At 61.9% G+C, this 56,717-nt stretch carries 57 protein-coding genes and 2 tRNA genes (1 of these 59 only partly in view); 25 read left to right on the forward strand and 34 right to left on the reverse strand.

Features of this window, described 5'->3' with window-relative positions; translation table 11 throughout:
* Positions 1-525, forward strand: partial view of a PhoH family protein gene (locus J2887_RS16175; RefSeq protein WP_227176154.1) — the 3' end only. It extends 831 nt beyond the left edge of the window; only the last 525 of its 1,356 coding nucleotides appear in the window; its start codon lies off the left edge, out of view; its stop codon occupies positions 523-525.
* 151 nt (positions 526-676) lie between these two features.
* Here J2887_RS16175 and J2887_RS16180 read toward each other — a convergent pair whose 3' ends face one another.
* A complete protein-coding gene (locus J2887_RS16180; RefSeq protein WP_227172128.1) occupies positions 677-2,338 on the reverse strand; it encodes an AMP-binding protein in 1,662 nt (553 codons plus the stop codon).
* A 201-nt stretch (positions 2,339-2,539) separates the two neighbouring features.
* Here J2887_RS16180 and J2887_RS16185 point away from each other — a divergent pair, with 201 nt between their 5' ends.
* Complete coding sequence (locus tag J2887_RS16185; RefSeq protein WP_227172129.1) at positions 2,540-3,544, forward strand: AraC family transcriptional regulator; 1,005 nt, start codon at positions 2,540-2,542, stop codon at positions 3,542-3,544.
* A 124-nt stretch (positions 3,545-3,668) separates the two neighbouring features.
* Here J2887_RS16185 and J2887_RS16190 read toward each other — a convergent pair whose 3' ends face one another.
* The 9 genes from J2887_RS16190 to J2887_RS16230 form a co-directional block, all read right to left on the reverse strand.
* The gene (locus tag J2887_RS16190; protein WP_227172130.1) at positions 3,669-4,850 is read right to left on the reverse strand and encodes a thiolase family protein; all 1,182 of its coding nucleotides are present in this window, start codon (positions 4,848-4,850) and stop codon (positions 3,669-3,671) included.
* 19 nt (positions 4,851-4,869) lie between these two features.
* The gene (locus J2887_RS16195) at positions 4,870-6,021 is read right to left on the reverse strand and encodes an acyl-CoA dehydrogenase family protein (RefSeq protein ID WP_227172131.1); all 1,152 of its coding nucleotides are present in this window, start codon (positions 6,019-6,021) and stop codon (positions 4,870-4,872) included.
* A 31-nt stretch (positions 6,022-6,052) separates the two neighbouring features.
* Positions 6,053-6,814 carry an SDR family NAD(P)-dependent oxidoreductase gene (locus J2887_RS16200; protein WP_227172132.1) on the reverse strand — a complete coding sequence of 254 codons (762 nt, stop codon included), beginning with the start codon at positions 6,812-6,814 and terminating at the stop codon, positions 6,053-6,055.
* Positions 6,815-6,976: 162 nt separating this feature from the next.
* Positions 6,977-7,396 (reverse strand): secondary thiamine-phosphate synthase enzyme YjbQ, encoded by a 420-nt coding sequence (locus J2887_RS16205; protein ID WP_227172133.1) that lies wholly within the window; start codon positions 7,394-7,396, stop codon positions 6,977-6,979.
* A 46-nt stretch (positions 7,397-7,442) separates the two neighbouring features.
* Complete coding sequence (locus J2887_RS16210) at positions 7,443-8,507, reverse strand: succinylglutamate desuccinylase/aspartoacylase family protein (RefSeq protein ID WP_227172134.1); 1,065 nt, start codon at positions 8,505-8,507, stop codon at positions 7,443-7,445.
* 3 nt (positions 8,508-8,510) lie between these two features.
* Positions 8,511-9,416 (reverse strand): 30S ribosomal protein S6--L-glutamate ligase, encoded by a 906-nt coding sequence (gene rimK / locus J2887_RS16215; protein ID WP_227172135.1) that lies wholly within the window; start codon positions 9,414-9,416, stop codon positions 8,511-8,513.
* On the reverse strand, positions 9,413-9,958 hold the full coding sequence (locus tag J2887_RS16220) for an ATP-dependent zinc protease (RefSeq protein ID WP_227172136.1): 546 nt from the start codon (positions 9,956-9,958) through the stop codon (positions 9,413-9,415). The genes rimK and J2887_RS16220 overlap by 4 nt, the downstream gene beginning before the upstream one ends.
* Positions 9,945-10,868, reverse strand: a complete 924-nt coding sequence (locus J2887_RS16225; RefSeq protein ID WP_227172137.1) for a mechanosensitive ion channel family protein — start codon at positions 10,866-10,868, stop codon at positions 9,945-9,947. The genes J2887_RS16220 and J2887_RS16225 overlap by 14 nt, the downstream gene beginning before the upstream one ends.
* Before the next feature lie 31 nt (positions 10,869-10,899).
* The gene (locus J2887_RS16230; RefSeq protein WP_227172138.1) at positions 10,900-11,742 is read right to left on the reverse strand and encodes a hypothetical protein; all 843 of its coding nucleotides are present in this window, start codon (positions 11,740-11,742) and stop codon (positions 10,900-10,902) included.
* 245 nt (positions 11,743-11,987) lie between these two features.
* Here J2887_RS16230 and phrB point away from each other — a divergent pair, with 245 nt between their 5' ends.
* A complete protein-coding gene (gene phrB / locus J2887_RS16235; RefSeq protein WP_227172139.1) occupies positions 11,988-13,394 on the forward strand; it encodes a deoxyribodipyrimidine photo-lyase in 1,407 nt (468 codons plus the stop codon).
* Positions 13,395-13,426: 32 nt separating this feature from the next.
* Here phrB and J2887_RS16240 read toward each other — a convergent pair whose 3' ends face one another.
* From J2887_RS16240 to hemA, 6 genes are all read right to left on the reverse strand, one after another.
* A complete protein-coding gene (locus J2887_RS16240) occupies positions 13,427-14,308 on the reverse strand; it encodes a hypothetical protein (RefSeq protein WP_227172140.1) in 882 nt (293 codons plus the stop codon).
* Between the two features lie 3 nt (positions 14,309-14,311).
* Positions 14,312-15,547, reverse strand: coding sequence for a hypothetical protein (locus J2887_RS16245; RefSeq protein ID WP_227172141.1), 1,236 nt, complete (start codon positions 15,545-15,547; stop codon positions 14,312-14,314).
* A 163-nt stretch (positions 15,548-15,710) separates the two neighbouring features.
* A complete protein-coding gene (locus J2887_RS16250) occupies positions 15,711-16,457 on the reverse strand; it encodes a HesA/MoeB/ThiF family protein (protein WP_227172142.1) in 747 nt (248 codons plus the stop codon).
* The gene (prmC, locus tag J2887_RS16255) at positions 16,447-17,307 is read right to left on the reverse strand and encodes a peptide chain release factor N(5)-glutamine methyltransferase (RefSeq protein WP_324197222.1); all 861 of its coding nucleotides are present in this window, start codon (positions 17,305-17,307) and stop codon (positions 16,447-16,449) included. The genes J2887_RS16250 and prmC overlap by 11 nt, the downstream gene beginning before the upstream one ends.
* Positions 17,300-18,385, reverse strand: coding sequence for a peptide chain release factor 1 (gene prfA, locus J2887_RS16260; protein ID WP_227172143.1), 1,086 nt, complete (start codon positions 18,383-18,385; stop codon positions 17,300-17,302). The genes prmC and prfA overlap by 8 nt, the downstream gene beginning before the upstream one ends.
* Positions 18,382-19,671, reverse strand: coding sequence for a glutamyl-tRNA reductase (gene hemA / locus J2887_RS16265; RefSeq protein WP_227172144.1), 1,290 nt, complete (start codon positions 19,669-19,671; stop codon positions 18,382-18,384). The genes prfA and hemA overlap by 4 nt, the downstream gene beginning before the upstream one ends.
* Positions 19,672-20,100: 429 nt before the next feature.
* Here hemA and J2887_RS16270 point away from each other — a divergent pair, with 429 nt between their 5' ends.
* From J2887_RS16270 to J2887_RS16310, 9 genes are all read left to right on the forward strand, one after another.
* Entirely contained in the window at positions 20,101-21,849 is a 1,749-nt protein-coding gene (locus J2887_RS16270) for a tetratricopeptide repeat protein (RefSeq protein ID WP_227172145.1), read from the forward strand.
* Positions 21,846-22,484, forward strand: a complete 639-nt coding sequence (gene lolB / locus J2887_RS16275) for a lipoprotein insertase outer membrane protein LolB (protein ID WP_227172146.1) — start codon at positions 21,846-21,848, stop codon at positions 22,482-22,484. Before J2887_RS16270 ends, lolB begins: the two co-directional genes overlap by 4 nt.
* 33 nt (positions 22,485-22,517) lie before the next feature.
* Positions 22,518-23,372: a 4-(cytidine 5'-diphospho)-2-C-methyl-D-erythritol kinase gene (gene ispE / locus J2887_RS16280; RefSeq protein ID WP_227172147.1), complete on the forward strand. Its 855-nt coding sequence runs from the start codon at positions 22,518-22,520 to the stop codon at positions 23,370-23,372.
* A gap of 19 nt (positions 23,373-23,391) precedes the next feature.
* Positions 23,392-23,466 (forward strand) — tRNA-Gln (locus J2887_RS16285).
* A 49-nt stretch (positions 23,467-23,515) separates the two neighbouring features.
* Positions 23,516-24,460, forward strand: coding sequence for a ribose-phosphate pyrophosphokinase (locus J2887_RS16290; RefSeq protein WP_227172148.1), 945 nt, complete (start codon positions 23,516-23,518; stop codon positions 24,458-24,460).
* A gap of 148 nt (positions 24,461-24,608) precedes the next feature.
* Complete coding sequence (locus J2887_RS16295; RefSeq protein ID WP_227172149.1) at positions 24,609-25,247, forward strand: 50S ribosomal protein L25/general stress protein Ctc; 639 nt, start codon at positions 24,609-24,611, stop codon at positions 25,245-25,247.
* 26 nt (positions 25,248-25,273) lie between these two features.
* Positions 25,274-25,864 (forward strand): aminoacyl-tRNA hydrolase, encoded by a 591-nt coding sequence (pth, locus tag J2887_RS16300; protein ID WP_227172150.1) that lies wholly within the window; start codon positions 25,274-25,276, stop codon positions 25,862-25,864.
* Positions 25,865-26,002: 138 nt separating this feature from the next.
* Positions 26,003-27,094, forward strand: coding sequence for a redox-regulated ATPase YchF (gene ychF, locus J2887_RS16305; protein ID WP_227172151.1), 1,092 nt, complete (start codon positions 26,003-26,005; stop codon positions 27,092-27,094).
* 206 nt (positions 27,095-27,300) lie between these two features.
* Positions 27,301-27,377 (forward strand) — tRNA-Met (locus J2887_RS16310).
* Between the two features lie 102 nt (positions 27,378-27,479).
* On the opposite strand, the gene J2887_RS16315 is transcribed toward J2887_RS16310, so the two are convergent.
* The 9 genes from J2887_RS16315 to J2887_RS16355 form a co-directional block, all read right to left on the reverse strand.
* The gene (locus tag J2887_RS16315) at positions 27,480-27,635 is read right to left on the reverse strand and encodes a hypothetical protein (RefSeq protein ID WP_227172152.1); all 156 of its coding nucleotides are present in this window, start codon (positions 27,633-27,635) and stop codon (positions 27,480-27,482) included.
* 99 nt (positions 27,636-27,734) lie between these two features.
* The gene (locus J2887_RS16320) at positions 27,735-27,965 is read right to left on the reverse strand and encodes a hypothetical protein (protein WP_227172153.1); all 231 of its coding nucleotides are present in this window, start codon (positions 27,963-27,965) and stop codon (positions 27,735-27,737) included.
* Positions 27,966-28,090: 125 nt separating this feature from the next.
* A complete protein-coding gene (locus J2887_RS16325; protein WP_227172154.1) occupies positions 28,091-28,456 on the reverse strand; it encodes a hypothetical protein in 366 nt (121 codons plus the stop codon).
* Positions 28,453-28,734 (reverse strand): DUF6500 family protein, encoded by a 282-nt coding sequence (locus J2887_RS16330; protein WP_228752819.1) that lies wholly within the window; start codon positions 28,732-28,734, stop codon positions 28,453-28,455. Before J2887_RS16330 ends, J2887_RS16325 begins: the two co-directional genes overlap by 4 nt.
* Positions 28,735-28,799: 65 nt before the next feature.
* Positions 28,800-29,192 carry a GFA family protein gene (locus tag J2887_RS16335; protein WP_324197223.1) on the reverse strand — a complete coding sequence of 131 codons (393 nt, stop codon included), beginning with the start codon at positions 29,190-29,192 and terminating at the stop codon, positions 28,800-28,802.
* A gap of 156 nt (positions 29,193-29,348) precedes the next feature.
* A complete protein-coding gene (locus J2887_RS16340; RefSeq protein ID WP_227172155.1) occupies positions 29,349-29,825 on the reverse strand; it encodes a macro domain-containing protein in 477 nt (158 codons plus the stop codon).
* Positions 29,826-29,871: 46 nt separating this feature from the next.
* On the reverse strand, positions 29,872-30,243 hold the full coding sequence (locus tag J2887_RS16345; protein ID WP_227172156.1) for a hypothetical protein: 372 nt from the start codon (positions 30,241-30,243) through the stop codon (positions 29,872-29,874).
* Between the two features lie 89 nt (positions 30,244-30,332).
* On the reverse strand, positions 30,333-31,139 hold the full coding sequence (locus J2887_RS16350; protein ID WP_227172157.1) for a penicillin-binding transpeptidase domain-containing protein: 807 nt from the start codon (positions 31,137-31,139) through the stop codon (positions 30,333-30,335).
* A 90-nt stretch (positions 31,140-31,229) separates the two neighbouring features.
* The gene (locus J2887_RS16355) at positions 31,230-32,144 is read right to left on the reverse strand and encodes a LysR family transcriptional regulator (RefSeq protein WP_227172158.1); all 915 of its coding nucleotides are present in this window, start codon (positions 32,142-32,144) and stop codon (positions 31,230-31,232) included.
* A gap of 133 nt (positions 32,145-32,277) precedes the next feature.
* Here J2887_RS16355 and J2887_RS16360 point away from each other — a divergent pair, with 133 nt between their 5' ends.
* On the forward strand, positions 32,278-32,616 hold the full coding sequence (locus J2887_RS16360; protein WP_227172159.1) for a DMT family transporter: 339 nt from the start codon (positions 32,278-32,280) through the stop codon (positions 32,614-32,616).
* Positions 32,613-32,936: an SMR family transporter gene (locus J2887_RS16365; RefSeq protein WP_227172160.1), complete on the forward strand. Its 324-nt coding sequence runs from the start codon at positions 32,613-32,615 to the stop codon at positions 32,934-32,936. The genes J2887_RS16360 and J2887_RS16365 overlap by 4 nt, the downstream gene beginning before the upstream one ends.
* On the opposite strand, the gene J2887_RS16370 is transcribed toward J2887_RS16365, so the two are convergent.
* Together J2887_RS16370 and J2887_RS16375 are read right to left on the reverse strand one after the other, a co-directional pair.
* Positions 32,908-33,369, reverse strand: a complete 462-nt coding sequence (locus J2887_RS16370) for an RrF2 family transcriptional regulator (protein ID WP_227172161.1) — start codon at positions 33,367-33,369, stop codon at positions 32,908-32,910. The genes J2887_RS16365 and J2887_RS16370 overlap by 29 nt on opposite strands.
* Positions 33,370-33,430: 61 nt before the next feature.
* Positions 33,431-33,646, reverse strand: a complete 216-nt coding sequence (locus tag J2887_RS16375) for a hypothetical protein (protein WP_227172162.1) — start codon at positions 33,644-33,646, stop codon at positions 33,431-33,433.
* Between the two features lie 143 nt (positions 33,647-33,789).
* Between J2887_RS16375 and J2887_RS16380 the strand changes: the two genes are divergently transcribed.
* Positions 33,790-34,323, forward strand: coding sequence for a hemerythrin domain-containing protein (locus J2887_RS16380; RefSeq protein WP_227172163.1), 534 nt, complete (start codon positions 33,790-33,792; stop codon positions 34,321-34,323).
* 78 nt (positions 34,324-34,401) lie between these two features.
* Positions 34,402-34,845 carry a hypothetical protein gene (locus tag J2887_RS16385; protein WP_227172164.1) on the forward strand — a complete coding sequence of 148 codons (444 nt, stop codon included), beginning with the start codon at positions 34,402-34,404 and terminating at the stop codon, positions 34,843-34,845.
* Here J2887_RS16385 and J2887_RS16390 read toward each other — a convergent pair whose 3' ends face one another.
* Positions 34,846-35,730 carry a prenyltransferase gene (locus J2887_RS16390; protein ID WP_227172165.1) on the reverse strand — a complete coding sequence of 295 codons (885 nt, stop codon included), beginning with the start codon at positions 35,728-35,730 and terminating at the stop codon, positions 34,846-34,848.
* A gap of 196 nt (positions 35,731-35,926) precedes the next feature.
* Here J2887_RS16390 and J2887_RS16395 point away from each other — a divergent pair, with 196 nt between their 5' ends.
* The 3 genes from J2887_RS16395 to J2887_RS16405 are packed head-to-tail and all read left to right on the forward strand — an operon-like array spanning position 35,927 to position 39,967.
* Positions 35,927-37,288, forward strand: a complete 1,362-nt coding sequence (locus tag J2887_RS16395; RefSeq protein WP_227172166.1) for a glycine cleavage T C-terminal barrel domain-containing protein — start codon at positions 35,927-35,929, stop codon at positions 37,286-37,288.
* A gap of 22 nt (positions 37,289-37,310) precedes the next feature.
* Positions 37,311-38,246, forward strand: a complete 936-nt coding sequence (locus J2887_RS16400; RefSeq protein ID WP_227172167.1) for a methylenetetrahydrofolate reductase — start codon at positions 37,311-37,313, stop codon at positions 38,244-38,246.
* Positions 38,237-39,967 (forward strand): formate--tetrahydrofolate ligase, encoded by a 1,731-nt coding sequence (locus tag J2887_RS16405; RefSeq protein ID WP_227172168.1) that lies wholly within the window; start codon positions 38,237-38,239, stop codon positions 39,965-39,967. Before J2887_RS16400 ends, J2887_RS16405 begins: the two co-directional genes overlap by 10 nt.
* 64 nt (positions 39,968-40,031) lie before the next feature.
* Here J2887_RS16405 and J2887_RS16410 read toward each other — a convergent pair whose 3' ends face one another.
* The 3 genes from J2887_RS16410 to J2887_RS16420 all read right to left on the reverse strand — a co-directional run bounded on the left by J2887_RS16410 (position 40,032) and on the right by J2887_RS16420 (position 45,131).
* Positions 40,032-41,144 carry a GlxA family transcriptional regulator gene (locus J2887_RS16410; protein ID WP_227172169.1) on the reverse strand — a complete coding sequence of 371 codons (1,113 nt, stop codon included), beginning with the start codon at positions 41,142-41,144 and terminating at the stop codon, positions 40,032-40,034.
* 123 nt (positions 41,145-41,267) lie between these two features.
* Positions 41,268-43,838, reverse strand: a complete 2,571-nt coding sequence (locus tag J2887_RS16415; protein WP_227172170.1) for a GcvT family protein — start codon at positions 43,836-43,838, stop codon at positions 41,268-41,270.
* Between the two features lie 207 nt (positions 43,839-44,045).
* Positions 44,046-45,131 (reverse strand): hypothetical protein, encoded by a 1,086-nt coding sequence (locus tag J2887_RS16420; protein WP_227172171.1) that lies wholly within the window; start codon positions 45,129-45,131, stop codon positions 44,046-44,048.
* 300 nt (positions 45,132-45,431) lie between these two features.
* Between J2887_RS16420 and J2887_RS16425 the strand changes: the two genes are divergently transcribed.
* The 5 genes from J2887_RS16425 (at position 45,432) to J2887_RS16445 (ending at position 53,537) form a co-directional block, all read left to right on the forward strand.
* A complete protein-coding gene (locus J2887_RS16425; RefSeq protein WP_227172172.1) occupies positions 45,432-46,706 on the forward strand; it encodes a bifunctional O-acetylhomoserine aminocarboxypropyltransferase/cysteine synthase in 1,275 nt (424 codons plus the stop codon).
* A gap of 198 nt (positions 46,707-46,904) precedes the next feature.
* Positions 46,905-48,266: a multicopper oxidase family protein gene (locus J2887_RS16430; RefSeq protein ID WP_227172173.1), complete on the forward strand. Its 1,362-nt coding sequence runs from the start codon at positions 46,905-46,907 to the stop codon at positions 48,264-48,266.
* 140 nt (positions 48,267-48,406) lie between these two features.
* Positions 48,407-49,453, forward strand: a complete 1,047-nt coding sequence (gene lipA / locus J2887_RS16435) for a lipoyl synthase (protein ID WP_227172174.1) — start codon at positions 48,407-48,409, stop codon at positions 49,451-49,453.
* 181 nt (positions 49,454-49,634) lie between these two features.
* Positions 49,635-50,855 carry a methyl-accepting chemotaxis protein gene (locus J2887_RS16440; RefSeq protein WP_227172175.1) on the forward strand — a complete coding sequence of 407 codons (1,221 nt, stop codon included), beginning with the start codon at positions 49,635-49,637 and terminating at the stop codon, positions 50,853-50,855.
* A gap of 132 nt (positions 50,856-50,987) precedes the next feature.
* Positions 50,988-53,537: an efflux RND transporter permease subunit gene (locus tag J2887_RS16445; RefSeq protein WP_227172176.1), complete on the forward strand. Its 2,550-nt coding sequence runs from the start codon at positions 50,988-50,990 to the stop codon at positions 53,535-53,537.
* Between the two features lie 58 nt (positions 53,538-53,595).
* On the opposite strand, the gene J2887_RS16450 is transcribed toward J2887_RS16445, so the two are convergent.
* Complete coding sequence (locus tag J2887_RS16450) at positions 53,596-54,003, reverse strand: Spy/CpxP family protein refolding chaperone (RefSeq protein ID WP_227172177.1); 408 nt, start codon at positions 54,001-54,003, stop codon at positions 53,596-53,598.
* Positions 54,004-54,300: 297 nt separating this feature from the next.
* Between J2887_RS16450 and ylqF the strand changes: the two genes are divergently transcribed.
* Entirely contained in the window at positions 54,301-55,218 is a 918-nt protein-coding gene (ylqF, locus tag J2887_RS16455; RefSeq protein ID WP_227172178.1) for a ribosome biogenesis GTPase YlqF, read from the forward strand.
* On the opposite strand, the gene J2887_RS16460 is transcribed toward ylqF, so the two are convergent.
* Complete coding sequence (locus tag J2887_RS16460; RefSeq protein ID WP_227172179.1) at positions 55,206-55,976, reverse strand: helix-turn-helix transcriptional regulator; 771 nt, start codon at positions 55,974-55,976, stop codon at positions 55,206-55,208. The genes ylqF and J2887_RS16460 overlap by 13 nt on opposite strands.
* Positions 55,977-56,029: 53 nt before the next feature.
* Positions 56,030-56,524, reverse strand: a complete 495-nt coding sequence (locus J2887_RS16465; RefSeq protein ID WP_227172180.1) for a DUF962 domain-containing protein — start codon at positions 56,522-56,524, stop codon at positions 56,030-56,032.
* Between the last annotated feature and the right edge of the window lie 193 nt (positions 56,525-56,717).

Here is a 56,717-nt window from a genome sequence, read left to right on the forward strand (position 1 = left end):
CTGGCGGCGTGCATCGAGATGACGGTGGCCAGCAAGCAGTACAAGCGCATCATCGCCACCCGCAGCACCCAGGGTCTGGATGAGGACATCGGCTTCCTGCCCGGCACCGAGGCGGAGAAAATGGAGCCCTGGCTGGGCGCCATCGTCGACAACCTCGAAGCGCTGCACGAGGACGACGAGAACATGACCGCCAGCGTCGACTACATCCTCAGCAAGGTGCCGCTGCACTTCAAGTCGATGAACTACATCCGCGGCCGCAGCTTCCAGCACAGCCTGATCATCATCGACGAGTCCCAGAACCTGACGCCACACCAGATCAAGACCATCATCACCCGGGCCGGTAACGGCTCCAAGGTGATCTGCCTGGGCAACCTGGCGCAGATCGACACCCCGTACCTCAGCTCACTCAGCTCCGGTCTCACCTACATGACCGAGCGCTTCAAGGGCTTCCGACACGGCGGCCACATACACCTCCAGGGTGTGCCCCGCTCAGTGCTGGCGGAATACGCCGAAGCCAACCTGTAACCCCGCAACCGGTAGGCTGGCGTTTGCCGGCCTACCCTCTCCCCCCGTGCCGCATGCACTGACCAAACGCCAGACGTAAAAAAGCCAGGGACAGGCCCTGGCAAAGGGAACAGTGTGTGGTTGCGCCGGCGGCGTGCCGCCGGCAGAGGCCTTACTGGGCCACTTCGGCTGCTTCTTCCTCAGCCTGCTTGCGCAGCATGAAACGCTGGATCTTGCCGCTGGAGGTCTTCGGCAGTTCCTCCACGAACTCGATCTCACGCGGGTAGGAGTGGGTGGACAGCCGCGTACGTACGTGCTGCTGCAGCTTTTCCACCAGATTCTGGTCGTGATCGAACTCCGGACGGGTGACCACGTAGGCTTTTACGATGGTGCCACGCTTCACATCCGGCTTGCCGACCACCGCGCTCTCGATCACCGCCTCGTGTTCCAGCAGAGTGCTCTCCACTTCCGCCGGCCCGATCCGGTAACCCGCAGAGGCGATGATATCGTCGTCACGGCCGGTGTAAGAGAACGCACCGTCGCCGTTGTTGATCACGATATCGCCGGTCAGGTAGTAGCGGTCGCCGTGGAACGGCCGCTTCTCGTTCCAGGCGTAGCCCTGGAAGAAGTACAGCGGTGACTCCTGCATGTCCACGGCCAGCTCGCCGGTCTCGCCCTCACCCACTTCGTTGAAGTGTGCATCCAGTGCCACCAGGCGATAGCCCGGAATCTGGTAGCCCATGCTGGCATCCCGGTGCGGGTGCTCCAGCTCGTGGAAGTTGGCAGCTGTCATACCGGTTTCGGTCTGGCCATAGTGGTCACAGACCACGCAATCGAAGGCCCGCTTGACCCAGGAGATGACTTCCGGATTCAGCGGCTCACCGGCACTGCTGGCCACCCGCAGGTCGATTTCCGGGTAATCCTTCACCAGGTGATCGTTGGCCATCAGCAGTCGGTAGGCCGTCGGCGCCGCCGCCAGGTTGGTGATGCGGTGCTTGCGCAGGAATTCCAGGGTGTTGTCAGCGGTGAAGCCGGCTTCGTTGAAGTGCGTGGTACAACCCAGCAGCATCGGACCAACCACCGCGTAGTACAGACCGTAGGCCCAGCCCGGATCGGCAACGTTCCAGAAGTTGTCTTCCTGGCGCAGGCCGATGGCGTAGCGCATGTACATGTAGAACGCCGGCAGCGCCTTGGTGGGTACCGTCACGCCCTTGGACTTGCCGGTGGTGCCGGAGGTGAACATCTGCAGGAACGGGTCTTCCGCCCCCAGCAATACCGGCTCGAAGTCTTCCGATTGCTGCTCCAGAGACGGCCAGAACAGGTTATCGGCTTCCTTGGCGGCCGGATCACTCTCATCCGCCACCAGCAGGGTTTCCGGCAGGCCGCTCACATCAGCCAGCTTGGGCCATTGCTCCGGGTTGGTCACAATCAGTTTGGAACCGGCCTTGCCCAGGCGGTACTCAATGGCGCCAGAACCGAACGCGGTGAACAGCGGCTGGTAAACGGCGCCGACTCTCAGCGCGCCCAGCACGCAGATCATCAGTTCCGGGGTTCGGGTCAACAGGCAGGCAACACGATCGCCCTTGCCAATGCCGCGGGACTTGAGGAAGCCGGCGAACTGGGCGGAACGACGCTTGAGTTCGGCGAAGGTCATCTCGCCGCTGGTTCCGTCCACCCGTTCGTAGCGCAAGCCAACCCGGGACTCATCCTCGGCATAGCGGTCACAGATCTCAACGCAGACATTGATGCCGTCGTTATAATTGCCCACGAAATTCTGTAAGATCGATTCCACCGAGAAATCTTTGGCAAATTCGTCGTAGCTGATCGCGTCCATAGCAACACCTGCTTGTTTGAATTGTTGTTTGGAGTCCCTGAACCACGCCCCCTACACCACTGCGGACAAGGTGCCTGCAGCGGCCTGGTGATCGCGGCCCTTACTCTCTTATCAGCAGGTTAAGGAATGCCCTGCCGTAACAGAATGACAGGATTCAGCAGATAACTTGACAAGTTTTGCAGTCAGCAGAGTTTCCCATTCATGAAAAACCTGACCTTCTCATCCCACTATGCCCGGGCCATCGTCTACGGGCTGGAGAAGAACGGCTACAACGTCCAGAACCTGCTCACCGACCGTGATATCGACCTGGCCCTGATTCGCGAACCCAAGGCCCGGGTGCCCACCAAACAGTTCATCCGGCTGTTCCGCCTGACCTGGAAGGAGCTGGACGATGAGTTCATGGGCCGCACCAGCCGTCCCTGCCGGGTCGGCCATTTCCATCTGATGGGGTCCCTGGTGGTGCACAGCACCAACCTGGAGGAAGTGCTGCGCCAGAGCATCCGCTGTTACCGGCTGTTCAATGAGGACATTGAGATTACCCTCAACCTGGAAGGGGACGAGGTGGAACTGAGCCTGGCTCACCACCATCCGGAGCTGGACCCGGACAACTTCCTGGTGGAATGGCTGTTGCTGGTGTGGCACCGGCTGGTGGGCTGGCTGATTGGTCGCAAGATCGTGCTGAGCCAGGCCACCTTCACCCATGAACTGCCGCCGCATTTTGACGAGTACCGCTTCGTGTTTCCCTGCCGCTGCGACTTCGGTCGTGAGCGCAACAGCCTGTTTTTCAGCAAGCAGTACCTCACCATGCCGGTAGCCCGCACCAGCAAGGAGCTGGACGACTTCGTGCTCAGCTCCCCCCGGGACCTGCTGATCTGGACCGACGAGGACGACAGCATCACCACCCAGGTCCGCCAGGCGCTGGAGCTGTGTGACGAAGAGAAGCTGCCCAACCAGGACTGGATCGCCAGCCAGCTGCACATGACCGCCTACACCCTGAGCCGAAAGCTCAAGGCCGAGGGCAGCTCCTATCAGAAGATCAAGGACAACCTGCGCCGGGACCAGGCAGTGACCATGCTGACCCGCCAGAACCTCAGCGTGGCCGACATCTCCAGCCGCCTCGGCTTCGCCGAACCCGGCGCCTTCTCCCGCGCCTTCAAGCACTGGACCGGCGTCAGCCCGCTGGCCTACCGCAAACAGGACCAGTAGAACGAAAAAAGGCCGCCTGAACAGGCGGCCAAACACGTCCCGTGACACGGAACAGAGAAGCCTCCGGCCGGGCCGGAAGACATCCCAAGGGGAGTCGTTGCGGCCCGCAGGCCGCCAAATCGTGTTACAGCAGCTCTACCGCCACCGCCGTACCTTCGCCGCCACCGATGCACAGTGACGCCACCCCACGCTTCAACCCCTTCTGACGCAGGGCGTTGATCAGCGTGACCAGGATACGGGAGCCGGAGGAGCCAATCGGGTGACCCAGGGCACAGGCGCCGCCGTAGACGTTGACCTTGTCCTGATCCAGACCCAGCTGCTGGATTGCCAGCAAAGACACCACCGCAAAGGCTTCGTTGATCTCGAACAGATCGACGTCGTCCTTGCTCCAGCCGGCTTTCGCCAGCACTTTCTCGATGGCGCCAATCGGTGCCAGGGTGAACTCCGCCGGCAGGCGGGCGTGGGTCGCGTGGGCGACGATCCGGGCCAGCGGCTTGAGGCCGCGGTTACCCGCTTCTTCGGCCGTGGTCAGCACCAGTGCCGAACCGCCATCGCTGATGGAGCTGGAGTTGGCCGCAGTGACCGTGCCGTCCTTCTTGAACGCCGGCTTCAGCGTGGGGATCTTGTCGGGACGGGCGTTGCCCGGCTGCTCGTCGGTGTCCACCAGGGTCTCGCCCTTGCGGCCCGGCACCGCCACCGGCACGATTTCCTCGGCAAACCAGCCCTGCTCAATGGCAGCCAGCGCCTTGTTGAGGGAAGCCACGGCGAATTCGTCCATGGTTTCCCTGCCGATGTTGTACTCGTCGGCACTGCGCTGGGCGAAAACACCCATCAGCCCACCTTCGTAGGCGTCTTCCAGGCCATCGAAGAACATCGAATCAATCACCTGGCCATGCCCCATGCGCATGCCGGCACGGGCCTTGGGCAGCAGGTACGGCGCCTGGCTCATGTTTTCCATACCACCGGCAATCATGATGTCGTTGGTGCCGGCCATGATCTGGTCGTGCGCCATGATCACCGCCTGCATGCCGGACCCACACATCTTGTTGATGGTGGTGCAACCGGAGGCATCCGGAATCCCCGCCTTGCGGGAGGCCTGCCGGGCCGGCGCCTGGCCGAGACCACCGGGCAATACGCAACCCATCACCACTTCCTGAACGTCTGCCGGGGTCAGCCCGGCGCGCTCGATGGCGGCCTTGATCGCAGCCGCGCCCAGATCCGGGGAACGAACCGAACTCAATGCGCCCATCATGCCGCCCATCGGGGTGCGGGCGGCACCGGCAATCACTACAGACTTGTCTGACATAACCTTACCTCTCGATTGTTCAGTCACGCCCCAGCAGGGAGCGGGCAATCACTTCTTTCATCACTTCCGAGGTGCCACCGTAGATCCGCTGTACCCGGGCATCCACAAAGGCGCGGGAGATGGGGTACTCGGAGGTGTAGCCGTAACCGCCGAACAGCTGCAGACAGCCGTCGGCCACCCGGCACTGCATCTCGGTGGCGCTGTACTTGGCCATGGATGCGGTCGCGGCATCCAGTTCACCACGGCTGTACTGGCTGATGCACTGATCAATGAACGCCTGGTTGACGCGGTAATCGGTCTCCATCTCGGCCAGGCGGAAGCGGGTGTTCTGGATCTGCTTGAGCTTCTGGCCAAAGACAATGCGCTCGTCGACGTACTGCAGAGTCAGGTCCAGCGAGCCGCGGGCGGCGGCGGTACCCAGGGCACCGATCACCAGACGCTCACGGGGCAGTTCCTGCATCAGGTAGACAAAGCCCTTGCCTTCCTCACCCAGCAGCGCCGAACGGGGCAGACGCAGATCGTCAAAGAACAGTTCGGAAGTGTCGCCACAGTGCTGGCCGATCTTGTCCAGGTTGCGGCCGCGGGCAAAGCCGGGCAGCGTGGTATCCACCAGGAACAGACTGATGCCGCGGGCGCCGGCGGAGGGATCGGTCTTCGCCGCCACGATCACCAGATCCGCGTGTTGGCCGTTGGTGATGAAGGTCTTGGAGCCGTTGAGGACATACTCGTCGCCGTCCAGCACCGCGCTGGAACGCATGGCCTGCAGGTCGCTGCCGGCGCCGGGTTCGGTCATCGCAATGGCGCCCACCGCCTCGCCGGTCACCATCTTCGGCAGCCAGTGCTGGCGCTGGGCTTCGGAGCCCAGGTGGCTGATGTAGGGGGCAACGATGTCGGAATGCACCATCACGTTGGTCGCCAGGGCACCGAAGCCCATGCGGGACATCTCCGCACCCACCATCACGGAATACTCAAACGGCACGCCGCAGCCACCGTCGGCCTCGGCCACATCCACGCAGAGCATGCCGGCCTCGCCCAACTGGTTCCACAGCTCGCGCGGCACAATGCCTTCTTTGTCCCAGCGCTCGTAGTGCGGTGCCACTTCACCTTCCAGCACCTTCACCACCATGTCGCGGAACAGGTTCATTTCTTCACGGTCGATTGTATCGGTCATGGTTCTCTCCTGGCCGGTGAGTCAGCCGCGCTTAGCGCGGCGCCATGCGCAGGGCGCAATCGAGACGGATCACCTCACCGTTGAGGATCGGGTTGCGCACCATCTGTTCCACCAGCATGCCGAACTCCTCCGGCTTGCCGAGACGTTTCGGGAACGGCAGGGTCGCCGCCAGGCTGTCCTGCACTTCCTGGGGCATGCCTTCCATCATCGGTGTCATGAACAGACCCGGTGCAATGGTGTTCACCCGGATGCCTTCCCGCGCCAGTTCACGGGCGGCCTGCAGGGTCATGGCAACCACGCCACCCTTGGAGGCACTGTAGGCAGACTGGCCGACCTGACCTTCGTAGGCCGCCACCGAGGCGGTGGAAATCACCACGCCGCGCTCGCCATCGGCGTTGGGCTCACGGGTAGCCATGTCTGCCGCCGCCAGACGCATGATGTTGAAGGAACCAATCAGGTTCACTTCAATCACCTTGCTGAATTTCTCCAGCGCCATCGGCCCTTCCTTGCCCAGGATCTTCGCCGCCGGCGCAATACCGGCACAGTTCACCGCCACACCACAGGGGCCGTGGGCTTCACGCGCCGCGGCCACCGCCGCTTCGGCACTCTCAGCGGAGGAGACATCACAGCGGATGAAAATCCCGCCCACGTCACGGGCCACCTGTTCGCCGCGCTCTTCCTGCAGGTCCAGAATCGCCACCTTGCAGCCAGCGGCCGCCAGTGCCCGCACCGCGCCTTCACCCAGACCGGACGCGCCACCAGTAACAATCGCAGGTACGCCTTGAAATTCCATGATTACCCCCTTCGAACTCAATTACGCCCGCCGCGCCCAGGCGCCGCCGGCCAAATGTCACAATGGAGGCAAGTGTGTGCCACAGCCGCCCCCAGGGCCATGACATATTTAGGCAGGAAATTTGTTAAAAAGTGCGATTGGGAGCGATTCAGAAACCGCTGATTACTCCCCCTGCACCGTCACCACCACCGTGCGGGCGCCGCCGTGGTTGCGGTGTTCGCACAGGTAAATGCCCTGCCAGGTGCCGAGGTTGGGGCGGCCGTTGGTGATGGGGAGGGAGACGCTGGTGCCGAGCAGGCTGCTCTTGAGGTGAGCGGGCAGATCGTCGCTGCCTTCGTAGGTGTGGGTGTAATAAGGCGCGTCTTCCGGTGCCAGGCGGTTGAAGTAGGCCTCGAAATCGTCCCGCACCGTGGGGTCGGCGTTTTCGTTGATGGTCAGCGACGCTGACGTGTGTTTGATGAACACCTGCATCAGGCCCACCTGCACATTCGCCAGCTCCGGCAACTGGCGCAGGATGTCGTCGGTGACCAGGTGAAAGCCACGGGGGCGGGGCGTCAGCCGGAGTTCTCTCTGGAGCCACATGGTCGGTCTCTCCGTTATCGAGGGTGATCACTGAAGTCTGGGGAGCCTAGCGCTGCATTTCGTCCCAGGGGTGGACCGGCACCACCTCTTCGCCAAGTTCTGACTCATAGCTGCTGCGGAAGTAGTCCATGGCCTTTTCGGCCTCACCGAGTTCGTCGAACCGGGCCACGTGGTAGATCGCTTCGCCCTCATTCACCAAAGGCAGGTTGTTGACGCAGATAACGATGCCGGAGAACGGGGACACCACGGCGGTTTCCACCTCGCCAAACGGGTCCGCCAGCATCGCCAGTTTCTGGCCCTTGTTGACCCGCTGCCCCAGTCGCGCCACCGGTCGCATGATACCGTCAATATCCGCCCGCACCCAGGACGACATGGCCGCGGTTTCGGATCGCTTGCGCGGCGCCTTGGGGCCCTTTTTCACCGGGATCATGTCCAGTGCCCGCATCACCCGCACCACCCCTTTGACGCCACTGGAGATCACCACGTCGTCAAAGCGCAGGGCTTCGCCACCTTCAAAGGTGATCACCGGGATGTCGAGGGAGTCGGCGTAGGCCCGCAGGCTGCCGTCCCGCAGGCTGGCGTTGAGGATGATGGGGGCACCGAAGGCTTCTGCCATACGTTCGGTGTCGGCGTTCTTCAGTTCGGCACGGATCTGCGGCAGGTTGAAGCGGTTGATGGCGCCGGTGTGCAAATCGATGATATGGGTGACGTGTTCCATCACCTGGGTCCGCAACAGATAGGCAATGCGCCCGCCCAGCGACCCGCTTTCCGAGCCCGGGAAGCAGCGGTTGAGGTCGCGACGGTCCGGCAGGTAGCGGGTGCGCTGGATAAAGCCGAAGATATTGACGATCGGCACCGCCACCAGGGTACCCCGCAGATGACGCAACGCCGAGTTGCGCAGCACCCGTCGAATGATCTCCACCCCATTGATCTCGTCGCCGTGAATGGCGGCGCACACCATCAACACCGGGCCATCCCGCCGGCCATGAATGATCTCCACCGGCAGGTGCAGCGGGGTGTGGGTGTAGAGCTTGGCCACCGGAATCTCCACAGTGGCGCGGGTACCGGGTTTCACCTCGGTGCCAGCGATGACAAACGGGGCTCTGGCCATGGCTTATCCCTGTCCTTTGGTGCGGGTCTTCCAGGGTTTCTGGTTTTTCTCGGTCCAGTTGATGATCATGCCTGCAACGTTCTTGCCGGTGGCGTTCTCGATGCCTTCCAGACCCGGGGACGAATTCACTTCCATCACCAGCGGCCCCCGGGATGAGCGCAGCAGGTCCACGCCGGCGACATTCAGCCCCATGGCCTTGGCGGCAGCGACCGCGGTCCTGCGTTCTTCCGGGGAAATCCGCACCAGCGAGGCGGTGCCGCCCCGGTGCAGGTTGGAGCGGAACTCCCCTTCTCCGGCCTGGCGTTTCATCGCGGCAATCACCTTGTCGCCGATAACAAAGCAGCGGATGTCCGCGCCACCGGCTTCCTTGATGAACTCCTGCACCAGAATGTCCGCCTTCAGGCCCATGAAGGCCTCAATCACACTCTCGGCCGCCTTGCGGGTTTCCGCCAGCACCACACCAATGCCCTGGGTGCCCTGCAGCAGTTTGATCACCACCGGCGCGCCACCGACCATCTTGATCAGCTCCGGCACGTTGTCTGGCTTGTTGGCAAAGCCGGTAACCGGCATACCCACGCCTTTGCGGGCCAGCAGCTGCAACGAACGCAACTTGTCGCGGGCACGGGTAATGGCGACGGACTCGTTCACCGGGAACACGCCCATCATCTCGAACTGCCGCAACACCGCGGTGCCATAGAAGGTGACGGAGGCGCCGATGCGGGGAATCACCACATCGTAGTCTTCCAGAGTTTCACCGTGGTAATGGATCTTTGGACTGGCGGAGGTGATGTTCATGTAACAGTGCAGACAGTCGATCACCTGCACCTCATGCCCCCGGTTGAGGCTCTCCTCAACCAGGCGACGGGTGGAATACAGCGAACGGTTGCGCGACAGGATGGCAATTTTCATGTCTGATCCCTTAGCACCGGCTTTCCGGCGAGATAGGAGGATTCGGGGGACACCACACAGCATCCGGCCATGGCAGTTCGACCAATCAGCATGCGGAAGCGCATGGAGTCCCGGTTGGTCAAGGTCATTTCAATCGGCCAACTGGTGTCACCAACCACCAGCGTAGTCTCAATCACCAGTCTCAGCTCCTGGTGGCCGCCGGAATCGGTGACCTGGCGCTCATCAATCACCCTGGCATCGCACTCCACGCTGGCGTGAAGGTTGTTCTGCTCCGGGTGCACCCAGAAGCGGACCCGGCGTTCGCCGTCCTGGGTATAGGGTTCGGTTCGATAGGCATGGAGACAGGACGTGCGTGCACCGGTATCCACCTTGGCCTTGATGCAAGCAATGTCCAGGGCCGGCAGCGCGGCCCACTCCCGCCACCCCAGGCACAGTCGCTCGGCGAGGTCAGCCGGGGGGTGTGGGCTGGCGGACTGATCGGGGCTTTGGCTATCAGGAACCCGGTTATCGGAACGGTTAATCTCTGCCTTAGTGGGACACATCGCTCGCTTCCTTCTTCTGATTGTTATGGACGTGCTCTTCCTGCGCGTCAGATGCCACCTCCGCCGGCGAGGCGGACAGCAGCTGAACTTTGAACGGCTCCGAATGGCTGCCGGCGTAGACACTGGTGTGGGGGAACGGAATCTCCACTCCCTCGGCGTCCAGGGTCCGCTTGACCGCCACCATCATGTTACTGCGCCCTTCCAGCACCTTGTCACGGGGGACCCAGAATGAAAACTGCAGGTCCACCGACGACGGCCCGAACCCGGTCACCAGCACAAATGCCTTGGGTTCCTCCAGGCATTCCTGGCTGCGTTCCGCCAGCGCCAGAAGCAACCCCTCCACCCGCTCCACATCCTCGGCGTAAGCAATGCCAATGACCAGATCGATGCGCCGGATGGGAAACCGGGAGCGGTTCACCACCCGGGTCTTGATCAGGGTTTCGTTGGGAATTCGAACATACAGGTTGTCCGCGGTGCGCAGTTTGACGCTGAGCATGTCGATGCCGACCACTTCGCCGATGGTGGCTTCCACCTCGATGAAGTCTCCCAGCTCGAAGGGCCGTTCCACCAGCAGGAACAGGCCGCTGATCATGTTGGATGCCGAAGTCTGGGAGGCAAAGCCGATCGCCACCGTGAGGATGCCCGCCGCTCCCAGCAACACATCCAGGGAGAAGCCGGCTTCGCGCATGGCCGCCATCACAAAGATGGCCAACACCAGGTAGAACACCACCCGCCGGAACATCACCGTGTGGTGCAGCGACAGCCGGTTCCGCGCCATACGGGACACCGCCCGCGCCGCCAGCGACGCCAGCACGACACCCGCCACCAGCAGGAACAGCGCGGCGAACCATTTGGCCCAGGGAATCGCGGTCAACACCTCCCACAGGCTTTGTTCAACATCTTCCAGCACTGACGGTCTCCTTTTCGTGCTGTGGGCGAACTCAGTGGGCCGCCCCAAACATACGGTCAAACGCGCGGGTCAGACCGCCGCCATTACTCTTCTCCCGCGCTGGCGTCATCAGCTGACACTCGCCTGCCTCGGCCACCAGCGAGGTATCAATCTTCAGCCGGGCGGATTTCATTTCGGTTTCACACACCACCGTCACCCGGGGCGTCCACAACTGGTCCCGGTCATTCCGATACAGCGCCAGTAGCGGCGTCGGCAGACTGAAGCGCTCCAACAGCAACGGCTCCGGACGCCGGTTGCACACCCGCACCGGGGTAATGGCCCGCCAGGGTCGCTTGGGCACGGCCTCCAGTACCATGCGGCCATAACTGGGCGCGGTGTAGCACAGTTCGCCCTCCATGGTGGACGGTCCCACCCAGGTCAATGAGGGTTCTGACAGCGGAATCTCCGCGAGCACCGTGGCCAGATCGCCGGCGCACACCTGCACCCAGACCTGGGTACCAACATAGATGGTGCACTCGCCATCGGCCGGGATGGTCAATGGCTGGTAAGGGCGAATAACCGTCGGCAGGCTGGCCAGCGCCGGCCGGTAACGCACAGTGTGATTGCCATCGGTGCGCACGAAGCGCTGCAATGGCACCTCTTGCCCCGGCACCACATGGCTGACCGAGGCCGCCCAACGCACCGGTTCCGGTTGATCCTGCAGGTACTGGGAGCGCACCTGCCACTCTTTGTCGAGCAGGGTGACCCAGAGCCGCACCTGGCCCAGTTCGTGGTACTGGGTCTGGCCGGATTCCAGGCTATAGGGTTGGTCCCAGCGACCGTCCTGAGGGGTATCGGAGCGGGTGGCCGGGGCAGCTTCCGTAACAGTGGCCATGATAGTTTCCAGTCAAAAAGTGTCGGGGGACAGCGTCAGGCGCGCGCATTAGAGTGCCAGACGAGGCCGCGCTCAATACGCATAAACGCTCACCGCTGTGCGGGCTCTGCGTGCGCGACCTAAGCGTGTGTTCTGGCGCATATTTTTGTCCCCTTATCTGTAAACTATAATCCAAAGCCCCAGTGTCGGCGAATATAGAAGACGCCCGTTTTTTCCGCTTTACCTATTCTGCATCAGGACACGTCATGACCCACCTCGTCTGGTTCCGCAACGACCTTCGCACCGCCGACAACGCCGCCCTGACCGCGGCCAGCCAATCGGATCAGCCTGTCATCGCCTGCTTTGTGCTGGCGCAGGAGCAGTGGCGAGTTCACGACTGGTCGCCGGCCCGGATACGGTTGGTGATCGATCATGCCAACGCTCTGGCAGAAGCGTTGGCGAAGCTCGGCATTGCCATGCATTTCCTGGAAGCGGAACGGTTCGACGACAGCCAGGATGCCCTGATCCGTCTCTGTCACGACCAGAGCGTCACCACGGTGCACTTCAATGAGGAATACGGCGTCAATGAACGTCGGCGGGACAAGCAACTGGCCCAGCGACTGGGCGAAGCTGGCGTCACCGTCCACAAATACCGCGATCAGTGCGCGGTACCGGTTGGTCAGATACTGACCGGGCAGAACCAGCCCTACTCCGTGTTCACCCCCTTCTCCCGCACCTGGCGTCGCTGGCTCGACGACCAACAGCCAACTCTGTACCCACAACCAGCCGCGAAGGGAGACCCCGTAACCCCCAGCCGTATTGATCCCACCACCATTGCCGGCTACGACCAGGCCCCACCGCCACTGGTCGCCACCGGTGAGGCCGCCGCCCACGATCGTCTGGAGGAGTTCCTGGCGAACCCGGTGGCACACTACAAGCAGCAGCGGGATTTCCCGGCGAAGGACGCCACCAGCCTGCTTTCACCCTACCTGGCCAGCGGCATTCTCAGTGGCCGCCAGTGCTGGGCCGCCGCCCAGCAGGTTCCGGCAACCGCCGCCAATCAGGAGGGGCTGGCGTGCTGGGTGAATGAAATCGCCTGGCGGGACTTCTACATTCACATCCTGTACCACTTTCCACGGGTGAGCATGAACCGGGCATTCAAGCCCGAAACCGAGGCGCTGGACTGGAACCCTTCCACAGAGCATTTCGAAGCCTGGAAGGAAGGCCGTACCGGGGTACCGATCGTGGACGCCGCCGTGCGTCAGCTCAACCAGACCGGCTGGATGCACAACCGTCTGCGGATGATCACCGCCATGTATCTGAGCAAGAACCTGTTTATCGACTGGCGGCTGGGAGAGGCCTACTTCATGTCACACTTGGTGGACGGTTTCCTCGCCTCCAACAACGGCGGCTGGCAGTGGAGCGCCTCCACAGGGACCGACGCCGCCCCTTACTTTCGCATTTTCAATCCGGTCACCCAGGGCGAACGCTTCGACCCCAATGGCGACTTCATTCGACGCTACGTCCCGGAACTGGCCGCGCTGGATGGCGATGCGGTCCACCAGCCCTGGCGCAGCGGCAAGCTGCCCAAGGGCTACCCGCGACAACTGGTGGATCTGAAGGAAAGCCGAAAAGAGGTCATTGCCCGATTTCAGGCGCTGAAGGATCAGTAACCAACGGGCATGCGCGATTCAGCGCACAATCGCTAGCCAGCGTTAGGAGACGGGGTTTGATCGAGCTGCTTGGCGCCATGCACTGCGGTGCCCTGCAACAGGGCCTCCGCATCGGCAAGCAGCGGTTCCCACCAGTGCTCAAGGGAGGAACCCACCATCTCGGTCAGATTGAAGCTGACGGTGAGCAAGGTGTTGGGGGTTATCAGACAGGAGTAATACAGCGCCCGGGGATACTGTTTTTTTGGTGCCCAGCAGTACCGCAGCCACGAGGTACCGTTGAAGGTCTGCACCTCATAGCTGGCCGGGGCCGCAATCAACTGGGGGGCGATCTCATCGTCGATCTCCTCCTGTGACCAGCCGCGGCCCTGGGCACCCAGATCCTGCTGGATCTCCTTTCGAATTTCCCAGTTATCACCACCTTCGGACTCAAGGTAGGCGAAGTAATCGTCTCGAAGGTATTGTTCAAGCTGGTTGAGATTGCCGCTCTCCAGCTGAATCCCCTTCTTCACACGCTCCAGTTGCCAAACGGCGGTCACCGTGACATATGGCTCCTGGGGAATGGGCAGTAAACGAGTCACCTCGAACTTTGGTCGACTGTAGTTCCAGTTGCTGGCGCCGAGACACACCATCGCATGATCGGTACGCTTCTCACCGGCGCTTTCCGGAAAACTCTCATCGCGGTCCAGGTTGACGGTGTCAGGATCACCCGGGCCGACGCCAAATCTCGGCTTGGGGAGGTAAAATTCGAGCGTGCATGTTCCGCAATCAACCTGGCGATGCTCACACTCGTCCAGTGCGGCACCGCCCTGCTTTTCCCGAAACGGGGCTACAAATGGCTGGACCAGGCGTCGGGCCAACGGCTGCTTACGACGTTTTAAACCAACAGTGGCCGGCGTTCGGGAAGATGCAGTCATAGCTCAGACTTCACTCTCAGGGCGGTGTTTACGGGCATATTCGGCCATTTCATTATTGCCGGTAAACTCCAATTGGTGAATGTAGGTCTCAAGCCCAAGGTACGGCAGGGTATGCGGGCTGGCCAGGGAGTCTTCACCAAAAACCAGACCCTTGAACTTCAGTGATCGTGCCAGACCACTGCGGCTCAGATTATTCATCCCGGCAATGTTGGGAACCAGATCGAACGGGTTGTTGCGTTCCTGCTGGATGGTGATACCCGCCAGAGTACAGGCGCGCCGCACATTGGCCAGATTGCAGCCAACCCCATGCAGACTCACACTGTGGCAGTTCAGACTGCCACCGTACTTTTTCTGCGCCAATGACACACCCCGGCTGAATATAATCGCGCCCTGGCTGTGGGCGACCCAATGGGTCCGATGCCCCCGCCGCTGCGCTTCATGGAGCACCGCCGCGAAATGGTGTGCATTGTGGCTTCGTGCCGGCATCAGGTACTTGTCGTACAGACACTCGAAGAGATCTTCCGAGCCACCGTCCGTCGGGTTATGGAACAGGGTGTAGTCGCCAATGTCGGCTTCAGGATGCGCGACCTCAAGGTGAGTGCCCATCAGCCAGGCCGCTTTCTGCAGTGGGTTCTGCATTCCATTGACGGCGGCGTAACGGGTTTCCACCCGATGAGTGGGCGCAGGGCGCGCTGTCTGCCAGGACTCTTCCAGCGCCTGAACCACCCGCCGGCTGTCGTCCCCAAGTTCTTCATAGTCGGGCGTAAACCGGGTGGTGCCCTTCTTGTCCACCCGATAGAGTGCGTTGCGTTCGAGTGATACCTGCTCTGGATGGGGCCCCAACAGGTTCTTGTCAAACAGGATGTCATTCACGATCACCTGTTTGTTCTCTTCTACCGCGTAGCGAATCTTGTAGTGATAGCCCTTGAACGGATACTTGGTCCTCAGCAGGCGCTGGAACCAGTTCTTGCGGCCCGTGTCGGCCTCGACCTGGTTGGGGTACTGGGCGACACCCAGCAGTTCCTCCGCGACTTTACGGCGGTCAAAATCGTTGAGGGCGCACAACATGCGAAGAGCCTGATCATTGAGCACCACACTGCGACTCAAGGTCTTGAACTGCGGGCTGCTCTCGCTGAAGAGCGAGCGAATCTGTTCGTGTTTCTGGGCAGCGGTTTGCCAGGAGTGAGACTGGGAGGAAAGGTGCCGCAATGCGGCACGGCTGATTTTTTGCCGTGACATCGGTCATCCTTGAAGTAGTTGTTGGTCCCTAGGGAATACCCCTTTATGCCTCTCTCCAAGCGTCCGGCCAGAGAGGGCCCCAAACAGCAACCTAGCAAACAGCCAATTGCCCTGGCAATTGCTTGCGCACAAAAATGACGACTGTCTCTCGACTCTTTTTCCGTCAGCAACCACACACCGGGCAACCCGGATCGCGGGCCAGGGTCATTTCGCGCCAGGCCATCTGCCAGGCGTCGAGGATCAGCAGCCGGCCGACCAGCGGGGTGCCCACGCCGGTGATGACCTTGATGGCCTCCATCGCCTGGCTGGCACCAATCATGCCGACCAGCGGGCCGATCACGCCGGCTTCCGAGCAGGTCAGGTCGTCGTGGCCGGTCTCGTCGTAAAGGCAGTGGTAACAGGGGCTCTCATCCTGGCGGGCATCGAACACCGCCAGCTGGCCTTCGCCGCGGATGGCGGCACCGGACACCAGGGGTACCCGGGCGGAAACACAGGCCCGGTTGAGGGCAAAGCGAGTGCCGAAGTTATCGGTGCAATCAACCACCAGGCTGGCCTGGGCAACCTGTTGCGCCAGCGCCTGCTGCTCCAGGCGCTGGCACAGGGCACTGACCTGGATCGCGGGATTGATGCGCCGCACACGTTCCGCCAGGGCCTCGGCCTTGCTGTGGCCCAGATCGCCCTGGTCGAACGCCACCTGGCGCTGAAGGTTGGCCAGCTCGACCTGATCGTCATCCACCAGGGTCAACTGACCGACGCCAGCCGCCCCCAGGTATAGGGCAACCGGGCAACCCAGCCCCCCGGCACCCACAACCAGCACCCGGGCGTCCTTGAGTCGGAGTTGGCCGGCAATGTCGAAACTGGGGATCAGTAGCTGACGGCTGTAGCGTTGCAGTTCATCGTCAGTGAGCATGGTTCGATTCCTCCTGCCAGCGGCCCAGGGTCAGGCGATCCTGGCCTCCGTAATCTTTCCGCCCCTCAATGGCCTCAAACCCGGCAGCCGCAAACAGCGCCTGGACCGCCTCGGCCTGGTCGTAACCGTGCTCAACCACCAGCCAGCCGCCGTTGTTCAGCCAGCCACTCGCCTGGCCGACAATCAATCGCAGATCGTCGAGGCCGTCGGGGCCCGACACCAGGGCAGAACCGGGCTCGAAGCGCACGTCGCCTTCCTCCAGGTGATGGTCATCCTGGCGAATGTAGGGTGGGTTGGACACAATCAGATCAAAACGCTGGGGCGCCAGGCTGTCAAACCAGGCGCTCTGGCACACCGTGACAGCAAGCTTCAGGGACTCGGCATTCTGCCTGGCCAGGGCCACCGCCTCCGGCACCAGATCACAGGCCTGAACCTGCCAGCCCGGCCGCTCACTGGCCAGGGCCAGGGCAATGGCGCCAGTACCGGTGCCCAGGTCAATCACCTGGGCCCGGCCAGGCAACGGCAGCGCCAGAGCGGCCTCCACCAGGCACTCGGTATCGGGGCGGGGGATCAGTGTGGTGGCGTTCACCGCCAGAGGCAGGGACCAGAATTCCTGCTCACCGAGCAGGTGGGCCACCGGTTCACCATGGGCCCGACGCTCCACAAGCGTCTGGAAGTGCGCCAGGGCATCATCAGGAACAATACGCTCCGGCCAGGCACGAAAGCTGGTGCGGCTCCAGCCGGTAACTCTGGCCAGCAGCAGCTCGGCGTCGAGTCGGGGCGAATCGCCAGCAATGGCCACCATTGCCTGGCGAATCACCGCCTCGCAACTGGCCGCCGACTCAGTCATCGGAGAGGCTGGCCAGCAGTTCGGCCTGGTGCTCCTGGAGCAACGGATCAATCACTGGCGACAGGTCACCGGCGATCACCTCGTCCAGCTTGTACAGGGTCAGGTTGATGCGATGGTCCGTCACCCGGCCCTGGGGAAAGTTGTAGGTACGGATACGCTCTGAGCGGTCGCCGCTGCCCACCAGACTCTTGCGGGTCTCAGCCTGGGATTGCTGGTGCCGCTCCCGCTCCGCATCCTGCAGCCGGGTGGCAAGCAAGCTCATAGCCTTGGCCCGGTTCTTGTGCTGGGAGCGCTCTTCCTGGCACTCCACCACGATGCCCGTGGGCAGGTGGGTCAGGCGAATCGCTGAATCGGTCTTGTTGACGTGCTGACCACCGGCGCCGGAGGCCCGGAAGGTGTCCACCCGCAGGTCGCCCTTGTGGATCTCGATGGCCTCGGCTTCGTCGGCCTCGGGCATCACCGCTACGGTGCAGGCCGAGGTGTGGATGCGGCCCTGGGATTCGGTTTCCGGCACCCGCTGGACCCGATGGGCACCAGACTCAAACTTGAGCGAGCCGTAAACACCGTCCCCCGCCACCCGGCTGATGATTTCCTTATAGCCGCCGTGCTCTCCCGGATTCTCGCTCAGCACTTCCACCTGCCAGCGTTTGCCTTCGGCATAGCGGGAATACATGCGGAACAGGTCACCGGCAAAGATCGCCGCCTCGTCGCCACCGGTGCCGGCGCGAATCTCAAGGAACACGCTCTTGTGATCGTTGGGGTCCTTCGGCAGCATCAGGCGCTGGAGCTCTTCGTCCAGCTCCTCGCTCTTTTTCTGGGCCGCGGCCTGCTCTTCTTCCGCCATGGCGCGCATGTCCTCGTCGCCATCGTTGGCCAGTTCCGCCGCCGCGCTGATGTCGTCCAGGGCCTGGCGGTAGGCGCGGAAGCACTGCACCACCGGCTCAATTTCGGCAAATTCCCGCGACAGATTGCGGAACTGGTCCTGGTCGGAGATCACAGCCTGGTCGCTGAGCAACGCGCTGACCTCCTCGAAACGGTCAACCAGCTGCTCGAGTCGGCTCTGAATGGATGCTTTCATAGTTTTTCCGGAGTGGCGGAAACCTCGTCTTCCCGGGTTTCCAGCTGATGCAATTCCCGCAGCCAGTGGGTGACTTCCACCCGTCCCTCGGCGGTTGCCTTGCGCACCTGGATCGAGGGCTCGTGGAGCAGCTTGTTGGTCAGTCCGCGCCCCAGGCTGCGAACGACGGTTTCGGCGTCTGCGCCGTTCCGCAGGGCTCGCAGGGCCTTCTCCACCTCGGCGTCACGCCGCAGTTCGGCCTGCTGACGGAACTGTTTCAGGGTGGACACGGCATCCAGAGCCCGCAACTGTCCGAGGAATTCCTCGGCACCGGCAAGAATCAGGTTCTCGGCCTCACGGGCAGCGCCCTCGCGGGAGCGGACATTCTCTTCGATTACCTGGCGCAAGTCATCCACGGTGTACAAGTAGACATCATCCAGACTGGCCACTTCCGGCTCGATATCCCGCGGAACGGCAATATCCACCATGAAGTAGGGACGGTGTTTACGCTGTTTCAGCGCGCGTTCAACGGCGCCTTTGCCGAGGATGGGGAGGGGGCTGGCGGTGGAGGAAATCACAATGTCCACCTCCGTCAGGTACTCCGGAATGTCGGACAGTACAATACCGCGACCACCATGAATGCCGGCCAGGGACTGGGCCCGGTCCAGGGTGCGGTTGGCCACCAGGAACTCCTTCACGCCGGCTTCTGACAGGTGCTGAGCCACCAGCTCAATGGTCTTACCGGCGCCGATCAGCAACGCCTTGTTGCGGGACAGATCGGCAAAGATGTGGTTCGCCATGCTGACCGCGGCGTACGCCACCGACACCGGGTTCTCGCCAATGGCGGTATCGGTACGCACCCGCTTGGCCACCGAGAAAGTGTGTTCAAACAATCGCGACAGGAACGAGCCGCTGGCGTCATACTCCCGCGACAGCGCGTAGGCATCCTTGAGCTGGCCGAAGATCTGTGGCTCGCCGAGCACCATGGAATCCAGCCCGGAGGCAACTCGCATCATATGGCGGACGGCGTCGGCGTCACGGTGCACGTAAACGGAGTCTTCCAGTTCTGCCGGAGCCAGGCCGTGGAAACCGGCCAGCCACCGCAACACCAGAGGGGCGCAATCGTCATCGCCAGCCAGGTACAGTTCGGTACGGTTGCAGGTGGACAGGATCGCTGCCTCGCCAGCGCCAGACGCTGCCCTCAGCTCTGAAAACGCCTCAGCCATACGGTCCGGGGTGAACGCGATCCGCTCCCGCAGGTCGACCGGCGCGGTGCGATGATTGATGCCCAGCGTAAGAAATGCCATATCGGGGAAGACTACCTGTATGCGCCACTGGCCCTTCCCTTCTATATAGACACCACAGCGATACAGAGAAGACGGAAAGGCCGCTATATTTCCGCATTTTAACGAGGGATATTCCCGGCTGCCACCCAAAACCCGCATACGGGGCCGGGAATTGCGGTTATTGCGGAGCCCTGCGGCCGGGGAATTGACAAGGGTCAAGCCCCACCACCGATAAGGCCCCAGACAACAGCAATCGAGGAGAGCCGACAGTAATAGCACCCGGCCAACAGCCACGGAACCGTACATCGATACTGCCGTCACACCCCATAACATCGCGAGTGGCATCAGATTGGGCAAGGCCAGGGCCTTATGCCATCATAAGGCCCTGCGCGCAGTCAGCTGCGTCGTGCTCAAGGAGCCCCGGGCTCCAGAACCAACACAGGATCTCGCATGCAAAAACCGGTCTTGATGTTCGTTGCCAGCCTGCTGGGGCTTTCGCTGTCGGGCTGCGCCAACTTGATGGACAGCCCGCCGTCGGACAGCCCCACCGAAGAGACCGCCGTCTCCACAACCGCTCCCACGACAATCCCGGAGCCTGTCTACGGCGATTTTGAACCGGAAGAACTGTACCTGCTGCTGGCAGCGGAGGTGGCGGCTCAGCGCGGCCGCTACGACGTTACCCTGGTGAACTATCTCAAGGCTGCCCAACTGTCCCGGGACAGCGGCATCATTGAACGCGCCCTTCGCATTGCCCAGAGCCTGAACGGTGACAATGCCCAGCAGCAGCTGGCGACCCTGTGGCTGGAGACCGATCCCGACAACCTGGAAGCCCACCGGGTACTGGCGATCCAGGCGGTGAAGCGCAATCAGCTGGAAACGGCCCTCTCTCATATGGAGCAGATCATGGATCTGGGGGCCGATGCCGATTTCGACAACCTGGCCGCCCTCGCCGCCCAGCTCGATCCACAACAACAGGAAGAGCTGCTGGAACTGTATGACCAGTTGGCCAGCCGCCATCCAGGCAACCTGGAAATCGAGTACAGCATCGCGCTGCTGATGAAGATCAACAACCAGCCCGCCACTGCCCTGGAGCGCCTGGAACCGCTTCTGGAAGAGCATCCCAACTTCCAGCCCGCGCTGATCCTCAAAGGCGACCTACTGTACCAAACCGGCCTCAAGACCAAGGCTCTGGACCACCTGCTGTTGAATACCCGGCGTTTCCCGGACAACCGGCAGATGGGCACACTCTATGGCCGCATGCTGATCAACGAAGGTGAGCTGCAGGCCGCCCAGGACGAATTCGGCCGCCTGATGGAACAGTTCAAGGATGTTCCCGGATTGCGCCTCTCCCACGCCCTGGTGGCGCTGGAGAACGGTGAGATCGATATCGCCCGCGAGGACCTCAGTCGCCTGATCGAACAGGGACATCACACCGACGAGGCCCACTTCTATCTGGGCAAGATTGCCGACGGCGAACAGCGTTACCAGCAGGCCATCGGCTTCTATGAGCAGGTGGAACAAGGCAACCACTACTTCCCGGCGCTGTCCCGGGCCAGTGCCCTGCAGGCAGAACTCGGGGATATCGAAAGCGCCCTGGGCAACATCCGCAAGCTGAGGGACGCCAACCCGCAACAGGCGGAGAACTTCTGGCTGCTGGAAATCAACCTGCTGCTGGAGCATCACCGCAAGCAGGATGCCCTCGCTGCCGCCAATGACGCCCTGACCACGCTGCCGGACAGTATCCGGGTGCGCTATGCCCGCGCCATGCTGCTGGATACTTTGGAGCGCGCCGCAGACGCCGAGGCAGACCTGCGCCACGTCCTTGACCAGGAACCGGACAATGCCGTCGCCCTCAATGCCCTGGGGTACATCCTCACCACCCGCACAGATCGCCTGGACGAAGCGGAAACGCTGATTCGCCACGCGCTGGAGCTCGACCCGGACAACCCCGCCATTCTCGACAGCATGGGCTGGGTGCTGTTCCAGCAGGGCCGGCCACTGGATGCCCTTGAGTACCTCCAGGCCGCCTATCGGGAATTTCCCGACCCGGAAGTCGCAGCCCATTATGGTGAACTGCTGTGGCAGATCGGTGAACAGGAACAGGCTCGGGTGGTCTGGCGCAAAGCGCTTGAAGACAACCTGGAACACCCGATCCTGCGGGAAACCATCCTGCGGCTGACCGGGGAGCAGGATCTGTGAATACCGTCCGCTCCTGCTTAGCTCTCATTGTGTGCCTGGCCACCCTGAGTGCCTGCACCACCATTCAACTGGAACCGTTGCCGGAGGGCCTGACCGACCAGCCGCCGGCAGACTGGTCCGCCCGCACCGAACAACTCACCGCCCTGCAGCACTGGCAGTTGATGGGCAAACTGGCGGTACGTCAGCCATCGGATAGCGGCTCGGCGGTGATCAATCAGTGGACTCAGCACCAGGAACGCTACGACCTGTCGCTGTCCTCCGCGTTTCTGGGGCTTGGCAGCACCCGGCTCACCGGGACCCCGGGTTTTATGGAGCTGACCCTGCCGGATGGCGACGTGTATCGCTCGGGCGACCCCGAAGCCCTGGTGGCCGCGGCAACCGGTTGGCAACTACCGCTGTCCGATCTGACCTGGTGGGTGCGCGGTTTGCCCAACCCTGGCAGCAACTACCGCCTGTTCTTTGATCAACAGCAGCGGGTCGCGATGATCCGCCAGGGTGGCTGGGAGATCCGTTACGATCGCTGGCGCTCGTTCATCGAGCCGTTGCCGGAACTGCCCGCCCGCATCACCGCTCTGCGGGGCGAACGCCGGGTACGCCTGGCGATCACCGATTGGCAACGCACCGAGCAGCCCTGACGCTTTCTTTCCCCTACCCCGCGGATACGGACCATGACCCTGAGCCTGCCCTCCCCGGCCAAGCTGAACCTGTTCCTCCACATCACCGGCCGTCGCAGCGACGGCTATCATGATCTCCAGACCCTGTTCCAGTTTCTGGACTATGGAGATGAGCTGACGTTTCAGCAGCGACAGGATGGCCAGATTCGGCTGACGCCCGCCCTCGCTGGGGTTGAGCATGACGACAACCTGATCGTGAAAGCCGCCCACCTGTTGGCCAAGCGGACAGACCGATCCCTCCCGGGCGTCGACATTCATCTGGACAAACGCCTGCCCATGGGTGGTGGTCTTGGCGGTGGCAGCTCCAATGCGGCAACAACCCTGCTGGGACTGAACCGGCTCTGGCAGTTGGATCTCGACCTCGGCACCCTGGCGGAACTCGGGCTTCAGCTCGGTGCGGATGTGCCGGTTTTCGTTCGCGGCTTCGCCGCCTGGGGCGAAGGCGTCGGGGAAATTCTGACTCCGGCGGAACCGCCGGAGGACTGGTTTCTGGTGCTCAAAGCAGACTGCCATATCAACACCGGGAAAATTTTTTCACATCCAGGGTTGACACGTGACACACCTAAAACCATAATAGCGCCCGCTTTTGAGGGAGACGCCTCGAGGTACCGAAACGACTGTGAGGATGTGGTTTGCGAACTGTATCCTGAGGTTAGAAAAAGCCTGGAATGGCTTTCACAATTCGGACCTGCAAGATTAACCGGAACCGGGGCTTGCATTTTTGGACGTTTCCCGACAGAATCCGCAGCCCGGAATATCTGGGAAAGCAAACCCTCCGGCATCACGGGGTTCGTAGCTAAAGGGGTGAACCATTCACCTCTACACAAAAAGCTAACAGAGCTGACATGATGCCAAAGAAGCACGATACTGGGGTGTCGCCAAGTGGTAAGGCAACGGGTTTTGATCCCGTCATGCGCAGGTTCGAATCCTGCCACCCCAGCCACCTTTCTTCCTCTTCTGAATCCAACGCTGAGAACGCAAGGGATACCGTCGTGTCCAAACTGATGATTTTTGCGGGCAACGCCCATCCGGAACTCGCCCACAACATTGCCAAGAAGCTGGCCATCCCCATGGGCCAAGCCACAGTCGGCAAGTTCAGTGACGGTGAGACTACCGTTGAGATCAACGAAAATGTCCGCGGGCACGATGTCTTCATCATTCAGCCCACCTGCAATCCGACCAATGACAACCTGATGGAACTGATTGTCATGGCGGACGCACTGCGCCGGGCATCTGCTACCCGAATTACCGCGGTTATTCCTTACTACGGCTACGCCCGTCAGGACCGCCGGGTACGCTCCACCCGTGTCGCCATCAGCGCCAAGGTGGTTGCCGACATGATTTCCAGCATCGGCGTTGACCGTGTGCTGACTGTCGACCTGCACGCCGACCAGATTCAGGGCTTCTTCGACATCCCGGTGGACAACATCTACGCCACCCCGGTGATGATGGAAGACATTGAAAAGCAGAATTTCGAAAACTTCGTGGTGGTTTCCCCCGACGTGGGCGGTGTTGTTCGCGCCCGCGCCGTGGCCAAACGCCTGGATGATGCCGACCTGGCCATCATTGACAAGCGCCGCCCGAAAGCCAACGTCTCCCAGGTGATGCACATCATCGGTGACGTACGGGACAAGACCTGCATCCTGGTGGATGACATCGTCGATACCGCCGGCACCCTGTGCAAAGCCGCCGACGCCCTTAAAGAGCACGGTGCTTCACGGGTGATCGCCTACATTACCCACCCGGTACTGTCCGGTCCGGCGATCGACAACATCAGCAACTCCACACTGGATGAGCTGGTGGTGTGCGACACCATCCCGCTGGGTGACAAAGCCCTGGGTTGTGATAGAATCCGGCCCCTCGGCATGGCGGGCCTTCTGGCGGAATCCATTCGTCGCGTCAGCAACGAAGAATCCATCAGCCAGATGTTTGAGTAAGTCGCCGCCAGGCAACAAGATTCGAACCGGGAGCCTTCAGGGGCTCCCGGTTTGTTTAAGCCGCCGATAAAATCGGCATTTTGACACTAACCACCTGCTGCAAAAAGCCTGGTCGCGGGCCGCACAGGTGTTGATTGAGGTAAAGACCATGTCTCAGGACTACGTAATCGAAGCATTCCTTCGTGACGACCAGGGCAAGGGTGCGAGCCGCCGCCTGCGTCGCGAAGAACGTAAAATCCCCGCCATCATCTACGGCGGCGAGAAAGACGCAACTCCGGTCGCCATCTGGCACAACGAGCTGAAGAAAGCCCTGGAAAACGAAGCTTTCTTCTCTCACATCCTGACCGTTAAGGTCGACAACGGCACCGAAGAAACCGTCATCCTGAAGGATCTGCAGCGTCACCCGTACAAGCCGATCCTGACCCACGCCGACTTCCAGCGCGTTGACCGTAACCACGAGATTCACGTGAACGTACCGCTGCACTTCACCAACGAAGACACCGCTGTTGCCGTTAAACTGCAAGGCGGCGCGGTTTCTCACCAGATGAACGAAGTGGAAGTGATCTGTCTGCCTCAGCACCTGCCTGAGTTCATCGAAGTCGACATGACTGACGTGGCCATGGATCAGGTGGTTCACCTGAGCGACCTGAAACTGCCGGGTGGCGTACGCATCGCCGCGCTGCAGCAGGGCGAAGATCACGACCAGCCGGTTGTGGCGATCCACAAGCCGAAAGGCGCCAAGGCTGACGAGGCCGAAGACGCTGAAGGCGGTGAAGGCGAGGCGTAATCCTCGCCCAACAGGGGAACCGGCGAATGACGCAGCAGCTTGCCATGATCGTGGGCCTGGGCAATCCAGGCCCCGACTACGAGCACACCCGTCATAACGCCGGCGCCCTGTTCGTCGAAGCACTGGCCCGCCAGGCGGGTCAGTCGCTGCGACCGGAAAAGAAATACCACGGTCTCTACACCCGCCTGCGCTGGCAGGGTCTCGACCTGCATCTGCTCAACCCCACCACCTTCATGAACCGCAGCGGCCTGGCCATCAAGGCACTGGCGGACTTCTACAAGATCTCTGCGGACCAGATCCTGATCGCCCACGACGAACTGGACCTACCCCCCGGTACCGCAAAACTGAAGAAAGGCGGCGGCCATGGTGGCCACAATGGTCTGCGCGACACCATCAACCATCTCGGCACTCGCGACTTTCACCGCCTCCGTCTCGGTATTGGCCACCCCGGCGACAGCCGTCAGGTAACCGGCTACGTACTTGGTCGTTTTGGCAAGAAGGAAACCGAGCAACTCGAAGACCTGATTGATGAAGTCATCCGGGTACTCCCTGACGCGGCCAATGGCAACATGGCCCCGGCGATGAACCGGCTGCACAGCTTCAAGCCGCAGGACTGACCGGACCACCTCCCCTAACGCCACCAGCGTCACCACCGCTTTCAGGGTGACCGCACAGCGCGATCTCCCCTTACTCGCACCACGGTGCGGACACCGGTATAATCCGGCCACATTTTTCAGTATCAGCAGAGGCATTCCATGGGTTTTAACTGCGGCATTGTCGGCCTACCCAACGTGGGCAAATCCACCCTGTTCAACGCGCTCACCAAAGCGGGCATCGGTGCCGAGAACTTCCCGTTCTGCACCATCGAACCCAATGCCGGCGTGGTCCCCATGCCTGACCCGCGCCTCAACAAGTTGGCAGAGATCGTGAAGCCGGAGCGGGTGATCCCCACCAGCATGGAATTCGTCGACATTGCCGGCCTGGTCGCGGGCGCCTCCAAAGGCGAAGGCCTGGGCAACCAGTTCCTGGGCAACATCCGCCAGACCGACGCCATTGCCCACGTCGTCCGCTGTTTCGATGACAGTAACGTGATCCACGTGGCCAACCAGGTCGATCCGGCTGCCGATATCGAGGTAATCAACACCGAACTGGCACTGGCTGACCTGGATACCGTCGAAAAGGCCATCAAGCGGGTTCAGCGTGTTGCCAAGAGCGGCGACAAGACCGCCAAAGCCCAACAGGAAATCTTCGAGAAGCTGCTACCGGTGCTGAACGAAGGCAAGCCTGTGCGCAGCATGGACCTGAGCGACGATGAGCGCGCCACCATTCGCGAACTGTGCCTGCTCACCGTCAAGCCCACCATGTACATCGCCAACGTCAATGAGGACGGCTTCGAGAACAACCCGTACCTGGACAAGGTCAAAGCCATCGCTGCGGAAGAGAACGCCGTGGTGGTGCCCATCTGCAACAAGATGGAAGCGGAAATCGCAGAACTGGAAGACGACGAGAAAGCCGTCTTCCTGGAAGAGATGGGCATGGAAGAGCCCGGGCTGGATCGCGTAATCCGCGCCGGTTACAGCCTGCTCGACCTGCAGACCTACTTCACCGCAGGGGTAAAGGAAGTGCGAGCCTGGACCGTGCGTGTCGGCGCCACAGCGCCACAGGCTGCCGGCGTCATCCACACCGACTTCGAACGCGGCTTCATTCGCGCCGAGGTGGTTGGCTACGACGACTACATCGCCTGCAATGGCGAGGCCGGCGCCAAGGATGCCGGCAAGTGGCGCCTGGAAGGCAAGGACTACATCGTCAAGGACGGTGACGTCATCCACTTCCGTTTCAACGTCTGAGGCCACCCCAGCGCCTCCCAAGGCCCGCCCGCGAAAGCGCGCGGGCTTTTTCATGTCCGAAATTCAGACCTCACCGCGCTCTGCCACTCACGCAACCCAGAGGCAGCGAACGCATTTGAAATTATCCCACCGAAAGGGTTGACAGCGACCGCCAAAATCCTGAAAATACGCGCCTCGTTAGATGGTTACAGGCCATTAGACGACTTGGCAAGGTAGCTCAGTTGGTTAGAGCACAGCACTCATAATGCTGGGGTCGGCGGTTCGACTCCGCCCCTTGCTACCAGATTTCAAAGGGTTACAGTTTGCGCTGTAACCCTTTTTTCGTTGGTTGTCCCTTCTTTTTCTCGCCAGAGCGGTGCAGCACTCTATCGGAGCCAGGCTTTCATCAGAAAGGCTCACGGGAGAATTTCAAGATATTGTCACCATAATGTGAGATCGCCGTTTCCTGAAGCCGCTTAAGCAGTAGCCGCAGCTCAATGAGATCATTGCCGATATCCGCTACTTCGTCCGGATTGTCAGACGAATCGAAAATATCCGACATTTTCTTTTCCATTTCAGCTTACGCTTCAAGAACGACCTTCCACTCGGAAGTAACCAAAACCAGATTAATATCCTTCACTGTCCCACCCTTTGCCCATGCTCAACGGACTCCAACCAACCCCTCATAGTCAGGAAAGTTACTTCCCGGAGTACGCATCGCAATATACGCCTCTTTTAACTCATCGGCGGCCTGGTCATAGGCCAACAACAGCTCCTGAATATCCGCTTCGTCTTTCAAATCACCAGACTCAAGGAGCCCTTCAAAATGCTCTATCTGCTTCTGAACGCTCTGTATACTCACCACAAGCGTGGATAGAGATAGATCAACCATTACTCTCTGCCCTTGTCTGAGGCTCTGTCTTGCATTCCTATTCTTCTCATTGAGAAGCCGCATCCAGGCCAAGGGCAATCCGTCAAAGTTACCCAGCTTTGCCGAATGACGGGGCAATCACCGATTTACTTCGTTAACATCAGCCTGAACGAAACATCGTCAACCTGCCCAATCACCACGGCTTTGTCGACTTGCGCCAGGAAAACGGTATTAATTCTCTGGCGGATCTCTCCGGCCTCGGCCTCTCTCGCCACAACAATGTCGACCAGATAAGCTTCACTATCACCCTCGGCGCGCACGGTTCCAAAAAAACCAACCGCCTCGTCGCGTTCCCGGATCGCCCCCTTAAAACTGAGGTCTTCTGCAATCCTTGCCACGACTTCGTGCTCACCGTAGAAGAAATGCACCTCAGCAGGCCTGTCGGCAGGTGCTTGCGAGCATCCGGCAATTACAAACAGCGTCAGAGCGACAAGCGTTGATAGCGCTTTCATGTGCCTTCGGCCGTACGGGCATCAAAAGGGTTTCCAGCCGGCGTCCTGTCTTGTTCAGGCGATGCCTCTTTCTCCACCATCGCCAGGATCTTTGTCGCCCTTTCAAAATGATCCAGCTTATGGGTTTGAATCCACCAGGTTGCGGCTTCCATCAGCAACTCGGGATCATCATTCCTGTTGGCGAAAAAGGCATAGAATGAGACCGAGACCCCCTCACCTTTTTGCGCGATCTTGCGTCTACATACCTGGACGACTTTCTCTTTCAACGATTGTTTCACCGTGCACTCCATACGCCGGATACAGGCTCACGGCGGGCTTTACCCGCCGTGTTACCGCTTCACACCTAGAACGGGTGGCCATCGAACTGTTTGGCACCGTCGCCGATCGTCAGCCAGCCGGGCTTTTCAGACACAAACTCATGAAAGGCGTTCTCCAGCGGCAGCTCATCGTCAATGCAATTGGCGGCAACCGGGAAGGATTCCGCCTCGGAAAGTACCTCCCCCAGAGCCGTACCACACACCGAGCAGAAGCACCGATCGTATTTGTAGGGCGGCTGTGCCTTGAAGGTAGCTATCCGATCACGGCCCTGAGTAATCCTGAACGTATCCGCCCTCACAAACACCAGCGCACTTGCGCCAACCTTGCGGCACCGAGTGCAGTGGCATGTGCCCAACATGCCTGGCGCCACACTGAGCTCAAACCGCACCTCTCCACAGCAACAGCTTCCGTTGATCATTGTCTTTTTCCTTCATTGGTTGGCTGACCGGGAATTGAAACTCCCCCGGCCATTACACAGCCAAACACTGTATAAATCAACAGTGCCTTGTGGAGCGAGAGATGATCAGGTTTGAATCAGCAATGTAACCCGACACCAATACATGGCGAACCAGGCTCAAAAATCGTACACAGCCACCGGAACACCCGCTGCCAGGAGCGTGTCCGCGATAAGAGGTTCAATTCGATCCCATCGACCGCCAGCCAGGCCACAACCGATTCGCGGCATATGCACGGAGGAGCCGGTTTCCATGGCTCTGTGGGCTACCGCTGCCAGGCCGGTGCGAACCGCGTCGTAGCGAATTGGTGGAGTTTTCTGCCCCCGCCGGGCGATGCCCCGTTGGCCGATGAGGTTGGCCACCTCAACAAATGTTTCCACCGGTACAAACTGGACACTGCCGAGGGCTGGTGGTGAGTTGCTGGCGTAAGCCTCCCGATAGGATCGCTCCGGCGCCGGCCACCGTTTGCTGAGGGCAAGCACAAAGCCCCGCCCCCACTTGCCGAGGTCATTGCAGACATGAACGATGATTCTGGGTTTTGCCGCGGCCTCTTGAGGATCGGTGGCGTCACCTTTTAGATAGCGAATTGCCGTCAAACAAACGCCCTCCTTTGCACCAGAATTCTGGCAGAGTTGATGTTGGTTACTCACCCTCCACCAACTGCCGGTGCCTCAGGCAGGCGTTGTTGCGGAACGCTTTGTTCCTGGAGTTGGCTTCCCGCTCATGCTGCGTAATCCAGTACTCACACTCTTCCCGGGCATTGGCGATCAGCATGGACCGCTGCGCCGTGTAGGTTCTCAGCGGGGCGTACGGGTCCTGTTTTGGGGGTGGCGTATCGTGCACCACGATGTCTGGCGTGATCGCGGTGACGTTGGAAGTGGCTTTGCCGGATGACAGCCAGTCCGAAGCATTGCTGATGGCGCTGCCAGCAAACAGCATTGATGCCCCGAACAGCGCCAGCAGGGTAAGAACATTGGCGGTAAACACCGCAAGAACAACCTTGAGGAATCCCACAGCCAGCTCCCTTGACCGTTGATCATGGATTGCTCAGTTATGTTACCGCAGCGCTCGCCGTTGTTCTATTGCGAGTTATTGTCCGGAGTTTACTCGACTCCTTCAGGCCAGGCCGACAGGGTGCTCAGCGCCTCACGGACCAGTTGACGGCGTTTCGGCAGATCCGCCAGACCGTTCGGCATGTCGATGTGAAGCGCAAAGAACACCGGACCATCGGGCCACTCAATCCAGCCAACCCACCAGCCTCGCTCTCCGTCCCAGCCGGTCTTGCTCCGCAGTCGCCATTCCGGGCCGGCGGCCGAGATCATCAGGTCCCGCACCAGGCGCTGGTGGCGCTCCAGAAATGGCAGTCGGTTGCGGTAGAGCCGCTGGAGGAAATCAAGTTGTCCATCGGCAGACACCGCCAGCTCACCGTCGATCCAGAATGCCGGCGTCGTGCCGCCAGGATTGGCGTTGCCATAATCCACCAGATTCAGGTAATAGCGCTCGGTGTCCCGACCCAGCACGTCGGCAAACCCTTCATACACCCACACCACTGAGTGGGTCATCGCCGAACGCAGAGTCTGGTTGCGGTTCCAGGTCTCCATTCCACGGTCTTCGCCATCCCAGGGCAGCACATCGAACTCACTGGCCACCAGGCCGGCATCCAGCGCAAACAGAGTATGGGGAATCTTGAACGTCGATGCCGGACTGTAACGCCGACCGGCCCGGGCCTGATTGTGATACCAGGTTTGCGGGCCGGCGCTGCGGTGGTCAACCACCGCCAATGTGCCCGACACGCCCGCCTGCCGGAACAGCTCGGCCCAGTCCTCGCGCTCCCCGGCGCCAGCCGCCATCGCCGGCCAGCTCCCCAGCAGCAGCCATAATAACGCCCACCATTGCCAATGCCTGTTCATCCCGCTCTCCTGCTCTGGTTGATGATCCATCTATTGCAACGCGATCAGATGGCAAAGCGGTGATGCAATTGTGGCGAAATGTGGCAATGATCAATCTGCGCTCAAAGTACCGAAACCGAGGGAGTGCATCTGTGCTTCGATACGCTGGGAAAGCCAGCCAAGCACGGTGCTGTCATCGCCCGGCACCGTGCAGCTGTGGGCCAGATAGGGGAACCAGGTGGAAACCTGGCCGTGGGCCACAGTGCCCAGGCCGGAGCCGGCCGTTTCTGACAGCCCGGCCAGCAGCGGCGCCGGCACATAGCCCCAGCCCAGGCCGTCACGAATGGCATCCCGAACCAGTTCGAAACTACTCAACCCCAACCGTTCCCCTGCCACTTCCGGCACATGGAAGCGGGCCTCGCCGGCCTGGTCCAGATAGACCACCTGAGGCACATCCGCCAGATCGGCATTGCTGACCTGCGACAACTGGCTGAGGGGGTGATCCTGTGCAACCGCCAGCGTCATCGTGATTCGCCCCAGCACCCGGCTGTGGATTTCCGGCCCGGCCTGTAACCCAGGGCCACCCAAACAGCAGGCCAGATCCAGCTGGCCCTGATGCAACTGGCGCAGCAGCACCTCCGGACTGGCGTAAAGCATGTTCAGCTCCAACCCCGGTCGGTGCTGACGCAGGTCCCGGATGATTTGTCGCCAGAATGCCTCGGGCAGCACGTCATCACGCCCCAGGCGCAGTTTTGCGGGCTCACCGTCCCGGCTGTGGTCAACATTGCGACGTAGTTTGTCTGCCAGGGCAATGAGCCGGACGGCGTCATCAACCATGGCCTCACCGGCGGGTGACAGCGCCATGCTGTTGCCACTGCGCCGGAACAGCGGTGCCGCGAGTTCGTCCTCCAGGGCGGCAATGGCCATGCTCACCGTGGTGCGGTTGCGCCCCAACCTTGCAGCGGCCCGGCTCACCGAACCGGTCTGGGCCACCGCCACGAAATAACGCAGGGATTCCACTTTCACGGGCACTTCCTCCAGGCTGTTCCTCGCCGACCTCAAGCGCCAAATACTATGACACTGAGCAACTGGCGTCGCCAGGACAGCTCCCCTACTGTCTCGATTCTCCCCCTATCAACGGTATCTGGAGTTCTGAAAAATGCATTGGGTGTTCTTACTGTTGGCCATTCTTGGCGAAGTCGCCGGCACAACGTCAATGAAGCTGCTGGTCTCCGCCGGCCATCCCTGGGCAGGCTCGCTGGTCGTCACGGCAATGATTGGCCTGTCTTACGTGCTGCTCAGCCAGGCCACGCTGCGCATTCCCATCGCCATGGCGAACGCGTTCTGGGAAGGACTGGGCATGATCCTGATTGCCACCGTGTCCTGGCTCTGGCTGGACGAACAGATCCAGCCCAAGCAGGCTGCGGCCATTGCGCTGGCAGTGGTGGGAATCGTGATCCTGAACATCGGCCATCACCGGCAGGAGTCGCAGGTATGAGTATCTATCTGGGCTATGTTCTGGGGTCGGTGGTGCTGGACATCATCGCCAACGTCCTGCTGCAGCTGTCGGACGGCTTCCGCCACAAGCGCTGGGGCATTGCCGCGGTGCTCTGCATCATGGCGGCCTTTGCCCTGCTGGCACTGGCGGTCACGGGAATGGAGCTGTTTCTGGCCTATGCGCTCTGGGGTGCGCTGTCCATTAGCGGCACCGCCCTGGCAACCCGCTGGCTGTTCAATCACCGTCTCAACCGCTGGAGCTGGACCGGGCTGGCGATTCTGATCGTCGCCATCATCCTGATGCAGTGGGGTGGACACTGACCGCGTCGAGCAGGGTCAGCAACTGACGCTGCTGGCTTGCCGGCAGCGCATCTTCAAGCGTGTACCGGTCCAGGGTTGCCAGAAAGGCGGCCAACGCTTCGCCAAAGATGCCCTTGAGCCCACAGGCCGGCGCGATGACACATCGGTTATCGGCGGAGAAACACTCCACCAGTGACAGATCCTGTTCGGTCTGACGCACCAGGGCGCCGATGTTGATCGCCTCCGGGGCCTGCGCCAGGCGCATTCCCCCGTGCTTGCCCCGCACCGTTTCAATGTGGCCACTGCGATTGAGCTGATGCACCACCTTCATCAGGTGGTTTCGGGACACCTGATAGCTGTCGGCAATCTCCTGAATGGTGACCAGGCGCTCCTGGTGCAACGCCAGGTAGATCAGCACACGCAGCGAGTAATCGGTGTAACGGGTTATGTGCATTCAATCACTCCAGACAGGCCCGGGTCTTACCCGGTAGCGGTTGCCGCCGGCACAGCGGTTATCAGTGTATCGGTCTGCCCAAATGCTTCAGTGCCACCAGTCGTAGCACGTAGGCCACCTTTAGTCCTGCCGCAAACACCATGGTACCAATGTGGGCACCAATCTGCGCCGACATGGGCAGCGCCCCTGCCAGCGGGTACGCCAGCATGACGGTGCTCACCAGAGCCAGGAAGCACACCAGCAGGGTTCGGTTGGCAAACAACAGCGTCGGGGCCATGACAGTCCTCCTCACAATGCCCGATCGCAACCGGTCGCGGACATTGTCCTGGGTCAACTATAACAAATATTCTGTTTACATCTTAATCTTTGAAGATGTATTTTGGAAGCATCTTTTGAGGATTCAGCAGACAGGAGCGAATCATGACCGCCACTCCCCACTCCCCTGAGCACCACGACAGCCACCACGATCCCGATGCCAACGCGGTTGATCTCCAGGGGCTCCAGACATTACCCGATGACCGGCTGGTGGAGCACATACTCACCCGCTACCACGACACCCACCGCCGTCAGCTGCCGGAACTGATTCGGCTGTCACAAAGGGTGGAGCGGGTCCACGGCGGCCACCCGGCCTGCCCCGCCGGGCTCAGTGACCATCTGGAGACCCTGCAGGATGAGCTGGATATGCATATGCAGAAGGAGGAACGCATCCTGTTTCCGATGATCCTTCGCGGCGCCACAGGCATGGCGGTGGCGCCGGTGCAGGTCATGCGCCAGGAGCATGATGAACACGACGATGCTCTTGAGCGGCTGCTCGCTCTGACCAACCGGCTCACGCCACCGGAGGACGCCTGCGGCAGCTGGCAACGGCTCTATAGCGGTCTGGCTACGCTGGTCGCCGATCTGAAGGAGCATATCGAGATCGAGAACTCGGTGCTGTTCCAGCGTGTGGGTTGATACGGTGGGGAATCGAGTTTGGGGACAGCACACCCTTGCAGCTATGCTGTGGCTTTCCATTGCCAAGGACATTGTCCGATGATATCCACCAGAACCCTGTTTGCACTGGCCTCATTGTCCCTGTTTATGGGCTGCAGCAGTGTGCCGACAGACCAGGCCAGCGCCACAGTCCTGCCACAGACTGCCACCAGCAAACCCGAGCAGGACGCGCTGATGGATGTGCGGCGAGACTTCGTGCCGCATCTGTGGTCCGATCACAAGTTTGTCGCGGGCACCGCCGAGCAGTGCGCCCGCCGGGGCGAAGACAGCTTGCGTCTGCTCGGGTTTGATCACGTGGTCCGTAACGGCACCTTCGTGTATGGCAACTTCTTCGGCGAATTCAGTGGCAACCGGGCAGCGGTGAAGTGTGTGGCCATGGCGGATCGAACCTTCGCCTACACCATGGTCGCCGGGCCCCGGGTCAAACTGGTGGAGCGGCTGCGCAATGAGATCGTCTGGCGCCTGGACACCCGCGAAGACTGATCAACCAACCGCCAGCGTGACCGCCAGCACCAGGGGCGCCGTCACCACGGCCAGCACATTGGCGCCCATGAACGGTATCAGCCGGGGAATATCATTGGCATAACGAATCGCCCCCCACAACGTGAACACCGCTGCCAGCATCGGCACCAGGGCCAACAGCGCCAGTGCTGGCAGCCGGTCACCGACCACGCCCAACCCCACCGTCAACGCCGCCGACAGCAGAAAGCCACCGTACAGCGCATTACTCGCTGACAGCCCGAGGGCGATCGGAATGTGCCGACGGCCAACGGCAGCATCCGCCTCCCGGTCGGGGTACTGGTTCAACAGCAGCAGGTTGTTGACCAGGAAGAACGGCACCAGTGAAATCAACGCCGCCAGGCTGGTGAATTCGCCGGCCAGGGCATACTGGGTACCCATCACCATAAGCGGGCCAAACGCCACTCCCGGCGCCACCAGACAGACCCAGGGCAGGCGGTTGATCCAGTGGGTGTAGGTCAGAATGATCACCACGCCCAGCAGACCAATGGGCAGGATGCCCCAGCCGTGCCGCAGAATGACGTAGCCCCCCGCCAGCACCGTCACCGCCAGGGTCAGGAGCGCGGAGTTGAGCACAGACACCGCCGCCGCCGGCCGCTCCACCAGGGAACCGCTGCCCCCGCTGAACGGGGTGCGCTGAGTCTGGGCATCCAGGCCGCTGCGAAAATCAAAGTACTCGTTGAAGGCATTCACACTCATGTGGGCACACAGCGCGCCACCAAGGGCCACCAGGGCATCCCCCCAGTGAATAGCGGCGCCGGTGAGCCAGGCCGCAACGACCCCAAGGCCCACACACACCGGGGTCAGAACCAGAAAAGGAACACGAAACGAACGAATAACGGCTTTCAAGGGACCTCCGCCCAGACACATGATATGAAATAACGGATAAATGTTAAGCCAAGACGACCATCGCTGCCTTGGTCCGGATCAACCCCCGCTCTCGCCACTGCCGTTTTTGGACTACTGGATGTCGCCCCGGAGCCGGCCCGCCTGTCGGTGGCGAGCCACAGTAGGACAAAACCCACCCGAACATGCGGAGACGGCCATGGCGATCAAATTCGAGCAGGCTCTGTTGGACTACCCTCAACAACGCGCCGGCGCAGCGCGTCAGACCGACAGCGTCGACCAGTCGGACCGGCGGGTCCCCATCAATCTGCGCCAGTCCGGGCCCACACCGGTGGAAATGCTGATCTCCACACGCGTGCGCAAATCCCCCTACTGGCACCTGGCGGTGGAAGCCGGCTGCTGGCGGGCCACCGTCTACAACCGCATGTACCACCCCCGCGGTTATGTGCGGCCAGAGGACGGTGGCGCCATGGTGGAGTACCAGTCACTGGTGAACGACGTCACCCTCTGGAACGTGGCGGTGGAGCGGCAAATCCAGGTCAAAGGACCAGATGCCGAAGCTTTCGTGAACTATGTGATCACCCGCGACGCCACCAAGATCAAGCCCATGCGGGGCAAGTACGTCATCCTCTGCAACGAGGACGGCGGCATCCTCAATGATCCGGTACTGCTGCGGGTCGCCGAAGACGAGTTCTGGTTCTCGCTGTCCGACAGCGATCTGGAACTGTGGCTGCGAGGGGTAAACCTGGGCAAGGGGTTTGATGTCAGCATTGCCGAGATTGATGTGGCGCCGGTACAGATCCAGGGGCCCAAGTCCGAGGCGCTGATGGCGGATCTGTTCGGCGACGAGGTCCGGGATATTCCATTCTACGGACTGATGGAAGGCCAGGTGGCGGGTCGGGACGTGATCGTATCGCAGACCGGCTTTACCGGTGAAAAGGGTTACGAGATCTATCTCAAGGACGCCAGCCGGTACGCGGAAGACCTCTGGTACACCGTATTGCGGGCAGGCGAACGCCACAACCTTCGGGTGATCGCCCCTGCCCACCACCGTCGCATTGCCGCCGGCATCCTGTCCTGGGGGCAGGACGTGGATCAGGAAACCCTGCCATTCCAGTGCAACCTGGCCTATCAGGTCCCCCGGAATAAAGCCGCCGATTACATCGGCAAAGCACGGCTGGAAGCGGTGCGGGATGAGATCGATGCCGGCAGGCCGCCGTTCCGCCTGGTGATGGTGGGCCTGCGACTTGGCGGGGCCCCGGTAACCGATTACGCCAACGACTTCTGGCTGGTCAGCGAACGGGATGGCGACGAAGCCGTGGGCTATGTCACCTCCCCCTGGTATTCACCGGAGCTGGAAACCAACATCGCCCTGGCCTACGTGCCCTGGGAGCTGCGCCATCTGGGCACCGAGCTGAGCGTCAGGCTGCCACCGGAGTACGCCGCCGCCGACGGCAGCCTGGATGCGGACGCCGAAGTGGTGGAAGTGCCCTTCCGGCCTTCGGTCAATCCCAACGCCCGGGAACGGGCCCGGGCCCGCGGCATCGACTTCGCGGACTGAACGGAGCGGCGGGAGAAACGCCATGAAACTGGTCCACGATCCCGCCCACGACCCGGCCATGACCGAGGCCTGTGCCGACGGTCTGGCCGCCATGGCGCGGGACGCCTCCATTGAACTGACCCCGCGCCAGATCGCGGCGGTAGACGAGTTGCGCCAGTGGCTGGCCGAAGGCACCCGGGTGTATGTGCCTTACCTGCCCAACGCCGACTACCAAGACGTGATCCTTGCCTGCCAACGGCTGCTCGACGCCGGGCTGACCGCGGTACCGCACTTCCCGGCCCGCGCCATGACCAGCCAACAGCAGGCCCGGGACCATCTGGACGCCCTCGCCACCCACGGTGTCCGTGAGCTGATGCTGATTGCCGGTGATACGCCGCGACCGGCCGGACCGTATACCGATTCGCTGGCGCTGCTGAAGTCGGGACTGCTCCAACGCCATCGCTTTGGACTGGGGATTGCCGGCCACCCCGAGGGCCACCCGGCGGCCGACAGCTCGGCGCTGAAAACGGCGCTAAACACCAAGCGCGAGTACGCCCTGGCGACTGACACGCCAATGTGGGTGGTGACCCAGTTCGCCTTCGAGGCGGGCAGTTTTCTGGACTGGCTGCACGATCACGGCGACGTCATTGCGCCCCTGCCGGTGCATTTTGGCATTGCCGGTCCGACCCGGCTGCGAACCCTGATGGCCTACGCGGCCCAGTGCGGCGTCGGTGCCTCGGCGCGGGCGTTGATGCGCCACCCGGAAACCACGCGGCTGCTGCGCAGCTGGACACCCGACGGTCTGGTACAGGCTCTGGCGTGCTATCGTCTGGAGCACCCGCTCTCACTGTTCCACGGCCTGCACATTTTCCCGTTCGGTGGTCTCAAGCGCTCCGCCAAGTGGCTGGAGGGTCTGGTGGCCGCCGGCCAGCCCGAACGCGCCCCACACCTGTCGGAAGGCCTCCAGCCATGTCCCTGACCTCATCCGAATCCACCGCTGTCACCACCGCCACTCTGCCACCGCCCGGCACCCCGGACATTGAGATTGCCCGCGCGGTGCAGCCCCAGTCGATCCTGCTGCTGGCACAGCAACGTCTGGGGTTGGCGGCAGACAGCCTGATTCCGTTCGGCCACTACAAGGCCAAGCTGGACACCCGTCACGTTGGCCCGGTCGATCCGGCCAGTTTTGGCCGTCTGGTGCTGGTGACCGCTATCACCCCCACGCCGGCCGGCGAAGGCAAGACCACCACCAGCGTTGGCCTCAACGACGGCTTCAACCAGCTGGGCGTACGCTCCTCGGTGTGTCTGCGGGAGCCGTCACTGGGCCCCTGTTTCGGAATGAAGGGCGGGGCAGCCGGGGGCGGTCGTGCCCAGGTGATCCCGATGGAGGACATCAACCTGCACTTCAATGGCGACTTCCACGCCATCACTGCCGCCCACAACCTGCTGGCATCGATTCTCGACAACCATATCCACTGGGGCAATGAGGCCGGCCTAGACCCCCGTCATGTGTACTGGCGCCGGGTGCTGGACCTGAATGACCGCGCCCTGCGCAACACCATCGTCGGTCTTGGCGGCGGCGCCCACGGTTTGCCCCGGGAGACCGGGTTCGACATCACCGTGGCGTCGGAGATCATGGCCATCCTGTGCATGGCGGACGACCTGACCGACCTGCGCCAACGCCTTGGCCGGATCATCGTCGGCCGGCGCCACGACCACACGCCGGTGACCGTCAGTGATCTGGGGGTGGAAGGGGCCCTGGCGATCCTGCTGCGGGATGCGCTGCAACCAAACCTGGTGCAAAGCCTGGAGCATAACCCAGTGTTTATCCACGGCGGCCCGTTCGCCAACATCGCCCATGGCTGCAACTCGGTGATGGCCACGCGCTACGCCCTCAGCCTCAACGACGTGGTGGTGACTGAAGCGGGCTTCGGCGCCGATCTGGGGGCAGAGAAGTTCATCGACATCAAGTGTCGCCAGAGCGGCCTGGCGCCCGATGCGGTGGTGCTGGTATGCACGGTACGCGCCCTCAAAATGCAGGGCGGCATGCGCAAGGTGGAACTGGCCCGTCCCGATCTGACAGCCCTGCACGAGGGCGCTGCCAATCTGGAGCGTCATATCCTCAACCTGCGCCAGTTCGGGCTGACGCCGGTGGTGTCCATCAACCGTTTCCCCACCGATGCCGAAGAGGAACTCATCGCCATCCAGGCAATCTGTCGCGAACTGGGTGTCAACGCCGTGGTGGCAAACCACTGGGCCCTGGGTGGCGCCGGCGCAACCGACCTGGCCCAAGCGGTACTGGATCAGCTGGCCGCAGGTACGCCGGAGGTACAACCGCTCTACCCGGACCACTGGACTCTGGTGGAGAAGATCGAAACCATCGCCAGCCGCCTTTACCACGCCGGCGATGTCGCCTTCAGCGCCGACGCCCGACGGCAACTGGAGGAATACCAGCAGCTTGGCTTTGGCCACCTGCCGGTCTGCATCGCCAAGACCCAGTACAGTTTCTCCGCCGATCCCAAACTTCGCGGCGCCCCCAGTGGCCACACCCTGCCGGTACGGGAGGTGCGCCTGTCGGCGGGTGCCGGATTTGTGGTGGCGGTGTGCGGCGACATCATGACCATGCCCGGCCTGCCCAGGCACCCCGCAGCACTCGATATGGGTCTGAACGCCGAGGGCGACGTCTATGGTCTGGTGTGAACACGGGACGGGTATGAGAACGGGACTGGCATGAATGTAGCTCAGCGGCGAAAACTGCTCTAAGCTATTCGGGCGAAAGCGGGTGATAGCGGAACACGCCAAAGGTAGGCTCGGCCTGGGCTCGGCTTAGGGCATCAGTGGCCGGAGAGCGCCATTCGCCGAAAGGCGCGGCTTCCGCACCGGCTGCAAGCAACGCTGCCGTCCGTGGCTGACGGTCAGCCTTGGGCGCCGCCCCCATGTACTTCCGGTAACAGCGACTGAAATGGGTGGCGGAGACGAAACCACACATGGCGGCAATCTCCACCACCGAACAGGACGTCTGCTTCAACAGCCGCCGAGCACGATCCAGTCTTAATTTCAGATAGTAACGTGAGGGCGTGCAGCCCAGGTGCTTGAGAAACAGCCGCTCCAGCTGGCGCCGCGAGACCGCTGCCAGCATCGCCAGCTCCTGCAATTCCAACGGCTCCTCAATGTTGGCCTCCATCAACTGGGCCACTTCCGCCAGCTTGGGCTGAGCCACCGCCAGTTGGTGTCGCAGGGGCAGCGGTTGCTGCTCGCAGTCCTCCCGCACCCGGTCGCAAACGAACATGTCGGAGATGGCATCGGCCAGAGGTTGCCCATGCCGGCGGGCCAGCATACCCAGCATCATGTGCAGCGGTACTTCACCCCCGGTGCAGGTCATCCGGTCACGGTCGAGGCTGAACAGCCGGTTGTTGCAATGCACCCGCGGAAACCCTTCCTGCAGGGCCGCCAGGCACTCCCAGTGGGCGCTGCAGTGGTAGCCATCCAGTAGCCCGGCACTGGCCAGCACATAAGCGCCGGTGCACAACGCGCCCAGCGGCACACCGCGACGAGCCAGATCCCGCAGCCAGGCCTGCTCGCGACCGCTAAAGCTGCGGGTGACATTGATGCCAGCCACCACAATCACCAGGTCGAAGCGACGGCCATCCACCATCGCCGCATCCGGCATCACCACCATGCCATCGCTGGCTCGCACCGGCTGGCCGTCCACCGACACCAGCTGCCAGGTGTAGAGTTCACTTCCGGTGAGCTGGTTGGCCATGCGCAGGGGCTCGATGGCACTGGCCAGCGCCATCAGGGTGTAGTTTTCGATCAGCAGAAAGCCGACTCGATAGGCTGCCGGGCTCGCGCCTGGGCTCCGGTCACATTCCGCCATGTCATCACCTCCCTGGACATCCTGTCCCTGCCGAATGAGTCGACCACCCTGCACACTTTTTGACCATAACGCCCACAACGATCAGCCGCAACCATCACCCGCCTGATCCCCTGCTACCGGCGCTCAGCTGCGCATTCGCGCGGCCCCTGGATCGTACAGTGAACGGTAGCCCACCGCTTCGATGCGGATCGGGTAATGCTCGCTGAAGTATTCCAGCACCAGCTCCCGCCCCTCCTCGGCATACTCCGCCGGAATGTAGCCCAGCAGCAGCATCTTGCCGACAGAGGGCCCAAAGGCCGCACTGGTGTTGTAGGAGCGGCGCCCCTCACTGTCCACCAGCACGTCGTTGGTGGCCGGATCAAGAATCGGCCACTGCCCCACCGGATAGCGGGCAACACCGTCGGCATCCCGGTTGTCCACCATGCTCAGGGTACACAGGTAGGCCGCTTGCCGAGGCCGCTGGCGCTGGGCCAGGTAGCCCGCCTTGCCATGAAAATCGGCGTCCTTCACTTTCTTGCGGGCCAGGTCCGCCTCGTAGAGGTTGTAATCGGTTTCCAGGTCCACATTCTGCAGCCGCAGGCTGTTTTCCAGCCGTCGGGTATTGGCGTAGGTTTCGATACCCACCGGCACCACACCCGCATCGAACAGCAGGTCCCAGAGCCGCAGGCCATAGCAGGGCGCGATGTACAGCTCCCAGCCCTGCTCACCCACGTAGGAGATACGGAAGGCCCACACCGGGATGCCTGCTACCCGCAGTTCGCGGGCGGTGGCAAAGGGGAAGTTGTCGTTGGCGATCTCATCAGGGTCGTCGAGGAACTGTTCCAGGGTCTCCCGCGCCTTCGGCCCCCACAGTCCCAACGTAGCCAGGGCCTCGGTGCGGTCTTCAATGTGGACATCGGTCAGCCCCTGGCGCTCACTCATCCGCCGTATCCATACCAGGTCCCGGTGACCGGTGTCACCGCCGCAGATCACCCGGTATTGCTGCTGCCCCAGACGGACAATGGTCAGGTCGGCACGAATACCGCCGCGGTCGTCGAGGAAGTGGGTGTAGACGCCCTTCCCCACCGGGGTGCTGCCGCCGACCCGGGCCACCGACAGGTACTCCATCAACGCCTCGGCGTCTGCACCGGATACATCCAGAATGCAGAAGTGGGATAGGTTGATCATCCCCACGCCCTCACTCATCGCCAGCCCTTCGGCATCCGAGACCTCCCAGAAGTGGCGGCTGTCCCACTCATGGGCCCGTTCCGGTACGCGGTCCCGGTACCGCTCCAGCAGGGTGGCCTCGTTGCTGCGGTAACCATGAGCCCGCTCCCAACCGGCGGCTTCCATGAAGTAGGCCCCCAGCTCCACCTCACGGGGGTAGAACGGACTGGTGCGCAACCGCCGGCCACTGAGGTAGGGCTCACGGGGATGCACCGCCGGGGTGTAGATTTTCTTGGCGGTCTCGTAACAGCGATCGTAGACATACCCACGCGCCTTCTGGGGCGGGTAGAAACGGGCGATGTCGACGCTGTGGGGGTCCAGCTCCGGCTGACCGTCGGTGAGCCAGTCCGCCAGCAGCTTGCCCGCTCCGGGACCGTCCTTGACCCAGATGGCCTCACAGAACCAGAGGTTGCGGACCTCCGGGGTTTCCCCAATCATCGACCCGCCATCCGGCGTCACCGACAGCAGGCCATTGAAGGAACGCTTCTCTTCCCAGCCCAGCTCTCCAAGGATCGGTGTCATGTCGATGGCTTTCTCGTAGGCGGCCATCACCTGTTCCAGATTCAGGTCGCGCATTGACGGGGACATCCGTGCGGTCTCCGGCTCGGCGATGGCCCAGGGCGACACCAGCCGGGGCTCATCCGGTTCGTAGTAGCCCCATTCAATGAGCCCGCCCTCACTGGTGGTGGGGTCACCGGTGTCACGCACGTAGGCGGAGTTGCCCTGGTCCCGGAACAGCGGATACACGATCTCTTTGCCGGTGCCTTTCAGCGCGTCATAGGGTCCGAAAAACAGCAACGGATGCTCCACCGGCATCAGTGGCAGCGCAGCACCGGCGGTGTCCGCCATGATCGGTCCCCAGATACCAATGGTCAGGACCACGTACTGGGTCTTGATGTAGCCCTTGTCAGTCTCGACACCACAGACCCGGCCATCCTGCACGTCGATGCGCCGGGCCGGGGTGTAGGGAAACGCCTGCAGGTGGCCACTGGCGACCGCCTCGTCCACCAGATCGCCGGCCACCGTTTGTGAGCGCGGCACCACCAGCCCCGCATCCGGGTCCCACATGGCGCCCTGGATCTGGCTTTCATCCAGCAGCGGGAACAGCTCCTTGGCCTGGGATGGCGTGATCAGGCTGACGTTGGTGCCAAAGGCCTTGCCGGAGCCCACTTTACGGCGGAGTTCGTCCATGCGCTCATCGTCGCCGACCCGCGCCACTTCCATCCCGCCCACCTGAATATAGTTGCCACGACGGGCATAGAACGCCTGGCTGTAGCGGGTGGTGTGAATGTTGAGCTTGTCGTGGGAGGTGGTGAAACAGAAGTCCGAAGCATGGGACGTGGAGCCGATGTCGGTGGGTATCGCCGACTTCTCCAGCCCCACGATGTTGCTCCAGCCCCGCTCAATCAGATGGTGGGCCACCGAGGCCCCTACAATGCCGCCCTGGCCAATGATCACCACATCGGCACTTTCCGGAAGTTTTGCCACAGCTTACCCCTCCCACAGTCGGTTGACGGCAGCATCTGCCGATCAATTTCACTCTGGGGGGCTAGGTGCCGGCGCGCGGTTTCCAATGCGACACGAAACCGACCAAAAGCGTCATGGCGTGAAAGGGAGGAGGTGGGAGCCCGCAGGGAGCGGGATAACGCAGAAACTCCAGCCCCGGACCGAAGTCGGGGCTGGACAAACGGGCGCTTAGCGGCGCCGTACCAGAGTGTAGTCGTCGGGAACCATAAAGGTGGAATCGTGCACCATTTGCTCAGACACTTGGGTGGCCTCGTACTCGTAGCGAACCAGAGCATTGTCCGTCCAGGCAGTAACAGCCGCGTCACGCTTGTCCTTGATGAAATTTCCCAGCGCGTTGGCAGCCGCATTGGCGACACCGCCCACACCCTTGTTCAGATCCACCGTGGAGGCATGACGACTGCCAGAAGCACCTCGACAGGCCTCAAGCTTCTGGAACCATTCCACCTTGGTGGCCAGAGGGTAGCCTTCAATGGCAGCCAGTTTCTCGGCAGTCTCCGTAATGGCGCCATTGTGAATCCGGTCCAGATCTTCGATGAAGCCACTCAACGCATCGTAGGCCTCAGGACCAATCAGTCGGGCCATCGGGTGGTTGGCCTCAAGCGCCTGATAGTAATTGTCCATCGCTTGCTGATGCACCTGCCACAGCGGGCTCTGGCCAACTTCCGGTGCCGTAGTCCAGAACACGAACTGGAACAGGTTGGTGTCCACACGACCACTCTGATCAGCCATTTCAATTTCCCAGCCGACCCGATACTCGTTCGTGCTGTAACCTCCGATCATCCGGCTGTTACCGGTTTTCTGGACATTGAACTCATTGGTTTTCAATGAAACCTGGCAACCGCGATCGTTGTAACCCTCATAGGCTTTGCCGTTGGAGTCACTGTTACCGGGGCCTACCGAATTGAAGTTGAAGCTCACGTCCGCCAGGCACCCCCCCAGTTGGCACTCCCGGTAGGATTCATCGTCGTTGTTCAGCATCCAGAGTTTGTTCTGGTCCATGCGGTAGATATCGGAGCCACTGAAGTCGGCCCAGCCCAGCATGAAACTGTCGAACTCCACATCGTTATCCACCCGGCGCCGGTCCGGGCGGGTATAGACAACCTCGGTCCCTGAGGCTTCAGGCAGATACAGCCCACCCATGGAATACTTGCCCTGGATGACCATGGTGGGGTTCTTCGGTGTGGTATCCGTCATTGGCCCTGCGCAGCCACCCAGAACGGACAGGCCAGCAACAACAACCGGAAGCGCTTTCATTCTCATAAAAATCCCTTTCATGCAAGACGTGGCAGTCACGCCAGAAGTACGACTGGTGTAACAAATACGGGGGCAGGTTATACATAACGGATCGTTATACATGCAGCCCGAATTTAGGGAGCTATTGATTAATTGGAAGACTCTGATTAAACAGCCACGCCGGCGAAGCCCTGTTATCTTGCCGACGACTCAGTACAATCAAGTCAGCACGATGACGGCCCTGTAGCCACAGCGGCCAACCAACAACGTTGACACGGCGGCCTCCACCGGCCGCTCCAATAAAGACCCAAGGACTCAGGCATGAAACCGGAAACCCTCGCCCTGCATGCAGGTTTTAGTGGCGATCCCGCCACCAACGCAGCCACCACACCGATCTACCAAACCACCTCCTACACCTTTGACGACACCCAGCACGGGGCGGATCTGTTCGACCTCAAGGTTCAGGGCAATATTTACACCCGCATCATGAACCCCACCAACGCGGTGCTGGAACAGCGCATGGCCGAACTCGAAGGCGGTGTCGGTGCCCTGGCGGTGGCTTCAGGCATGGCGGCGATCACCTACGCCCTGCAGACCATCTGCAAGGTCGGCAACAACATCGTCAGCACCGGGCAACTGTATGGCGGCACCTACAACCTGTTCGCCCACTCGCTGCCCAATCAGGGGATCGAAACCCGCTTTGCGCCCCACGACGACTTCGAGGCGGTGGAGAACGCCATCGACGACAACACCCGGGCACTGTTCTGCGAATCCATCGGCAACCCGGCGGGCAACGTGGTCGACATCCAGCGCTGGGCCGAGATCGCCCACAAGCACGGCCTGCCACTGATTGTCGACAACACCGTGGCGACGCCCTTCCTGTGCCGGCCCTTCGAGCACGGTGCTGATATCGTCATCCATTCCCTGACCAAATACATCGGTGGCCACGGCACCACGGTCGCCGGGGTGGTGGTGGATTCCGGCAAGTTCGACTGGGCCGCCAACAAGGACAAGTTCCCGATGCTCAACGAGCCGGACCCGTCCTACCACGGCGTGGTCTACACCGAAGCCCTGGGGGCCGCCGCGTTCATTGGCCGCTGCCGCGTGGTTCCGTTGCGCAACACCGGCGCCGCGCTGTCGCCGTTCAACGCTTTCCTGATCATGCAGGGGCTGGAAACCCTGGCCCTGCGGATGGAGCGCCACTGTGAGAACGCCCAGAAAGTGGCGGAGTTCCTTGAGCGGCACCCCAGTGTGGAATGGGTCAACTACGCCGGTCTGACCAGCAGCCCTTACCGCACCACCTGCGAAAAGATCTGCGGCGGCCGCGCCTCCGGCATCCTCAGCTTCGGCATCAAGGGTGGCCGTGACGCCGGCGCCCGCTTCATTGATGCCCTGCAACTGATCTATCGCCTGGTGAACATTGGCGACGCCAAGTCCCTCGCCTGCCATCCCGCCTCCACCACCCACCGCCAGCTGAACGCCGAGGAACTGGCCAGCGCTGGCGTCAGTGAAGACCTAGTGCGGCTGTCCATCGGTATCGAGCACGTCGACGACATCCTCGCCGACGTCGACCAGGCCCTGGCCGCGGCGCAGTAAGCTGTAGCCCGTGGAGCCGGGCAACCACGGCGCGTCGTCGTGGTTGCCCGGAGTCGACTCGGTTCCCCGCCGTTCGGTTCCCTCACAAACACTTGTGCCAGATCAACCGGGCCGGTAATCCCCCCTTCAAGCCGTAGCGACGCCGGGATGCAAGCTGATACCATCCGATAATCAATCGTATTATCAGGACCATCCGTTATGCCACTGAACCGTCGGCAGTTCCTCCAGTCCACCCTGGCTCTGGGTGCACTCAGCCAGCTTCCCCGCCTGAGTCTGGCCGCCAGCCCGTCGGCGGACGTGGACTATGAGCTCACGGTGGCGCCGGCAGACATTCAGCTGGTCGACGCCGGCACCACCCCCGCCTGGTGTTTCAATGGCGGCTACCCGGCACCGGTGATCCGCGCTCGCCAGCATCAGCCCATTCGCATTCGCGTACGCAACCGGCTGGCGGAACCCACCACCATTCACTGGCACGGTCTGCGCATTCCCATCGCCATGGACGGTGTGCCCTTCCTCAGCCAGGCGCCGATTCCCGCTGGCGGGGAGTTTCTCTACGAGTTCACACCGCCGGATGCCGGCACCTTCTGGTACCACCCCCACATGAACAGCGTCGAGCAGCTGGGCCGCGGCCTGGTGGGCGCATTCATTGTGGAGGAGGCGCAGCCGGTGGCGTTCGACAGCGAGCAGGTACTGGGATTGAAGAACTGGCATGTGAAAGCCGATGGCAGCTTCGACCGCCTCAGCCGTCCCCGCTACGCGGCCCGCATGGGCACGCCGGGCCAACTGCAAACGGTGAACGGCCAGCAGCACCCCAGTTACCCGGTGCCCGCTGGCGGTTCGGTGCGGCTGCGCTTCCTCAACCTGGACAACACCGTTACCTACGACCTCACCAGTTCCGTGGACGACGCCCGAATTCTGGCGGTGGACGGCAACCCTCTGGCCCAGCCGGTAACGCTGGAACGCCACGCCATGGGACCGGGCATGCGACTGGACGTGGGCCTGCTGGCTCCCGCCGCGGGCGAGACCGTCACCTTCTACCACAAGGGCAAGCCTCTGGTGACGCTGCACTCGGAACCAGGCGAGGTTCGCCACGGCCAGATCCCCGCCCTGCCGCTGAATCCGGTGCCGGCACCGGACCTGGCCAACGCCGAAACCCTGTCCTTCGTTTTCGAATGGGATGCCGCCATCAGTCCGGTTGCCAAACAGGGGGAAGCCTCCGGGCCATCGTTCTGGACCATCAACCGACGATCCTGGGAGGGCATGAGCCAGGGCAACATCCCGGAACCACTGGCCCGGCTGAAGCTGGGCCAGACCTACATCTTCGAGCTGGAAAACCTGACTCAGTACCACCACCCGATCCACATCCACGGCCACACCTTCACCGTGCTGTCGTCAGACAAACGCGCCATTGAGCCGTTCCACACCGACACCGTGCTGCTGGGCAAGAACGAGAAGGTCCTGGCCGCCTTCGTAGCAGACAACCCGGGGCGCTGGATGTACCACTGCCACGTCATCGAACACCTCAAGACCGGCCTGATGGGTTACATCGAAGTCAGTTGATCTGTAAAAGGAAAGCCAGGGACTACGACAAAAGTTGGTACCCCGGCGCCCCGTGATTGTGCCTACTGTGCTTGTCTCCCCCGGTCGCGGGCATTACCCTTGAAGACTCCCCCAATTCCAGCAAGCAGAGTCCGGTTGTCATGAGCGACAGCGCGAAACCCCGCGTTACCAGTGGTACCAAGTTCAAGAGTGCACACGGCATTGCCGCCATCAAGGATGGCGTCAAGAAATCCAGCCATGCCAGTACGCCGGTGACCCGGAAGCCCAAATGGCTGCGAGCCCGGATGCCCGGCGGCGAGCGCTACGACGCGGTGCGCCGCAACGTCAACGAACACCGGCTCAGCACCGTTTGCCAGGAATCCCACTGCCCCAACATCGGCGAATGCTGGAACAACGGCACCGCCACCATCATGGTGATGGGATCGGTCTGCACCCGTGCCTGCAAATTCTGCGCGGTGGACACCGGCAACCCCAAAGGCTGGCTGGACCACGACGAGCCAGAGAACACCGCCAAGTCGGTGGAGCTGATGGGGCTGCGCTACATTGTGCTGACCTCGGTGGACCGTGACGACCTGCCGGACGGCGGTGCCGCCCATTACGCCGCCTGTGTTGCCGCCATCAAGGAACGCACACCGGAAGTAGCGGTGGAGGCCCTGACCCCGGACTTTGATGCGGTCATGGCAAACGTCGAGAAGGTGGTGGATTCCGGTCTGGACGTGTTCGCCCAGAACGTGGAGACCGTTGAGCGCCTGACCCACCGGGTTCGAGATCCCCGCGCCGGTTACCGCAAGACCCTGGATGTGCTGGCCCATGCCAAGCAGCACCGTCCGGATGTCATCACCAAGACCAGCCTGATGCTGGGCCTGGGTGAAACCGACGACGAGATCATGGCCACCATGGACGACCTCCGTGAGGTCGGTGTCGATATTCTCACCTTGGGCCAATACCTACGTCCGACCCCCAACCACCTGCCGGTAGAGCGCTACGTGTCGCCGGAAGAGTTCAACCGCTACCGCGACATCGGTCTGGCCAAAGGCTTCATGGAAGTGCCATCCGGTCCCATGGTCCGCTCCAGCTATCGCGCCGACCGGGTCTTCGAGAAGAACAACCTCGGCCTGATTACCCCCGACGTACCGGCGGCAGAACACAACCAGGCGCTGCAGATTCCGGTCAAACAGGTCGACTGACCGCCGCACCTGCCCGCCCCGCTGGCGGCTCGGCCCACCCCGTGGACAGTCCGAACCGCCAGCGACAGCCTACCCCGGCACGGAATCCCCGTGACCCTGACGCCTACAGACAAGCCCTGACTCCCTTGCTATCTTTAGGGGGCCTGCGGGCCCCTTTGCCAAGAAACACAGTGGACTCAATATGCTACAACTGCTCAAGAATGCGCGGCTGAAGTACAAGTTCTGGCTGCTGAACATCGTGGTACTGGCAGTTCTGTGCCTGTTGGTGCTCTACGCCATGAACATGATTGCCGCCTTGACCGATCGTTCGTTCGCCGAGGTGTTTGCCAACACCGCGGTTGAATTTGGTGGTCTGGTGGCCGTGCTGATGCTGCTGGAGATGGCCGGGTCACAGATGCTGATCAGCTTCATCGAGCGTCACGTCCACCGCCTCAAGGGCACCATGGTGGCGGTGCAGAGCTCCGGAAACCTGAGCCAGCGAGCAACGGTGGACTCCCACGATGAGATCGGCGAGATGGCCTCCGCCTTCAACGCCATGCAGGACCGCACCATGGATGTGGTCAAAAGCATGAAGCAGGCTATCGAACGGCTCCACGTTGAAGTTCACGAACTTACCCGGGCCTCCGAACAGCGCCGGGATGACCTCAGCCGCCAGCAGGCCAGCACCGACAGTTCCGCGACGGTGATCGCGCAGATGCTGCAGAGTTTCAATGGCATCGCGGAACAGGCCGGCATTGCCAAGACCCTGTCCCACGAAGCCCGCAAGGCCGCCGTGGACGGCAGTACCCAGGTGCGCCGCAGCACCGACTCCATCCGCGGTCTGGCGGACGTGATCGGCCAGTCCGCCAACAGCGTTCAGGCGCTGTCGGCCAATTCCCATGAAATCAGCCACGCTGTGGCGGAGATCAAGGGCATTGCCGAACAGACCAACCTGCTGGCCCTCAACGCCGCCATTGAGGCGGCCCGGGCCGGTGAACAGGGACGCGGCTTTGCTGTTGTGGCCGACGAGGTCCGCAAACTGGCGCAACGGGTGCAGGATTCCACTGACCAGATCCAGGGCACCATTGACCGGCTGCTCACAGCAATGGACGGTGCCGTGGCACAGATGGGCAGCAGCTCGGAAGACGCCAGTCGTTGCGTTGGTGAGGCAGAACAGGGGCGCGAAGCCCTCGACGCCATCAACGATGTGGTGTCCCGCATCGACCGGACCAACGAAGAGATCGCCGCGGTCTCCGCGGAACAGACCGCCGCAACCGACGATGTGCTGGCCAATGTGGAGGGCATCCGCGACGCCACCGAAAACATGGTGGTGCAGCTGGCGGACAGCGCCGAGATGAGCCAGCGCCTGAAAACCCTGATCGACTCCCTCGAGTCCGCCGCCAACCGGGTGACCGTCAACTGACCGCCCCCCACCTCGGGGAGCCATTCTGAGGCTCCCCGGCGCCCCGCACATTTCAACTATCAGCCGGGGCACCTTTATTCCCTGACAGAATATGGCAAACTGCCCGCTCTGATCCCAAGGGACGCCACCGTCATGACCAAACTACGCACACTTTACGATCGCCTGATCCTGGCCCACCCGTTGGTGGTGCTGGTGCTGTTTGCCCTGGTGCTGGGACTGATGAGCCTCAACCTGCACCAATTCCGACTCGATGCTTCCGCCGAGTCCCTGGTGCTGGAGAACGACCGCTCACTGGCACAGTACCGGACCGTCAATCAGCGCTTTACCACCTCCGATGACTTTCTCATCGTCACTTATAGCCCCCACGAGCCGCTGTTTACCGACGCCGGCCTGGCCCGATTGGCCGGGCTGCGGGATGAACTGGCCGCCGTCGCCGCCGTCGGCTCCACCAACAGCATCCTGAACGTGCCGCTGTTGCACAGCCCAAAGCTGTCGCTGGACACCGTTGACGAGGAAATCCTCACCATCGACGGCGACCAAGTGCCGCCGCAGCAGGCCCGCGATGCCCTGCTCAGCAACCCGCTCTATCCCAACCTGCTGCTCAGCACCGATGGTGGGACCACCGCCATCCAGGTCAACCTGCCGACCCCGTCCGCGTTTTTTGAGCTGTTGGAAAAGCGCAAGCAGCTACGTGTCAAAGCGGAAGCGAACCCTGCTGATGCCAATGCCCAGGAAAACCTGGCCCAGGTGGAAGCCGAGTTCCTGGCCCTGACCGAAGAGCTGGACGCCCGCCGGGACGCCACCATCGACGAGGTTCGGCAGATTCTCGAGCGCCATGGTGACGATGCGGTAATCCACCTGGGTGGGGTACCCATGATCGTTGCGGACATGATCCGTTTCATCCAAAACGACCTCTCCACCTTTGGCATCGGCGTCCTGCTGTTCCTGGTGCTGACCCTGGCCATCATCTTCCGACAGTGGCGCTGGGTGCTGGTACCGCTGCTGTGCTGCAGCTTCACCGTCTGGCTGGTGGTGGGCTACCTGGGCTGGGCGGAATGGCCGGTTACGGTAATCTCCTCAAATTTCGTGTCGCTGCTGCTGATCATGACCCTGTCCCTGACAATCCACCTGATTGTCCGCTACCGGGAGTACCAGCACGACGAACCGGACGCACCGCCGGCAACGATCCTCAGCCGCACCGTCAGCGCCATGGTCAAGCCCTGCGCCTACATGGCGCTGACCACCATCGTGGCCTTCGGCTCGCTGACCTACTCCGGTATCCGCCCGGTCATTGATTTTGGCTGGATGATGACACTTGGCCTTGCCGTGGCCTTTGTGGTGGCGTTCCTGATCTTCCCCGCCCTGCTGCGCCTGCTGCCGCCACCGGTCGATCAGCGGGTACGTTCAAACCGGCGGCCATTCACCGATCACTTTGCCAGCCTGACCGAACATCAAGGCCCCGCGATCCTGGTGGGCTCAGTGGTGCTGGCAGTGCTGTGCGCGATTGGTGTGAGCCGGCTGACGGTGGAGAACAGCTTCATCGACTACTTCAAGTCCAGTACCGAGATCCACCAGGGCATGATCACCATCGACAACCGCCTGGGCGGTACCACGCCGCTGGACGTGATCATCACCGACGACCCGCCTCCCGCTGGCGCGGCGACCAGTGACACCGCTGCCGCCGACGATCCCTTCGCGGCCGGCGACCCGTTTGCCGAGGATGATCCATTCGCCAGCGACTGCGATCCATTTGTAGAGGACTGCGAAGCGGCGGAGAGTTATCGGGATACCTGGTACACCTACCGCAAGATGTCGCAACTGGCAAAGGTCCACGAGTACCTCGACAGCCTGCCGGAAACCGGCAAGGTACTGTCCATCGACACCACCCTCGATCTGCTGGCCCAGGTCAACGGCGGCAAACCGCTGGATGCGCTGCAACTGGCCTTTGTGCCGGCGGCGGTACCGGATGATCTCAAGGGCATCCTGCTGACCCCCTACATCTCCGAGGAACACGACCAGGCCCGCTTCAGCATCCGCCTGCTGGAAACCTCACCGGAACTGCGACGCCAGGAACTGCTGGATCGCATCCGTCAGCATCTGACCGAAGAACTGGGCTACCGCGACGACCAGGTGCTGTTTACCGGCATGACGGTGATGTACAACAACATGCTGCAGAGCCTGTTCGACTCCCAGATCAAGACACTGGGCGTGGTGTTCCTGGCCATCTGCGCGATGTTCCTGCTACTGTTCCGCTCCCTCAAGCTGGCACTGATCGGCATTGCTCCCAACCTGCTGGCGGCAGGTTCGGTGCTGGGTCTGATGGGCTGGCTGGGCATACCGCTGGATATGATGACCATCACCGTGGCGGCCATTACCGTGGGCATTGCGGTGGATGACACCATCCACTACATCCACCGTTTCAAGGTCGAGTTCGAGAAGGACCGGGACTATCTGGCCACCATGCACCGCTGCCACAGCAGCATCGGGCGCGCCATGTCCTACACCTCCATCACCATCATCGCCGGGTTCTCAATCCTGGTGCTGTCGAATTTCATTCCCACCATCTACTTCGGCCTGTTCACCGGGTTTGCCATGCTGATGGCACTACTGGGGGCGCTGACCCTGCTGCCCCGGCTGATTCTGCTGTTCCAGCCCTTCGGCCGGCCCGGAACCGCCGACTAACAAAAAACCCCGCACCGGAACCGGTGCGGGGTTTTTCATGTTCGCAAGACAGGTTGCGTTACTGCGCCGGAGCACTTGGCTGCGGCGGCTGCCCCTGCATCTGCTGCTGCATGGCACGCATGCGACGATCCAGCTCATCCCGCTGGTCCTGGGTGAAAACGCTGTCTACCCGTGCCTGCATCAGGGTCGACAACGCGGAAATCTCACCAGAGAGTTCGCCCAGTTTGCTGGCCTGCTCACGAATGCTGGCTTCGTCGTAGTCCGGCTTGATCTCGTCCTGCAGCTGCTGCTGGAGGCTGCGTGCTTCCATCTGCAGGCTCTGGATCTCACCCTGGAGCTCTTCCAGAATGCCGCGGATCTCGGACTGCTGCTCGTCACTCAGCCCCACCATCTGGGCCAGTCGATCGACCTGATCCGGCTGTTGCTGCGACTGCGCCCAGGTTGGCGCCGCGAGACCCATGGCCATAACCAGGGCTCCAACCAGGTGTGCGAATGTCTTGACTCTCACCATAACTTGGCACTCTCCGTTAATGCTTGCTATCCATACATTGGCTTGCACGGTCACGTTCAGTGTGTCGTGAACTCCGGAACCGCCACCCTAAAGCAAAGCCCCACCCGGTTTCACCCCGGGACCTGTCATTTTTCCACACAGGTCACAGCCGGTGTGGGCCCTCCCCCCGCCATACGGGGGCTGACGCCGATGTGAAAATTTTGTCATTCCCCGCCATAATGGCGCGATTCAGCCAGTCACCGGAGACATTCCATGGCCATTAACTGGTTTCCAGGGCACATGCACAAGGCCCGCAAGGAGATCAAAAAGATCATGCCGCAGATGGACCTGATCATTGAGGTCCTCGACGCCCGCCTGCCGTTCAGCAGCGAAAACCCGCTGGTGCCGGCACTGCGTGGCGACACGCCGGTGATCAAGGTGCTCAACAAACGGGATCTGGCCGATCCGGACAAAACCGCCGAGTGGCAGGCCTACCTGGAGCGGGAACGGGGAGTCACAGCGATTACCCTGAGCCATAACCAGCGTCAGGAGGCTTTGGGTATCCTCCGCCTGGCCAATGAGCTGGTGCCGAACCACGACCGCCAGACCAGCGCCCTGCGAGTGATGATCCTGGGCATTCCCAACGTCGGCAAGTCCACCCTGATCAACACTCTGGCCGGCCGACCAGTGGCCAAGACCGGCAATGAGCCGGCGGTCACCAAGGCCCAGCAGACCATCAAATTGCCGGACAACATCCTGCTGTACGACACCCCCGGGTTTCTCTGGCCCAAACTGTCTCCGGAAGCCTGCGGTTATCGGCTGGCGGTATCGGGTGCGATTCGCAGCTCGGTGATCGACTTCGAGGATGTCGCCCTGTTCGCCGCCGATTACCTGCTGGAAGCCTATCCTGAGGTGGTCCGGGACCGTTACGACCTCGACGCGCTTCCCAGCTTCCCCAGCGACGGCGTGGCGCTGATGGACGCCATTGCCGAGCGCCGCCGGTTCTTTAGCCGTGGAGGCATTCCCGACCTGCACAAGGTGGCGGAGGTGCTGCTCAACGAGCTACGGGCAGGCAAGCTCGGGCCGATGACCCTGGAAACCCCTGCCATGGTGGAACGCGAACGCCAGCAGGCGGAACAGGCTGAGGCCGCCAGGGAAGCCAAGAAAGCAGTCCGGCGTCAGCGCGACTGACAGCGGCAGACCTCAAACCCACCGGCCAGCACGTACGCCGAAGGCAGGGCGTCGTACATCTCGCGGGCGGTGCGCACCAGGTGGGGCTGATCGTAGAAGCCCGCGTCCACCGCCAGCTGCGACAGCGTCATCCCCGGCTGCCAGCAGGCCAGGGCCCGGTTCAGTTTGAGATGCAGCAGAAACCGGCGCAGGGATACCCCGGTATCGTGGCGGAACAGGTGGCTGAGCCGTGAGCCCGACAGCCCGACCCGGGACGCCAGTGCAGCCAGGTCGAGGCGATCTGGCAGCGTATCCCGGAGCTGCCGGCAGGTCGCAGCAACCCGCTCATCCAGCGGCGTCACCACGCCTTCAAGCCGGGTGACGTAAGCCGCCAGCCAGTGCGCCATGGCGCTGCAATCGGTGCCTGACGCCGGCGAAGGCCAGTGCTGCGGCAGCGGCAGATCCACACTGACACTGCCATCCAGACGCCCCATCAGCCGCCGCCAGAGCGGGCAGTCCGGGTCCAGCTGACTGACCCAGAGCGTGCCCCCCAGCGGGTCCAGCGCCTGAACCACATCCGGTGCCACCAGAGCCGCCCGGGTCCGCCGTTGCTGACCATCGCACTGCAACAGAAACTCTCCCTCCAGCCCGACCAGCAACGACGCGCTGATGTGGCGGTGGGGATCGTTCGGTAACAGGCGCCCGACCACCTGCCAGTGGTCGGGCCAGACATGGAGGTGGCCCCGCCAGGGAACGGGGCCGGTTGCGGACTGCGGCATAGGGCGACGGCCAGTGGTGATCGACAGGCCCTCAGCTTACCGCATTTACACCCTCAGTGGCCCTGGGCATGGCGGACCGGCAATCCCAGTTTGGCTGCAAACTCGATGCTGACAAACACCGGGCCGATGAGCAGGAACACCAGGTCCTCGATAAAGGACGGTTTCTTGCCCTCCACCTTGTGCCCCCACACCTGGCCGATCCAGGCCAGAACCCAGACCGCCACGCAGATCCACAACAACGGCCAGCCCGCGCCCTGAATCGCCAGGATGATCCACACCGACAGCGCAAACCACCCCACCATCAGCACGAATACCCAAGGTGACAACCGCAGGTACAGGATGCCAGACAGTACTCCCAGCAGTGTCGCGCCATTGACCCAGCCGACCCAGGCCACTGGCAGCCCCAGCCACTGGCCCAGCGGCACCAGCCACAGCAAGCCCAGGGTGGACACCAGAATCAGCGGCACACAGACAATGTGGACCCACTGGTTTACCGGATTGCGGTGGCTCTCGCCGTAGTCAGACAGAAAACGGGACAGGGAACGCACGGAGATCTCCTCTTGTTTTAGTTGTTGGTTGTTTTGTTGTTGGCTGTTCTGTTGTTGATTGCTCCGGGCAGATTAGCAGCGTAGGGTGCCGCAGCCTTGTACGCAGTGGTTACGCCTCTGCGGACTGTAAAGCCGGCTTACCGTACCAAGGTCAAATACCGGAACCGTTCGAAAGTTCCTAGAATGTTGCCAT

It is taken from the genome of Marinobacter sp. CA1 (assembly GCF_020546665.1).
Classification (GTDB): domain Bacteria; phylum Pseudomonadota; class Gammaproteobacteria; order Pseudomonadales; family Oleiphilaceae; genus Marinobacter; species Marinobacter xestospongiae.

Bases quoted from the DNA above. Each gene is read 5' to 3' on its own strand.
- J2887_RS16245 (WP_227172141.1), bottom strand. From the start codon at position 15,547: ATGTCACGGCAAAAAATCAGCCGTGCCGCATTGCGGCACCTTTCCTCC.
- ylqF (WP_227172178.1), top strand. From the start codon at position 54,301: ATGGCCATTAACTGGTTTCCAGGGCACATGCACAAGGCCCGCAAGGAG.
- rimK (WP_227172135.1), bottom strand. From the start codon at position 9,416: ATGAAAATTGCCATCCTGTCGCGCAACCGTTCGCTGTATTCCACCCGT.
- J2887_RS16440 (WP_227172175.1), top strand. From the start codon at position 49,635: ATGCTACAACTGCTCAAGAATGCGCGGCTGAAGTACAAGTTCTGGCTG.
- J2887_RS16425 (WP_227172172.1), top strand. From the start codon at position 45,432: ATGAAACCGGAAACCCTCGCCCTGCATGCAGGTTTTAGTGGCGATCCC.
- J2887_RS16230 (WP_227172138.1), bottom strand. From the start codon at position 11,742: ATGGCCACTGTTACGGAAGCTGCCCCGGCCACCCGCTCCGATACCCCT.
- J2887_RS16220 (WP_227172136.1), bottom strand. From the start codon at position 9,958: ATGTGTCCCACTAAGGCAGAGATTAACCGTTCCGATAACCGGGTTCCT.
- pth (WP_227172150.1), top strand. From the start codon at position 25,274: ATGACGCAGCAGCTTGCCATGATCGTGGGCCTGGGCAATCCAGGCCCC.
- J2887_RS16360 (WP_227172159.1), top strand. From the start codon at position 32,278: ATGCATTGGGTGTTCTTACTGTTGGCCATTCTTGGCGAAGTCGCCGGC.
- J2887_RS16375 (WP_227172162.1), bottom strand. From the start codon at position 33,646: ATGGCCCCGACGCTGTTGTTTGCCAACCGAACCCTGCTGGTGTGCTTC.
- J2887_RS16445 (WP_227172176.1), top strand. From the start codon at position 50,988: ATGACCAAACTACGCACACTTTACGATCGCCTGATCCTGGCCCACCCG.
- J2887_RS16195 (WP_227172131.1), bottom strand. From the start codon at position 6,021: ATGACCGATACAATCGACCGTGAAGAAATGAACCTGTTCCGCGACATG.
- J2887_RS16210 (WP_227172134.1), bottom strand. From the start codon at position 8,507: ATGGCCAGAGCCCCGTTTGTCATCGCTGGCACCGAGGTGAAACCCGGT.
- J2887_RS16295 (WP_227172149.1), top strand. From the start codon at position 24,609: ATGTCTCAGGACTACGTAATCGAAGCATTCCTTCGTGACGACCAGGGC.
- J2887_RS16320 (WP_227172153.1), bottom strand. From the start codon at position 27,965: ATGGTTGATCTATCTCTATCCACGCTTGTGGTGAGTATACAGAGCGTT.
- J2887_RS16460 (WP_227172179.1), bottom strand. From the start codon at position 55,976: ATGCCGCAGTCCGCAACCGGCCCCGTTCCCTGGCGGGGCCACCTCCAT.
- J2887_RS16400 (WP_227172167.1), top strand. From the start codon at position 37,311: ATGAAACTGGTCCACGATCCCGCCCACGACCCGGCCATGACCGAGGCC.
- J2887_RS16335 (WP_324197223.1), bottom strand. From the start codon at position 29,192: ATGATCAACGGAAGCTGTTGCTGTGGAGAGGTGCGGTTTGAGCTCAGT.
- J2887_RS16370 (WP_227172161.1), bottom strand. From the start codon at position 33,369: ATGCACATAACCCGTTACACCGATTACTCGCTGCGTGTGCTGATCTAC.
- prmC (WP_324197222.1), bottom strand. From the start codon at position 17,307: ATGACTGAGTCGGCGGCCAGTTGCGAGGCGGTGATTCGCCAGGCAATG.
- J2887_RS16450 (WP_227172177.1), bottom strand. From the start codon at position 54,003: ATGGCCATGGGTCTCGCGGCGCCAACCTGGGCGCAGTCGCAGCAACAG.
- J2887_RS16240 (WP_227172140.1), bottom strand. From the start codon at position 14,308: ATGACTGCATCTTCCCGAACGCCGGCCACTGTTGGTTTAAAACGTCGT.
- ispE (WP_227172147.1), top strand. From the start codon at position 22,518: ATGACCCTGAGCCTGCCCTCCCCGGCCAAGCTGAACCTGTTCCTCCAC.
- J2887_RS16180 (WP_227172128.1), bottom strand. From the start codon at position 2,338: ATGGACGCGATCAGCTACGACGAATTTGCCAAAGATTTCTCGGTGGAA.
- ychF (WP_227172151.1), top strand. From the start codon at position 26,003: ATGGGTTTTAACTGCGGCATTGTCGGCCTACCCAACGTGGGCAAATCC.
- J2887_RS16200 (WP_227172132.1), bottom strand. From the start codon at position 6,814: ATGGAATTTCAAGGCGTACCTGCGATTGTTACTGGTGGCGCGTCCGGT.
- lipA (WP_227172174.1), top strand. From the start codon at position 48,407: ATGAGCGACAGCGCGAAACCCCGCGTTACCAGTGGTACCAAGTTCAAG.
- J2887_RS16385 (WP_227172164.1), top strand. From the start codon at position 34,402: ATGATATCCACCAGAACCCTGTTTGCACTGGCCTCATTGTCCCTGTTT.
- J2887_RS16185 (WP_227172129.1), top strand. From the start codon at position 2,540: ATGAAAAACCTGACCTTCTCATCCCACTATGCCCGGGCCATCGTCTAC.
- J2887_RS16420 (WP_227172171.1), bottom strand. From the start codon at position 45,131: ATGAAAGCGCTTCCGGTTGTTGTTGCTGGCCTGTCCGTTCTGGGTGGC.
- J2887_RS16395 (WP_227172166.1), top strand. From the start codon at position 35,927: ATGGCGATCAAATTCGAGCAGGCTCTGTTGGACTACCCTCAACAACGC.
- J2887_RS16190 (WP_227172130.1), bottom strand. From the start codon at position 4,850: ATGTCAGACAAGTCTGTAGTGATTGCCGGTGCCGCCCGCACCCCGATG.
- J2887_RS16430 (WP_227172173.1), top strand. From the start codon at position 46,905: ATGCCACTGAACCGTCGGCAGTTCCTCCAGTCCACCCTGGCTCTGGGT.
- J2887_RS16270 (WP_227172145.1), top strand. From the start codon at position 20,101: ATGCAAAAACCGGTCTTGATGTTCGTTGCCAGCCTGCTGGGGCTTTCG.
- J2887_RS16205 (WP_227172133.1), bottom strand. From the start codon at position 7,396: ATGTGGCTCCAGAGAGAACTCCGGCTGACGCCCCGCCCCCGTGGCTTT.
- prfA (WP_227172143.1), bottom strand. From the start codon at position 18,385: ATGAAAGCATCCATTCAGAGCCGACTCGAGCAGCTGGTTGACCGTTTC.
- J2887_RS16350 (WP_227172157.1), bottom strand. From the start codon at position 31,139: ATGAACAGGCATTGGCAATGGTGGGCGTTATTATGGCTGCTGCTGGGG.
- J2887_RS16365 (WP_227172160.1), top strand. From the start codon at position 32,613: ATGAGTATCTATCTGGGCTATGTTCTGGGGTCGGTGGTGCTGGACATC.
- J2887_RS16325 (WP_227172154.1), bottom strand. From the start codon at position 28,456: ATGAAAGCGCTATCAACGCTTGTCGCTCTGACGCTGTTTGTAATTGCC.
- J2887_RS16405 (WP_227172168.1), top strand. From the start codon at position 38,237: ATGTCCCTGACCTCATCCGAATCCACCGCTGTCACCACCGCCACTCTG.
- phrB (WP_227172139.1), top strand. From the start codon at position 11,988: ATGACCCACCTCGTCTGGTTCCGCAACGACCTTCGCACCGCCGACAAC.
- J2887_RS16315 (WP_227172152.1), bottom strand. From the start codon at position 27,635: ATGTCGGATATTTTCGATTCGTCTGACAATCCGGACGAAGTAGCGGAT.
- J2887_RS16250 (WP_227172142.1), bottom strand. From the start codon at position 16,457: ATGCTCACTGACGATGAACTGCAACGCTACAGCCGTCAGCTACTGATC.
- J2887_RS16380 (WP_227172163.1), top strand. From the start codon at position 33,790: ATGACCGCCACTCCCCACTCCCCTGAGCACCACGACAGCCACCACGAT.
- J2887_RS16410 (WP_227172169.1), bottom strand. From the start codon at position 41,144: ATGGCGGAATGTGACCGGAGCCCAGGCGCGAGCCCGGCAGCCTATCGA.
- hemA (WP_227172144.1), bottom strand. From the start codon at position 19,671: ATGGCATTTCTTACGCTGGGCATCAATCATCGCACCGCGCCGGTCGAC.